This window comes from Methylomonas sp. ZR1 (genome assembly GCF_013141865.1).
Taxonomy (GTDB): domain Bacteria; phylum Pseudomonadota; class Gammaproteobacteria; order Methylococcales; family Methylomonadaceae; genus Methylomonas.
In genome coordinates this window covers 1,095,757-1,153,427 of record NZ_RCST01000001.1, presented here as the reverse complement: position 1 = coordinate 1,153,427, position 57,671 = coordinate 1,095,757, and the positions used below count along the sequence as shown (strand labels likewise).

At 49.5% G+C, this 57,671-nt stretch carries 52 protein-coding genes and 3 tRNA genes (2 of these 55 only partly in view); 14 read left to right on the top strand and 41 right to left on the bottom strand.

Translation table 11 applies throughout. The annotated features are described in order from the left end of the window. The 4 genes from DDY07_RS05110 to DDY07_RS05095 form a co-directional block, all read right to left on the bottom strand. Positions 1-1,162 carry the 5' portion of a GGDEF domain-containing protein gene (locus tag DDY07_RS05110; RefSeq protein WP_171695047.1) on the bottom strand. The gene continues 1,148 nt to the left of window position 1, outside the view, so the window shows 1,162 of its 2,310 coding nt (coding positions 1-1,162); it begins with the start codon at positions 1,160-1,162; its stop codon lies off the left edge, out of view. 585 nt (positions 1,163-1,747) lie between these two features. After that, positions 1,748-1,930 carry a YbdD/YjiX family protein gene (locus DDY07_RS05105; protein WP_171695046.1) on the bottom strand — a complete coding sequence of 61 codons (183 nt, stop codon included), beginning with the start codon at positions 1,928-1,930 and terminating at the stop codon, positions 1,748-1,750. 11 nt (positions 1,931-1,941) lie between these two features. Beyond that, the gene (locus tag DDY07_RS24280; protein WP_231499555.1) at positions 1,942-2,256 is read right to left on the bottom strand and encodes a PilZ domain-containing protein; all 315 of its coding nucleotides are present in this window, start codon (positions 2,254-2,256) and stop codon (positions 1,942-1,944) included. A 106-nt stretch (positions 2,257-2,362) separates the two neighbouring features. Beyond that, the gene (locus DDY07_RS05095; protein WP_171695044.1) at positions 2,363-4,660 is read right to left on the bottom strand and encodes a DNA internalization-related competence protein ComEC/Rec2; all 2,298 of its coding nucleotides are present in this window, start codon (positions 4,658-4,660) and stop codon (positions 2,363-2,365) included. Positions 4,661-4,918: 258 nt separating this feature from the next. Between DDY07_RS05095 and DDY07_RS05090 the strand changes: the two genes are divergently transcribed. Next, positions 4,919-6,238, top strand: a complete 1,320-nt coding sequence (locus DDY07_RS05090) for a PepSY domain-containing protein (RefSeq protein ID WP_171695043.1) — start codon at positions 4,919-4,921, stop codon at positions 6,236-6,238. Between the two features lie 18 nt (positions 6,239-6,256). On the opposite strand, the gene DDY07_RS05085 is transcribed toward DDY07_RS05090, so the two are convergent. From DDY07_RS05085 to DDY07_RS05005, 17 genes are all read right to left on the bottom strand, one after another. After that, positions 6,257-7,117 (bottom strand): HDOD domain-containing protein, encoded by an 861-nt coding sequence (locus DDY07_RS05085; protein WP_051670511.1) that lies wholly within the window; start codon positions 7,115-7,117, stop codon positions 6,257-6,259. Then, positions 7,110-12,221, bottom strand: a complete 5,112-nt coding sequence (locus DDY07_RS05080; RefSeq protein WP_171695042.1) for an EAL domain-containing protein — start codon at positions 12,219-12,221, stop codon at positions 7,110-7,112. Before DDY07_RS05080 ends, DDY07_RS05085 begins: the two co-directional genes overlap by 8 nt. A 13-nt stretch (positions 12,222-12,234) precedes the next feature. Continuing rightward, the gene (locus DDY07_RS05075) at positions 12,235-12,702 is read right to left on the bottom strand and encodes a YfiR family protein (RefSeq protein ID WP_165385965.1); all 468 of its coding nucleotides are present in this window, start codon (positions 12,700-12,702) and stop codon (positions 12,235-12,237) included. 135 nt (positions 12,703-12,837) lie between these two features. Continuing rightward, positions 12,838-14,823, bottom strand: a complete 1,986-nt coding sequence (locus DDY07_RS05070; RefSeq protein ID WP_171695041.1) for a TonB-dependent siderophore receptor — start codon at positions 14,821-14,823, stop codon at positions 12,838-12,840. Between the two features lie 389 nt (positions 14,824-15,212). Further along, positions 15,213-16,280 (bottom strand): hypothetical protein, encoded by a 1,068-nt coding sequence (locus DDY07_RS05065; RefSeq protein WP_253734406.1) that lies wholly within the window; start codon positions 16,278-16,280, stop codon positions 15,213-15,215. Between the two features lie 56 nt (positions 16,281-16,336). Continuing rightward, positions 16,337-19,135 carry a class I adenylate cyclase gene (locus DDY07_RS05060; RefSeq protein ID WP_171695039.1) on the bottom strand — a complete coding sequence of 933 codons (2,799 nt, stop codon included), beginning with the start codon at positions 19,133-19,135 and terminating at the stop codon, positions 16,337-16,339. A 42-nt stretch (positions 19,136-19,177) separates the two neighbouring features. Beyond that, positions 19,178-19,777: a histidine phosphatase family protein gene (locus tag DDY07_RS05055; protein WP_171695038.1), complete on the bottom strand. Its 600-nt coding sequence runs from the start codon at positions 19,775-19,777 to the stop codon at positions 19,178-19,180. Positions 19,778-19,787: 10 nt separating this feature from the next. Continuing rightward, a complete protein-coding gene (locus DDY07_RS05050; protein WP_033159325.1) occupies positions 19,788-20,534 on the bottom strand; it encodes a phosphate/phosphite/phosphonate ABC transporter substrate-binding protein in 747 nt (248 codons plus the stop codon). Positions 20,535-20,546: 12 nt separating this feature from the next. Next, complete coding sequence (locus tag DDY07_RS05045) at positions 20,547-21,023, bottom strand: PAS domain-containing protein (RefSeq protein ID WP_033159326.1); 477 nt, start codon at positions 21,021-21,023, stop codon at positions 20,547-20,549. A gap of 27 nt (positions 21,024-21,050) precedes the next feature. After that, a complete protein-coding gene (locus DDY07_RS05040) occupies positions 21,051-21,413 on the bottom strand; it encodes a roadblock/LC7 domain-containing protein (RefSeq protein WP_101052602.1) in 363 nt (120 codons plus the stop codon). Between the two features lie 40 nt (positions 21,414-21,453). Beyond that, positions 21,454-22,110 carry a hypothetical protein gene (locus DDY07_RS05035; RefSeq protein WP_101052600.1) on the bottom strand — a complete coding sequence of 219 codons (657 nt, stop codon included), beginning with the start codon at positions 22,108-22,110 and terminating at the stop codon, positions 21,454-21,456. A 5-nt stretch (positions 22,111-22,115) separates the two neighbouring features. Then, positions 22,116-22,652 carry an ATP/GTP-binding protein gene (locus DDY07_RS05030; RefSeq protein ID WP_033159328.1) on the bottom strand — a complete coding sequence of 179 codons (537 nt, stop codon included), beginning with the start codon at positions 22,650-22,652 and terminating at the stop codon, positions 22,116-22,118. A 19-nt stretch (positions 22,653-22,671) separates the two neighbouring features. Next, positions 22,672-23,901 carry a hypothetical protein gene (locus tag DDY07_RS05025; RefSeq protein WP_171695037.1) on the bottom strand — a complete coding sequence of 410 codons (1,230 nt, stop codon included), beginning with the start codon at positions 23,899-23,901 and terminating at the stop codon, positions 22,672-22,674. After that, positions 23,898-24,599 carry a FimV family protein gene (locus DDY07_RS05020; protein ID WP_171695036.1) on the bottom strand — a complete coding sequence of 234 codons (702 nt, stop codon included), beginning with the start codon at positions 24,597-24,599 and terminating at the stop codon, positions 23,898-23,900. The genes DDY07_RS05025 and DDY07_RS05020 overlap by 4 nt, the downstream gene beginning before the upstream one ends. A gap of 60 nt (positions 24,600-24,659) precedes the next feature. Then, a complete protein-coding gene (gene argH, locus DDY07_RS05015) occupies positions 24,660-26,051 on the bottom strand; it encodes an argininosuccinate lyase (RefSeq protein ID WP_171695035.1) in 1,392 nt (463 codons plus the stop codon). A gap of 35 nt (positions 26,052-26,086) precedes the next feature. After that, a complete protein-coding gene (locus tag DDY07_RS05010; RefSeq protein ID WP_171695034.1) occupies positions 26,087-27,430 on the bottom strand; it encodes an ATP-binding protein in 1,344 nt (447 codons plus the stop codon). Next, entirely contained in the window at positions 27,427-28,092 is a 666-nt protein-coding gene (locus DDY07_RS05005; protein ID WP_033159333.1) for a response regulator transcription factor, read from the bottom strand. The genes DDY07_RS05010 and DDY07_RS05005 overlap by 4 nt, the downstream gene beginning before the upstream one ends. Before the next feature lie 136 nt (positions 28,093-28,228). Here DDY07_RS05005 and DDY07_RS05000 point away from each other — a divergent pair, with 136 nt between their 5' ends. From DDY07_RS05000 to lplT, 5 genes are all read left to right on the top strand, one after another. After that, positions 28,229-28,858: a cytochrome b/b6 domain-containing protein gene (locus tag DDY07_RS05000; protein WP_171695033.1), complete on the top strand. Its 630-nt coding sequence runs from the start codon at positions 28,229-28,231 to the stop codon at positions 28,856-28,858. A 269-nt stretch (positions 28,859-29,127) separates the two neighbouring features. Continuing rightward, complete coding sequence (locus DDY07_RS04995) at positions 29,128-30,597, top strand: putative Ig domain-containing protein (RefSeq protein WP_171695032.1); 1,470 nt, start codon at positions 29,128-29,130, stop codon at positions 30,595-30,597. A gap of 63 nt (positions 30,598-30,660) precedes the next feature. Further along, positions 30,661-31,281 carry a cohesin domain-containing protein gene (locus tag DDY07_RS04990; protein WP_033159336.1) on the top strand — a complete coding sequence of 207 codons (621 nt, stop codon included), beginning with the start codon at positions 30,661-30,663 and terminating at the stop codon, positions 31,279-31,281. Between the two features lie 210 nt (positions 31,282-31,491). Beyond that, on the top strand, positions 31,492-33,657 hold the full coding sequence (locus tag DDY07_RS04985) for an AMP-binding protein (RefSeq protein WP_171695031.1): 2,166 nt from the start codon (positions 31,492-31,494) through the stop codon (positions 33,655-33,657). 46 nt (positions 33,658-33,703) lie between these two features. Then, on the top strand, positions 33,704-34,879 hold the full coding sequence (gene lplT, locus DDY07_RS04980) for a lysophospholipid transporter LplT (protein WP_171695030.1): 1,176 nt from the start codon (positions 33,704-33,706) through the stop codon (positions 34,877-34,879). Here the strand turns inward: lplT and DDY07_RS04975 are convergent. Beyond that, positions 34,818-35,447 (bottom strand): TetR/AcrR family transcriptional regulator, encoded by a 630-nt coding sequence (locus tag DDY07_RS04975; protein WP_171695029.1) that lies wholly within the window; start codon positions 35,445-35,447, stop codon positions 34,818-34,820. The two genes, lplT and DDY07_RS04975, sit on opposite strands and share 62 nt — an antisense overlap. A gap of 68 nt (positions 35,448-35,515) precedes the next feature. On the opposite strand from DDY07_RS04975, the gene DDY07_RS04970 reads away from it, so the two are divergent. Continuing rightward, entirely contained in the window at positions 35,516-36,019 is a 504-nt protein-coding gene (locus DDY07_RS04970; RefSeq protein ID WP_171695028.1) for an NUDIX domain-containing protein, read from the top strand. A gap of 69 nt (positions 36,020-36,088) precedes the next feature. Here DDY07_RS04970 and DDY07_RS04965 read toward each other — a convergent pair. Beyond that, positions 36,089-36,165 (bottom strand) — tRNA-Asp (locus DDY07_RS04965). 64 nt (positions 36,166-36,229) lie between these two features. Between DDY07_RS04965 and DDY07_RS04960 the strand changes: the two genes are divergently transcribed. Then, positions 36,230-36,889: a class I SAM-dependent methyltransferase gene (locus tag DDY07_RS04960; RefSeq protein WP_171695027.1), complete on the top strand. Its 660-nt coding sequence runs from the start codon at positions 36,230-36,232 to the stop codon at positions 36,887-36,889. Here the strand turns inward: DDY07_RS04960 and dmeF are convergent. Continuing rightward, on the bottom strand, positions 36,852-37,877 hold the full coding sequence (dmeF, locus tag DDY07_RS04955; RefSeq protein ID WP_171695026.1) for a CDF family Co(II)/Ni(II) efflux transporter DmeF: 1,026 nt from the start codon (positions 37,875-37,877) through the stop codon (positions 36,852-36,854). The two genes, DDY07_RS04960 and dmeF, sit on opposite strands and share 38 nt — an antisense overlap. A 160-nt stretch (positions 37,878-38,037) precedes the next feature. Here dmeF and xseA point away from each other — a divergent pair, with 160 nt between their 5' ends. The 3 genes from xseA (at position 38,038) to DDY07_RS04940 (ending at position 40,469) form a co-directional block, all read left to right on the top strand. Next, on the top strand, positions 38,038-39,381 hold the full coding sequence (gene xseA / locus DDY07_RS04950) for an exodeoxyribonuclease VII large subunit (protein ID WP_171695025.1): 1,344 nt from the start codon (positions 38,038-38,040) through the stop codon (positions 39,379-39,381). Positions 39,382-39,495: 114 nt separating this feature from the next. Next, complete coding sequence (locus DDY07_RS04945) at positions 39,496-39,900, top strand: bacteriohemerythrin (protein WP_051670515.1); 405 nt, start codon at positions 39,496-39,498, stop codon at positions 39,898-39,900. After that, entirely contained in the window at positions 39,897-40,469 is a 573-nt protein-coding gene (locus tag DDY07_RS04940; protein ID WP_171695024.1) for an alpha-ketoglutarate-dependent dioxygenase AlkB, read from the top strand. The genes DDY07_RS04945 and DDY07_RS04940 overlap by 4 nt, the downstream gene beginning before the upstream one ends. A 28-nt stretch (positions 40,470-40,497) precedes the next feature. Here DDY07_RS04940 and nqrM read toward each other — a convergent pair whose 3' ends face one another. From nqrM to DDY07_RS04900, 8 genes are all read right to left on the bottom strand, one after another. After that, positions 40,498-40,686 (bottom strand): (Na+)-NQR maturation NqrM, encoded by a 189-nt coding sequence (nqrM, locus tag DDY07_RS04935; RefSeq protein WP_033159346.1) that lies wholly within the window; start codon positions 40,684-40,686, stop codon positions 40,498-40,500. 88 nt (positions 40,687-40,774) lie between these two features. Further along, positions 40,775-41,995 (bottom strand): NADH:ubiquinone reductase (Na(+)-transporting) subunit F, encoded by a 1,221-nt coding sequence (gene nqrF / locus DDY07_RS04930; protein WP_171695023.1) that lies wholly within the window; start codon positions 41,993-41,995, stop codon positions 40,775-40,777. A 10-nt stretch (positions 41,996-42,005) separates the two neighbouring features. Further along, complete coding sequence (nqrE, locus tag DDY07_RS04925) at positions 42,006-42,614, bottom strand: NADH:ubiquinone reductase (Na(+)-transporting) subunit E (protein ID WP_101052580.1); 609 nt, start codon at positions 42,612-42,614, stop codon at positions 42,006-42,008. Next, positions 42,614-43,282 carry an NADH:ubiquinone reductase (Na(+)-transporting) subunit D gene (locus tag DDY07_RS04920; protein WP_020481963.1) on the bottom strand — a complete coding sequence of 223 codons (669 nt, stop codon included), beginning with the start codon at positions 43,280-43,282 and terminating at the stop codon, positions 42,614-42,616. Before DDY07_RS04920 ends, nqrE begins: the two co-directional genes overlap by 1 nt. An 8-nt stretch (positions 43,283-43,290) precedes the next feature. Next, positions 43,291-44,154: a Na(+)-translocating NADH-quinone reductase subunit C gene (locus DDY07_RS04915; protein ID WP_033159350.1), complete on the bottom strand. Its 864-nt coding sequence runs from the start codon at positions 44,152-44,154 to the stop codon at positions 43,291-43,293. Continuing rightward, a complete protein-coding gene (locus tag DDY07_RS04910; RefSeq protein WP_171695022.1) occupies positions 44,147-45,346 on the bottom strand; it encodes an NADH:ubiquinone reductase (Na(+)-transporting) subunit B in 1,200 nt (399 codons plus the stop codon). The genes DDY07_RS04915 and DDY07_RS04910 overlap by 8 nt, the downstream gene beginning before the upstream one ends. Then, a complete protein-coding gene (locus DDY07_RS04905; RefSeq protein ID WP_033159352.1) occupies positions 45,346-46,692 on the bottom strand; it encodes a Na(+)-translocating NADH-quinone reductase subunit A in 1,347 nt (448 codons plus the stop codon). The genes DDY07_RS04910 and DDY07_RS04905 overlap by 1 nt, the downstream gene beginning before the upstream one ends. Positions 46,693-46,878: 186 nt before the next feature. Further along, positions 46,879-47,607, bottom strand: a complete 729-nt coding sequence (locus DDY07_RS04900; RefSeq protein ID WP_171695021.1) for a metallophosphoesterase — start codon at positions 47,605-47,607, stop codon at positions 46,879-46,881. Between the two features lie 102 nt (positions 47,608-47,709). On the opposite strand from DDY07_RS04900, the gene ispG reads away from it, so the two are divergent. Then, positions 47,710-48,930: a flavodoxin-dependent (E)-4-hydroxy-3-methylbut-2-enyl-diphosphate synthase gene (ispG, locus tag DDY07_RS04895; protein WP_171695020.1), complete on the top strand. Its 1,221-nt coding sequence runs from the start codon at positions 47,710-47,712 to the stop codon at positions 48,928-48,930. Positions 48,931-49,259: 329 nt separating this feature from the next. On the opposite strand, the gene DDY07_RS04890 is transcribed toward ispG, so the two are convergent. From DDY07_RS04890 to DDY07_RS04880, 3 genes are all read right to left on the bottom strand, one after another. Beyond that, the gene (locus tag DDY07_RS04890) at positions 49,260-50,432 is read right to left on the bottom strand and encodes an NnrS family protein (RefSeq protein WP_171695019.1); all 1,173 of its coding nucleotides are present in this window, start codon (positions 50,430-50,432) and stop codon (positions 49,260-49,262) included. Beyond that, positions 50,425-51,240 carry a ferritin-like domain-containing protein gene (locus DDY07_RS04885; RefSeq protein WP_171695018.1) on the bottom strand — a complete coding sequence of 272 codons (816 nt, stop codon included), beginning with the start codon at positions 51,238-51,240 and terminating at the stop codon, positions 50,425-50,427. The genes DDY07_RS04890 and DDY07_RS04885 overlap by 8 nt, the downstream gene beginning before the upstream one ends. A 102-nt stretch (positions 51,241-51,342) precedes the next feature. Next, positions 51,343-51,732, bottom strand: a complete 390-nt coding sequence (locus DDY07_RS04880) for a lipocalin family protein (RefSeq protein ID WP_171695017.1) — start codon at positions 51,730-51,732, stop codon at positions 51,343-51,345. A gap of 197 nt (positions 51,733-51,929) precedes the next feature. Here DDY07_RS04880 and DDY07_RS04875 point away from each other — a divergent pair, with 197 nt between their 5' ends. Together DDY07_RS04875 and DDY07_RS04870 are read left to right on the top strand one after the other, a co-directional pair. Then, positions 51,930-52,640, top strand: coding sequence for a hypothetical protein (locus DDY07_RS04875; RefSeq protein ID WP_171695016.1), 711 nt, complete (start codon positions 51,930-51,932; stop codon positions 52,638-52,640). A gap of 234 nt (positions 52,641-52,874) precedes the next feature. Then, positions 52,875-52,961, top strand: a tRNA-Leu gene (locus tag DDY07_RS04870). Positions 52,962-53,201: 240 nt separating this feature from the next. Here the strand turns inward: DDY07_RS04870 and DDY07_RS04865 are convergent. The 6 genes from DDY07_RS04865 to pheS all read right to left on the bottom strand — a co-directional run. Beyond that, entirely contained in the window at positions 53,202-54,254 is a 1,053-nt protein-coding gene (locus DDY07_RS04865) for a phosphotransferase (protein WP_367650853.1), read from the bottom strand. Positions 54,255-54,471: 217 nt separating this feature from the next. Continuing rightward, positions 54,472-54,548: transfer RNA gene (locus DDY07_RS04860), tRNA-Pro, on the bottom strand. A 70-nt stretch (positions 54,549-54,618) separates the two neighbouring features. Then, the gene (locus tag DDY07_RS04855) at positions 54,619-54,972 is read right to left on the bottom strand and encodes a MerR family transcriptional regulator (protein ID WP_020481982.1); all 354 of its coding nucleotides are present in this window, start codon (positions 54,970-54,972) and stop codon (positions 54,619-54,621) included. Then, positions 54,956-55,255: an integration host factor subunit alpha gene (ihfA, locus tag DDY07_RS04850; RefSeq protein WP_197027036.1), complete on the bottom strand. Its 300-nt coding sequence runs from the start codon at positions 55,253-55,255 to the stop codon at positions 54,956-54,958. Before ihfA ends, DDY07_RS04855 begins: the two co-directional genes overlap by 17 nt. Continuing rightward, positions 55,255-57,630: a phenylalanine--tRNA ligase subunit beta gene (pheT, locus tag DDY07_RS04845; RefSeq protein WP_171695014.1), complete on the bottom strand. Its 2,376-nt coding sequence runs from the start codon at positions 57,628-57,630 to the stop codon at positions 55,255-55,257. The genes ihfA and pheT overlap by 1 nt, the downstream gene beginning before the upstream one ends. A gap of 15 nt (positions 57,631-57,645) precedes the next feature. Beyond that, positions 57,646-57,671, bottom strand: partial view of a phenylalanine--tRNA ligase subunit alpha gene (gene pheS / locus DDY07_RS04840; RefSeq protein ID WP_171695013.1) — the final stretch only. The gene runs 994 nt beyond the window's last position; only the last 26 of its 1,020 coding nucleotides appear in the window; the start codon falls outside the window, past its right edge; its stop codon occupies positions 57,646-57,648.

Genomic DNA, 57,671 nt, shown 5'->3' with positions numbered 1-57,671 from the left:
GTACTCGCGGATATTCGCCTAAGGTACGTTTAGTTCGACCATCGTTTATGAAAAATTTCGTCTTACCGGAAAAGGTTGGCGAGAATACTTTAAACTCTTGACCTTCAGACACACCTACATTTGAGCCGATGTCCAAAGCAACAACCCGAGTATTTTTATCTTGTTCGATAACTCGCCCGCAACTGGAAAGTATCTCGTCGTAGCAGATTACTTGATTTCTCCCAGCTGCTTTTGCCCGGTAGAGTGCAGTATCGGCTCGATCAAGTAAGTCAGAAACTTCTTCAGATCTCTGTCCTAGGAGAGATGCACTGTTGTGCAATGCCACACCCACGCTGACTGTTGTGGATCGATCCTGAGTTGGTGGCAGTTGTAGAACACCAATACTGCCCGAGCTAGAAAGCCATTGCCATTCGGTGTCTGTTGGTAATACTTCGTCTGCAATAGATTTTCGAAAATCATTTGCCCATTCAACAAACTGTTCCCTCAGAACATTTGCCTGGATGAAGATAAGAAACTCTTCCCCAGAAGGATGTCCAAGGGATATGGTCGGGTCACCTACTCCTTTTTCTTGAATATCGTCAGCACAATTCTCAAGTCGTCTACCAAAAGTCCTGAGAACCTGATCACCGTAAAGATGGCCCCATGTGTCATTGACCTGTTTGAAGTGATCAATATCCAGAGCCATAACGGCCAATGCTCGAGCCACACCGCTTTCCAGTGCCTCAGTGTTATGCATCTCGGGCCTCTCAACGTCAGTAATAGCTGATGCCAATCGTTCTCGAAATGAATTTTTGGCTAGAAGGTGCGTCAACTGATTGTGTGAGACCTTATAAGCATTTGAGGCGCTTTCTTCAATCTTTTGAAGTCGTTCGCGATACTTGCGCCGTGTTTGTAATTGTGGAGACTTTGAGCACGTCAAACAGACAACACAATCAGCAGAAGAAAAATAAAACCAAGCGTCTAAGTGGTTTGTTGCGTGGAAGGCCACCTGTTCTAATTTGGATCGGGTTAGATAGTTGGTTGTTGCACTATCACAAACTGAGCTACAAGATAGGTCACGCCAAACGTCATCGTAAAAATAATAGATATTTGCATCAATTCCTTCTGGTTTGAACTCGCTCTGAACTTCGGCGAGAAAAGTTTGTAATCCATCGATTTTCATTTAGTCCTATGGCTCCGTGATCATATGAAATTGGCCGAAATATCATCTTAAACAGGTCATTTCTGGGGGGGCAAACCTCTATCGTTAGCTCCCTAAAGAAGATATTTGTTTTGTGAGTGGTTGATGTTTGTGTATAAAACCCGAGTGCTGACAGGTTCGTTGCAATCTTCGTGTAAAGATAGTTTTTTTGTCACATTTTAGATGATAGCCGTAAAAGTTGGCGTCCGACTTACAGGCTGTACCAATTTTGTACCAGAGCAGCATACCTAAATACAACGATTCAAGTATAGATTAGGTAGGTTTGGATTAAGCGAAGCCGGCAGTTTATTGATATAAAAGGTTATTGCCTTTAAAGTCAGGTTTAGTAATCAGCCGGTCGCGGGTTCGTGATTTCACCGGTGACTATAGAGGCTTGGGTTGAAAAACCTAGGCCTTTTTATTGCCTTCCGGCTTGCAGAGCCAAAATTGCATTAGACACAAGTTAATCGAATTGAACCGATTTTCTGTGAGAGTACTACCCTAATCGAATCTTGAACTGGCGGTAGGAGGACTTTTAGCGCCAGCAACTTCAAGCCACAATTAAATTCAGCAACACCGCTTCACGCCATTCCATTTACGCTGCGTTTCAGCAGCAAAAAACGCCTTTCGGCTTAAGGGTCGAAGCTGTTCCGCGTGATGTTCGTGGCAGTGTCGCAGATAGCGTTCATAAGCGGCATCGCCGTTTAGGTGGCGCCAGAATGATCGAAAAGACAGAATGAACGCGCTCATTACAGCCCCAATTAATCTTTACGCTGTGGTGCCAACTTGACGCATTCGAACATCAGATCGTCGAATTCGTCTTCGCTGTGTTTATTCGGATTATATTGCAATCCGCATTCGCGGTCTTCGCGGATATGTTTGATGTTGCCGTGTATCGACATCGCTACCCTCGATTCCGGCAGGATGATGGAAATCCGCAACTCGGCCTCTTCCACTGCTTGCCCCAGGGGTTCTTTCAAACGAATTTTAATGCCGCTGTAACTCATATCGACGACCTGGCCATCGATGATGATTTCACCGCCGGGCGGTGGCGGTTCGATAATGATGTGCGCCACGAGTCCTTCCGGATTAAAACGTATTCTGGTACGGTTTTCATTCTCCACTGCAATGCTCCATATTTTGGTCCTGAGAGTATAGGCAGAAACGCCGACACGGCAAAATTTATCTGACATCAATACTCTGCCGATTCGGCACTGGTGTGCGCCAATAGCGTTGCCGTTTGACACGTTCGGCTATCGGCTCAATTCTTTCAGGTCCACTATGCACCGAAATAGCGCCCTGTTCGGCCGTATTCAACCAAGCCATGCCAAGCTGGCTATAGCGTTCGATAACCTGGCGATGCGGAAAACCAAAACGGTTTTGATAACCGGCGGGAACCAAAATAAGCCTGGGATTAACTTTTTCAAGCAAAGCCAGGCTTGATGAAGTTTTGCTGCCATGGTGCGGTGCCAACAATACGTCGCTGGCAAGTTTGTCAGCGTACTCGCGCACCAACCAGTTTTCGGCTGTTTGTTCGATGTCGCCGGTCAGCAAAAAAACCTGCTGTGCGGAGCTTACTTGTAATACGCAGGAGTTATCGTTATCACCGATGAATCCCTGTTCCGGCGGGGACAGCACCTTAAATGTTACTTCATCCCAACGCCAGGTTTGTCCTGCCCGGCAATACTCGCCGTGTTCGCGTGCGGCCCATTCAGGAACGCTACTAAGGACCTTGTCTACCGGTAATTCGGCAAGTATCGAATCTGCACCGCCACTGTGATCATTGTCACCATGACTAATCACCAAGCCATCGACCCTAGAGATGCCCTGATCGCGTAAAAACGGCACAACCACTGAATCGCCCATGTCGGAATATTCTGAATAACGTGCGCCGGTATCAAACACCAGAGCATGTTCCGCAGTTTGCACCACGGCTGCTAATCCTTGACCCACGTCCAGCACAGTCAACCAAGCTTCACCGGGTTTCGGTTTTTCGACATCAACCAGTAATAGCGGGAAAAACAGTAAAGGGCTTAAATACCGGCATGGAAAACCCCTGGGCGCTAACAACAGCAGCACGCCAATGGCCGCCAGAACAATGGCATACCAAGGCGGCGGGAGGCAATAGACGCTGGCTAATGGTAGTTCGGCCATGTGCGACAGCACCCACCACAAGCCTTGCAAAACATAATCCAGAACTTGCAGCAACAGCGCCCCGAACGTCGGCCAGATAAACAGTAACACCACCGCCAGCAAGGCCGGTGGGACGATCAAGATGCCGATAACCGGCACCGCCAACCAATTGGCGACAGGCGATATCAACGATACTTGCTGAAAAAATACGATCAATAAGGGCGACAAGCCCACAGCTGTAGCCAATTGCGCGGCGCCGGCTTCGCGCCAGTAAGAAGGTCTGCCCAATCGACCCGCGGACACGTAAATCAATAATGCCACCGCCACGAATGACAGCCAAAAGCCAACCGATAGCACAGCCAACGGATCGAACAGCAAGACAGCCAGCAACGCCAGCAATAAAATTCGCATTGGCGCGGTGTTACGCTGCCACGCGATTGCTGCCAAAGCCACGCTGAGCATAATCACCGCACGTAGAGTGGGCACCGAATAGCCTGCCAAACCAGCATAAAACACCGCAGCCAGCCAAGCGCACAATGCGGCGGCTCGTTGCGGCGAAAAACTTAGTATCCCGGTCCAAGCCCAAAGCCGCCTAGTCCAAAGGTAAATCAGGCCGGCGATCAGACTGATATGCGAACCGGAAATCACGATTAAATGCACCACACCGGTGATTCTAAACACGCGCCATTGCTCTTGGGTGATTGCGTTTTGGCTGCCGATGGTCAATGCTTTTATGACACCCAACTGACCGCTGCCGGGCAAAGCAGCGTCCAGTCGATCAGCAATCGCTTGCCGACACCGAGCAAAATATTGACCGATACTCGGCGATAAGCTCACGATTTGCGGCGGCGGTTTGTCGCGCACATAACCCGTAGCACCGATATGGTTGGCAAATAACCACGCTTCGAAGTCAAAGCCGCCGGGGTTGAGGCGGCCGTGCGGCCTGCGCAACTTTACCCGGAACTCCCAGCCCTGTCCCGCAGCCAAGTTGAGCTTTGGGTAATACCAGCTCAGGCGAATTTTATCCGGAAAGTTGCCGGATGGCGTCGTGACAATAAAATCAAAATTGGTGCGCTGCTCTTGTTGTTGCGGCAGACTGGCGATATAGCCTTGAATTTTCACTTCCTGATTTTGATAGGTATCGGGGAGTTGTTGGGACAGCCGCCAGCTACCGAATAAACTCGCCCACAACACCCCAGCCAGCAGCGCGAAAAGCCGCCAATGGCGCCGATAAATCAACAACAAGCTGCTAACCCCCAAACCGATAAACTCAAACAGACTAGGCAAGCGGCTGAACTGTTGGACAGCAACAATTCCGGCCAGAAATAGCAAACTGCTCAGATTCATCGCCTCTCCGACCTATATTTATCCTGTATTAAACGCCTCATATTTCTACCACATAAACTCCGCCGCCAAGCGTATTTCACGCAGTCTAGCCGATTTTTTAAACTTGTCTGCGGCGCAACGGCTGTCATGGGCTGGTTGTTGTGACATTAATCCTGCAAAATAGCCGGTTGCCGTGCCTGGCAAATGTTGTTTTTTAAATTGATAACGCCTACGCCGCCCAACAGGCGGGCTGTCGCTAAATCTCCAACTGTTTACCCCATGCAAGAAACCCATTACCCGCTGATTGTCCGCCCGCGCTTTATCCTCAATGCCCGCAAATGGTGGCGCTTGTGCCATGTTTATCTGGCACTGAGTTTGGGGCTCATCTTCGCGCTGATCGGCTTGACCGGCAGTTTGAGTATTTACCGGGAAGAATTGGATAGCTTGCTCAATCCGCTATTGCGCGTCGATACCCCACAATCAACGGCTTTGTCGCCGGACAAAATCGTCGCTGCGGTACGTGCAGCCCATCCGGACCGGCACGGTGCCTGGACCTTGGAAATGCCGCGTACCCCGGAAGGCATGATCACCGCCTGGTTTGAAAAGCCCAAGGAAAGCGTAGACGCCTTTTATGCGCCTCTGATGGTCTCGGTCAATCCTTACACCGGCCGGGTTGCCGACAGCCGATTATGGGGCCAAACCCTGACGACCTGGGTGTTGGATTTACATACCCAACTGCAATTGGACGGCTTTGGCCGAAATGCGTTGGCGGTTTTAGGCGGCTTATTAATGTTGTCGGTACTCAGTGGTTTGTACTTGTGGTGGCCGGGCTGGCCCAAGTTGTGGCGCGCCTTTTCGCTGCGCCACGATGCCGGCTTGATGCGGCTAGTATTTGATTTGCACCGACTACTGGGCGTAGCCAGTTCCGGCTTTTTAATGTTGCTGGCCTTCACTGGTTTTCATCTGGCCTACCCTAGCCTGCTGGAGAACCTGACCGCCGCGTCCGGCATGGGACATGGTGACGCCGGCCCCAATGTGCGCAGCAGTGCCATCCCCAATGACAGGCCGACCAGTCTGTCGGAAGCAATCCTCGTGGCCCGCGGACCGTTTCCCAGCTCGGAAGTCCGACGTATTACCACCCCGGTTGGCGAGCTGGGGACGTATCGGATCAATTTGCGCCAACTTAACGAGATCAATCAACACCACCCGTTCACAACCGTCTGGGTGGACCGCTGGAGCGGACAAATTCGCGATGTGCAAAACCCCAGCCAATTCTCGGCCGGACAAACATTTACCACCTGGCTTTGGCCGCTCCATACCGGCGAGGCCTTGGGCGAAAGCGGCCGCTTGCTGTGGTTTTTTGTGGGATTGACGCCGACATTCCTGTTTTTGAGCGGCTTATTACACTGGTTACACCGGCATGGCTGGGTCGCGGATCGAGAAGTCAACCTGAAACAGGCGACAGACACGGTGACAACTGCTTGCATGACGACATTAAAACGCGCCGCCAAGGCAATTTTTAGGGTCGTGATCCCCGCTGCTAACCGTTTTTTGCAAAAAATCTACGGCCGAATCAGGTGGATAAAAAGACTAAAGTAGTGTTTTCAGCACCACTTCTTAAGGAAATAGCACTTTCGCTAATTCCTGAGTTTTTAAATATTGGCTTTGCAGGTCGGCAAATATCTCAGCCTGACAGGCCGGGCTGATGCTCAGCTTCTCAAAGGCCGAGACCGGCCAGGTTTCTTTATCGTCGAACACACTACCCACCATATGAGTCGCAGCGCCAACCAAAGCTGCCTGCCGCCAATAGCTGCCTTGATAACCCGGATTACGATGGTAACGAATAATCGCCACCAACGCTTCGGGTATTCCCCAGGAAACGGTCAGATGCGCCCCGACTTCGCAATAATCGGTATGCAGCAATTTGCGTAAGGCTTGATTCAAGTCCAATTCCGGATTGGCTTGTTTAAAACGCAGAGCCTGGTGGGTTTCTTCGGGCATGATGTCAGCCATGCACAGCAAACCGATATTGTGCAGAATGCCGCCGGTGTGCACGGTTTGCGGCAAGTGTTCATTGCCCCGCTCGGCCGCAAGCTCGTCGGCCAGCGCGCGGGCAGCGTGCGCCACCAGCATGGTACTGATCCAATAGCGTTTGATATCGAAACTTCGGCAATCCCTGATATTAAAAGGCTTCATCACCGCCAAACCGATACCGACACCCCGGACAATATTCAAACCCAGTTTCAAACAGGTTCTTTCCAATGACGTCACCGGTTCGCTGGAGTTGTTAAACCACGCTGAATTGGCCAAGGCAATCAGTCGCGACGAAATCGTCGCATGCCCCGCCAGAATCTTGGCTAACCGGGCATAATCCAGATTATCGTCGGACAAGGCTTTAACCACTTGATGAACGTCGTGCGGCAAAGAAGGCAGCCGTTTAATATCTGCAAAGCGTTCCGGCAATTCAAGATCAGTCATAATTGTTTCGATGAATATCGTTATGGGCTGGTTTGGAGTGAATAAATTCCAGCCGGAAATCTTTGTCAAACATGGCCGGCACTTCGGCGGCGGTCAGAGCTTGGCTAAACAAATAGCCTTGCACCACTTGGCAGCCCAAACCACTCATCACCATCGCTTGCTCTATGGTCTCCACGCCTTCCGCGACCAGCGAGAAATTCATCGCATTGGCCATGCCGATAATCGTACCGAGCAAAATCGGGGTTTGCGGATTGAACAACACGTCCTGAACAAAGGTTCGGTCGATTTTCAGACAATCCACCGGCAACTGCTTCAGCGACGCCAGCGACGAAAAGCCGGTGCCGAAATCGTCTATCGCAATTTTCACTCCTATGCCCTTCAGTTTTTTAAATATCTCTAAGTCTGCCGCCGTTTGCATGGCACTTTCCGTGACTTCGATTTGCAAATAGTGAGCCGGCAATTGGGTATGTTTGAGGATTTCCCGCAACGTGAACGGAAATTGCGGATCGCGGAAATGGCTTGCCGAGACGTTGACAGCCGTGGTGAATAACGGCAGCCCTTGATTTTGCCAGGCAATTAATTGTTCGCAAGCCTGTTGAATAGCCCAGTCGCTAATTTTACCGATCAAACCCAAAGCCTCGGCCAAAGGAATAAACTCGCCGGGCCCAAGCAAACCGCGCAACGGATGTCGCCAGCGCACCAAGGCTTCGAGACCTATCATTCGCCCATCCAACATACTTACCTGGGGCTGATAATACAATTGCAATTGCTGGTGCTCCAGCGCGTCGCGCAAGGTTTGCTCGTCTTGCATGCGCTTAATCGCCAGGCCCGTCATCTCCGGCCGATAGTAAGCGTAGCGCTGTTTGCCGGCGCTTTTCGCTGCGTACATGGCGGTGTCGGCGGCTTTCATCAAGTCGTGCTCGTTCTCGCCATCTTTTGGATAAATAGCAATACCGATACTGACGCGGGGCTTTAAATGGTGGGTATCCAAAATTAAAGGTCGGTTGATTTCCTGCAAACAGCGTTCGGCGATTTCCATGGCTTGAAATTCGTCGGTAATGCTGCTGGCGATGATACAAAATTCGTCTCCTCCCAATCGTGCAGCAAAGTCTTCTTCACGTACCACGCTTTGGATACGTTGGGCGATCGCTTTCAGAAATTGATCGCCGACGTTATGTCCAAAGCTGTCGTTGACATACTTAAATTCGTCCAGATCCAGGAATAGAAACGCAAACTCCAGCTTGCCGCGCGCCGAGGCTTTGATGGTCTGTTGAATACGCTTGTGATAATGCACACGGCTGGCCAGGCCGGTCAACTCATCGAAATACGCCAACTGATGGATGATTTTTTCCGATTGCTTTTGCTTGGAAATATCCTGCACAGTCCCGGTGACAAAACTCTGCTGTCCGCTGCTGATCATGGCCGTATCCTGGCGGACGCTGATGGGCGTTTCCAGATCCGGCCGCAAGCGGTACTCGACATACTCGACTTGTTCGCCCTGGGCAGCAGCTTCTATCAAGGTCTGCACTATTTTGCGGTCCGCAGCCTCAATTAAATTCAAATAGTTGCTGAGCTCTCCCCGAAAATAGTCGGCCGGCATTTGGCACATTTCCGCTAAAAACGGCGATATTTCGAATTTGTCCTGCCGCGGATCCCACGTCCAGTAGCCCAAACCGGCGATGCGTTGCGCAGCAGACAATTGCTGCTTACTGTTGCGTAATTCCGCCGTGTCATGGCTGGAACGCAGCAGAAAACGGATGTGATGAATCAACACCACATGATTAAGCGGTTTAATGATGAAGTCGGTAGCGCCGACCTTAAATGCCCGATTTATCGATTCGATGTCTTCCAAGCCGGTAGACATAATGATGGGAATGTCGGTCATGGCGGGGTTGGCGGACATGCGCCGGCAGGTTTCAAAACCGTCGATACCCGGCATAATCGCATCGACTATGACTAGATCAGGAATGGCCGTTTCAAGCAAGAGTAGCGCCGCTTCGCCACTCTCGGCCTCCACGACGTCGAAACCCGAGGCTTTTAACTGCTCGCCGGTAATCAATCTGAAGTTCGGATCGTCGTCTATCAGTAAAATTCGCTTGGCTTCCAGCGCTAGGTCGGTTACTCGCTTATCCATGCCGGCTTGCGGTGCATCGGGCTGCGCTACGCTGGCATGGGCAATAGCACGCAACTCGGCCAAAGCCGCCGGCAATTGCGCCTCAAATTCCGCCAGCAGTGCCGGAATTGCTGCAAGATCCGCTTGGCGGCCGGCAGTTTCCAGCAATCGGCAGGTTTTAGACAAATCCCTGGCACCCAGATTGGCACTGGACGATTTGAGGGCATGAGCCATATCGGCCAGCAAATCCGCCTGCCCATCGGCAGCGGCTTGTCTAAGTTTTTCGGCTGTTTCCGGCGCGGTTTGCAGATAGAGTGCGATGGCCTTGTTTAATAAACTTACCCCATTCGCATCGTAAATATCCCGAAGCTGAGCCAGATCGGCCTGGCAAATCGGTCCGGGGGGAAATTCGCCTGCCATCGCTGCGTCTTGATATGCCAGCGGAGCCGGCTCCAGTGCATTATCCGCAGCATTTGGCAGCCAATTTATCAATAAATGGCGCAGTTGCTCTTTGCTGAACGGTTTACTTAAATAGCCGTCCATACCAACCATTTCACACTGATCGTGTATGCCTTTTTGTACATCGGCGGTTAAAGCGATAATCGGAATTCGGGTCGAGGCCGTGGCTTGTTCATGCTCGCGAATTTTGACGGTTGCCGAAAAGCCATCCATAACCGGCATATGACAATCCATCAAAACCAAGTCGTAACGACGCCGACAGGCGGCTTGCAGTGCTTCCTGACCGTCTGCCACCACCTCCGCGATGCAGCCCATGCTTTCTAAGAAGCTTTTGACCACTTCCTGATTAACCAAGTTATCCTCGGCCACCAAAATGCGCCCGGATAACTTAATTTGCTCCGGTGTAACAGCGGAAGGCGCCGCTTGTTCCAAGGGTGCGAACGTGGCGATTTCCAGCAAGCAATTCAGCAGACGTTGTTGAAAAACCGGTTTGTTCAAATAAAAGCTGATGCCGTATTCGTGGGTCAGGCCGGTTTTAATGCTGACATTTTCGGAGCTGAGCATGATTAAAGGCAGCTTGGGAATACGCTGGTCGCGTTGAATGGCCTTGGCCAGCGTCAAGCCGTCCATCACCGGCAAATGCCAATCCAGCAGAGCAACTTGAAACGGATTATTTAAAGTAGCCGCCTCGACCAATAGCTTTAGCGCCCTGGGGCCGCTATCGACGGTCGTAACATGGGCGCCCCATAGCGAAACTTGATCGTGGAGTATGTCGCGGTTTATCGCATTGTCATCCACTACCAAGATGTGCAGACCTTCCAACGCGCTGGTATCGGCACGTTCGATGTCGGTCTGGATGCCCAATCCCAATTCTAAGTCAAAGTAAAACCGGGAACCCCGACCGATATTACTTTCCAGTCCCAGACTACCGCCCATTAATTCGACTAATTGCTTGGAAATGGTCAAACCTAAACCGGTCCCGCCATAACGCCGGGTAATGCTGCCGTCGGACTGGGTGAAACTATCGAAAATTTCCGCCTGACGCTCAGCGGCAACCCCTATGCCGGTATCGATTACTTCGAATAATAATCTGACTTTATCGCGTGCGGTATTTTCCGGAACACTCACCTTAAGCTGCACATCGCCTTCTTCGGTAAACTTGATGGCATTGCTCAGCAGGTTAACCAGCACCTGCCGTAATCGTTCCGCATCGCCTTGCACAATAAAATGCATTTGGTGCGGCAGATTCAATATCAGTTCCAGGCCCTTACGGTGGGCTTGCTCCGCCATCATTTCCACGGTGTCTTCCAATAAGCGGCGCAGATCGAACTCCTGAACGATCAACTGCAATTTGCCGGCTTCGATTTTGGAAAAATCGAGAATATTATTGATGATGCTGAGTAGCGAATTGGCAGAACGGTAGGCGGTATCGGCAAATCTGGTTTGCCGATCATCCAAACCGGATGACATCAACAACTCGGTCATGCCCAACACGCCATTCATCGGCGTTCTGATCTCATGGCTCATGGTTGCCAAAAATTGCGACTTGGCTTTACTGGCTTGTTCGGCTTGCTCTTTGGCGGAGAGCGCTTCGGCGATGCTGATACTCAGCTCTTGATTTTTTTCTTCCAATTGCTGGGTACGTTCGATAACTTGCCTTTCCAAAGAATCTCGGTGCATGGCTAGTTGATCATCTCTGAACTGGATTTCGGCTAGCATGGCATTGTACACATCGGCTAAATCGCCGAATTCGTCGTTGCTGGTCTTGTTAATCCGATGCGAAAAACTCTTCTCATGTCCAACCGATTGCATGGCATCCATCAGTTTGAGTAGGGGCGCCAAAAATATTTGCTGCAATTTGGTGGTCAACATACCGATTAAGACCATGGTAAATATTACGATCAAACCCATAGTCGAATAAAACGCTTTTAATATGGCGTAGAAGCCGCTTTGGTCATCCACCAAATGCAATACCCCTACGACGTCACCATCCAGTTCTATCGAACGGACAAAATGCAGATTATTGTCGTCATCGTATTTGAATACGCTTTTTTCCCCAGACTTACCAACAATATTATTGGTATAAGGAAATAAGCGCTCATACCAATAAGCGAAAACTTCGCCGATAAAACCATATAGGCTTTCAGAGCTGGGAAGAGATTTCGCATCGTTTAAAACCGCGGAAGCTTTTTCCGCATCCCAATGACTAACACCCAGTTTTTGCGAGTGATAGTCGGCAAATAACTTGCCTTGCTTATCATATAATTCGGCATTTAATATGCTGTCCCGGGTTTTCATACTATTTAACATAGTATTAGCCGAGACAGTATCTTCAAAAACCAGTGCCGCTGAAATATTCGACGCAATAATATTGGCAATTAATACCAGCTGCTGCTCGGTATCTTTCTTTTTTGCATAATATTCATTCACAACAATCGCAGTGCTTGCCGAAAACAGCGTCAACACAGCGATCAAAGTCATAATAAAGACTAGCTTGATCTTGATAGGCGCATTGTTAAACCATTTAAACATGCGATTATCTCTCCTAATTATCGCCGACAATTTTCGCTAAGCGCAGAAGGCTGGAACTAATCGTTAGCCCCGAGCTTTTGACCGTGGCAAGATTGATATGTAACTGTATTTTTCCATCGGTATTCACCATAGCCACCATGCCCCCCGATTCGATAAAATTGGCTTCTTCACCTATCGTCAACACCGGAAACTGCCTGGTATCTAAAAAAACTTGCGACAAAACACTATTGGATAATTCGCTTAAAAACAGAATATGACATTGATTTAAATTGCGTAACTTATCCGAATTAATTATTTTAATCACTCTATCTCCAACTGCTTTACCGCTAATTGAATCAAAAGATTGCAGTAATGCATTGTCTCCTACCAAACAAACCTGCAGGTTATTTCCGGAATTGGCAAACGCCTGCTCCGGCCATTGCGTAAAGCGCGCAAAATTAAGCGTCAATGCGGCCAACACCGTATATTGCTCAAGCGCCAACGGCGCCGCGCAAGACGCGCTTGAACTAAATAACATTAATGCCAACAGATAAATTTTTATTGCGTTTTGCATATCCGTCGCAACAATAATCCAACTAAATAGAAAAAATGCAAAACAGTCTACCTGCCAGCGGCATCAGAAATTCCAACTGATTTTTCCGTACATACCCCTATCAATAAATGTTGTCAGTACCAGGTTTTCCTGTTGATATTCCAAGTGGCTATTAGTTAATAAGTTTTGGCCTACCAATGATATTTCCAGATCAGGTTCGGGGCGCCAGGCCAAGCGCGCGTCCATCGTCACATAATCGGGTATGTAACTGTTGCCGGAAGCTGTTGCTGCGGCATTGTTGCCGACGTAGCGAAACCAAATATCAAAGTCCAAATCCGGCCGAATATTGACCGCACTGCGTAAATTCATGCGCTGCTGCGGACTAATGCCCACCACCGCCATAGCGGTTTGCGGCACTTCGGTTTTAAGCACGCTGTAATTGGCGTCCCACCGCCACCAGTCCAGCATTTGCCAGACAGTCGAGACTTCGACACCATAGGTCTTGGCTTTTAAATTATTACTAAAGGGTAAAGGCTGGACCAACACACCGCGAATAGGATCGAAATAAACGGCGCCTTGGGAAGCGTCGCGCATGTGCGCGTAATCGTTATAAAACGCCGTCACATCCACCGATACGGATTTGATCATGGTGGTGCGGTAACCCACTTCGTAAGCAATCACATCTTCGCTACGCAAGCTTGTGTTACCCTCCAGCGCCAGTTCCACCGGTATAAAAAATGGCGATGACGGCGGCACAACCGCCGTGGTTAAGCGCATATTGGCTTCGCCGCGCGAGGGCGTGCGCACTGCTCTGGATACCCCGGCCCAAAGCCGATGATTCAGCGCCGGCGCCCACATTAATCGGGCGGTGGGCTGGCCTTCAAAGCCGGTGAAATCGTTATGTTCAAATTTGTTGCCCAAGGTCAACCACAGCGTTTGGTCTATCAATTCCATTTCATCCTGGACGAATGCGCTGAATAACTGATTTTTCCGGTGGGCAGGAGACATGCTGAATATAGTGCTACTTTCAAGGCGATCCGAGGTTAGTTGGTAACCCAGCCCCCAAATCAATTCATGGCTATCAAACAAGCCGAAGCGATGCTGAAAATCCAAGTCAAAAGTATCCCGCCCTTCGGACATCCAGTCCTCATTGCGCCGATAGTAGTCGTAAAACAATTGTAGAGACATGTCGGACTGGGTGGAAAACGTGTGCTGCCAACGCCCCATGATATTGCCGCCGTAGGCTTCGGCTTTATCACGGAAAGTTGTACTGTAGGGCGCTAAAATACTGGGCTTAGACAACACTTGATTGAGATGACTGTGATAAAGATCGCCCTGAAATTTAAGTTCGTCTGCTGACGACAACTGAGAATCTATGCGAAACCCGCCCTGTACTTTGTCCCAATCGTCGCCGGCGCCATGGCCTTGGGCATTGGTATTTTGATCGCGTTTGAACCCCTTGGCATAAACCCGGCCCGTCGTATCCTCGCCCAACTTGCCGCCGTAGCGAAATGCGCCAAACCCCTGTTCCTCAGTACCGCCGCCGGCAGCCACCAGACCGCCTTGTGTTTTCGAGCTGTGTTTGGTGATGATGTTGATTACACCGTTTACCGCGTTTGCGCCCCACAGCGTCGCGCCAGGGCCTCTAATCACCTCAATCCGTTCGACATCCTCCATCATCACATCCTGGTTTTCCCAGTAGGTACCGGAAAACATGCGGCTATAAGTATTGCGACCATCGATCAATACCAGTAACTTGTTGGAGAAACGCGCATTAAAGCCCCGGGAACTGACTGCCCACTTGTTCGAATCGATACGCGCCACGTCAAGGCCCGGGGCCATGCGCAGTGCCTCGGGAATACTGGTCGCGCCCGTTCGTTTGATGTCATCGTTGGTAATGACAAATATCGCGGCCGCGGAATCGTTCAGTGCTTGGGCTTTTTTGGACACTGAAGTCACTTCAACATTCAGCAAGTCTTCCACATTCAGCTCAAGTGCGTCTTGAGATGCAGCCTGCAAGACGCAGGCGTGACCAGTTAATACAAAAAATCCGGCAATATATTTTTTCATAGGGTCTTATGAGCAGTACTTTGAGTCATTCAATCTTTATTAATCAGCAATCCCGGATACCTGGATTGCGACTCCGGCATGCGGTTTGACTATTAACCAGCCTTCATATCGACAGCGAGGGACATTCCCGCAGCTTGGGGGGCCTTATAGGCCGCGAAGGGAATCAGTCCGGATTCGCAGGAACAGCAATATTTGAGGATCGGGCTAACCATAAAGCATGGCTTGTCATGATCGTTTCGACATTGTTTTGCAATGTGGGCAAGTCTAGCTCAATTATCGAATTCAGACAGATGATGGGGCAGGCATGAAAGGCTTCCGTATCCATACTCGGCCAAGCCGGAAAAAAATGCCCCGACTCGGCCGCAGGAAAATCATGGGAAATCTTTGTTTCAAGCCAGGAAATTAAGTTGCTGCACGCTGCCGGCTTGGCCTTGTTCGGTTAAATAGATACCGCTACTGGCAATTTCACCCAGCGCTTGATTGGCGGTGTCTTTTAGTTGAAACGGCGTCGTCAAGTGACCTAAGTAAATCGCGCCAACATTTTTATCACCCAACGCCAATAATTGCTGCGACCCGTCATCATGCCGTTGCCAGATCCGCAGTTGTTTGTAAACGGCATCGCCGGCGTCGATAAACTGATTGTTATCGTCGTCATAAGCCGCTAAGTCTGCAAAGCCATTGCCGCTGCGCGGACCGAACAATTCCGAACCGTCGTTGATCAGGCCATCCTGGTTTTTGTCCAATGCCAGCAGACCGCTGCCGGCTTTCAAACCGGCTATTTGATCCAAACGACCATCGGCGTCGATATCGAATTGAAATTGGCTACCGCTTAACTCTGCGGCATTACCATCGAAATTGATAACCAAAGGATCGGTTTTCACCGCGTCGCCGGCGCGGATACTGAGATTGGATTCGGTATAAAAGCTGCGGCTCATCGACAAGGACACTGAAAAACTCAGCGTTTGCCCATCCCGGGTAGTGATACTACCTTCGGCGCTGAAATTAGTCGTTTCGCTTTCGAAATAAGACTCGGATTTTTCGTAGACCAGTCCATACCCTTCGCGCTCGGGGACGGATGTTGCCGGTGCTTGCTGCGGGGCCTGAATGGTCACAGAGTCGGCTTGCCCCTTGAGATCATCCGGTGCGAATAATTCAAAGTCGCGGCCGGTAATCTCCTTGACCATGCGTCTAATGATTTGCAACAGCAGATTATCTTTGGAACTGAGCGCCCTATCGGCATCCAGGGTTTGCGCAGCGGTTGCCGAAGTTTGCGCCGACCGGCTGAGATCAAAGGAATCTTGAATGACTTTGCGCGCGGTTTCGGGACGAGTCTTTCGCGCTGTATTGGGGGTATCTTCCGGCTTATCGATCCAGACCCGCAGCGATTCGTTGCGTTTACTGATCTGTTGCGCTTGATGTTGACTTTGCAGGTGGACGGCGGAATTCTGGATAATCATGGCAACCCCCATAGCTCGACTGGTGTGAGCTAAATATCGGCTGCGGCCCTGAAATATTAAATATTTAGTTTGTCTTCTATTTTTTGCTTGTAGTTTAGGAAATGGGCGGCTTGTAACTGCTCGTTTCGGTCTGTTCCCAACAAACGACAAGGTACATCTATTTCGGTGATGTGAAACGGATAGTCGTCGCGGTTTTTCCGATAGCCCAGTATGTGGGCGCGGATCGGTTTGAAGCTATCGACGTTGGCAACGGAAAACTTTTGTTCGTTACAGTAAATCGCAATAGCACCGTCCTCCTCGGTCGCTATCCGGACTCTCAGATCCATCACACTGCCGCCAAGTTTGACCGGTACGGCCTGACAGGACAACACCCCCGCCGAGTTTCGCTGAATTTCATAAAATTTGACACTCAAACCATCCGGCAATTGCGCGCGCGCCAGCAAGGTGCCTAAAAACACGGAATAGTGCGTGATGACGTGCTCAGGATTGGCATTGCTATGCTGATGGACAAACAGCGCGCCTTTTTCATCAAGCACATAAACACCCACGTGTTTGCTGGTTGCATGATAAAAAACCTGAATCACATCAGCCAAATTCTGCGTATATAAAGACGGAATATAGGTTTGATCCAATACGTAGGCATCAAAAAATACTGCGGAAAATTGCGGATTAGGCTTGGCTAATTCATGCAGCAGTTGATTTTGCGTGTCCAGCCGGTAATAGCCCAGGCTGCCGTTTCTGAGTTGGAACAAGCCATAACCGGTCTCGGCAGCCACGATATAGCGCTGCAAGCCGTCCCGAGCTGATGCAAAAAATTTTAGCAAATTGCCGAACAAAGATTCGATGCGCAAGAGGATGCTTTTGCCGCGTACCGGGTTGTAACATAGCGCTTGGAGTTTATCGGCAGACAAGGGCGCGGCGCTGTTATTGAACACATCAACGAGGCAGTTAAAAACCCCCTCTATACCTATATAGCGCTGCAAACTGACCTCACCCCAACTGGATACGGATAGGCGCTGGACGCTCTGGATGAAACACTGGCGGCTGTCACCATAACTCAAGGGGTCTGAGCGTTCGCTCATCACCAACTGTTGATTGTTCGCGTCAATCGCCAAACTTTCGCCGAGGTTTATCAGTAACAAGGACGACGAGACGCGATTCGGCTCGCCGTAAACCTCCAGATCGTTCTCCCTGCCAGGCAAATAGCGGCTTAGAAACGCATTTAACTCATTAAACAGTTGATATAAATCATTATTGGCAATTTTAAGATTGGGAGTCACCAGTTGCAGATTGAGCGACTTTTTGTACAAGCCGTTTACCACGGCCCAGCATAAAACTTCGAGCAAGCTCTCGCCGGATTTAATCGCGCTTTCCAGAGAGGCTTTCTGTGACGCCGCTCGGTCATCGTATAAACACCAGCGAGGCGGCGCGTCGTCAGTCAGGACTTCCACAGCTATCAACAAATCGGGTTTGGCATGGACAGTGGTTCTGGTGGTGAGCACCTCGATTTTGTCGGGACGTAAATCCAGGGTGGCCCGCAATTTCCGGCCGATCAATTTCAAGTCTCTGTTTTCCCGCTGCGCCTGATCCAATGGCAAACCGGAAAACTTTAAAATCATCCGCAGACATTGTTGCAATTGATCGCGAATCACCACGTGCTCGACACTGGCTTTCTTAATGTCCCAAAATTTTTGGCTGGCTAAATTGTCCAGCAAATCCTCCGGCCATTCCCATTGATCTGCCACACTATGCAGATAATCTTCACGCTGCAAGCGCACTCTATTCTCCGTGAGATTATCGGACGCGGCCATGATCTTCATGTAAAAACATTCCCGAATCAGATTCAAGCGGCGTTTGGACTGAGCCTGGCGCAGATAGGCATCCACTTTGCGGTACATCAGCAGGTAAGGATCCAGGCTTTCGACACTGAAATCGCCTTGATACACCGCCTGCTTCAATGACAGACACAGCCACTGCGGTTCGGGAAATTCGCTGGCATAACTTTCCATCAGCAGCAGCTTCAACAAGGACTTATGCGGGGATGTCAAAGACTTGTAGATATGCCAAAGCGTCGCACTGACGAATTCCGCCATCGGCATATCTTCTAGGCCGCCGAAATCGACGACGTCGGTTTCGGAGATAAACCGGTTTTCCAGCAAATGGGCGACATATTGCTTATAGTATTTTTCCTGTTGCGGCGGCACCAACCACCAGACCGGTATCCGCCCGGCGATGTAAATCGAGGTGCGGTAAAACTCTTCCAATAACAGATAATGTTGCGTTTCGCCGCTACTCTCTTTAGAGATCGGCGTATTTTCGCCGCGCAAAAACTGCACCGCATCAACCAGAAAAAAATGCGTCTCAATTTTTAAGGTCGCCGCCCATTTTTCCACTTCCTGGGCTTTTTGCCGCAATTCGTTTAATTCATCCGGCGCCAAAGTGGATGAATGGCAAAGCCAAATATCAATATCGCTGTTTTTCGAAAACGCCATACTCCCGACGCTACCCATCAAAAAAATCGCCTGGATAGGATAGTGTCTTAAGGCCTTGCGCTTGTAGACAAAGCCTTTGGAAAACTGCTTGGCAACATCTATAGTCTGCTTGTTGGGCGTGTAATCGGGAATACCCGCCGGGCCTTCCAGCGACACGAAACCGGGCAACAAGGGATGATTTTGATGAAACAGTAACGGCAGCAGCTTTAAGAAATCCTGTTGGCGCGGCTGCAAAAAACTTTGTACATGTTGCAAACGCAACTGATTGAAGTGCTTGAATCGTTGGGCAACTGCATATAGATCTTTTTTACTGATCTCTTCGCCCGGCGCGCCTAAATGGATGGGTAGGAATCGATTGGTCAAAACGGCCGCGCCTAAATCAAGTGTAAGGCCAGTATAGAAGAATCAAACCGGCTTGTGAAAATTAAGCTGGACGAAGCGCCCGTTACCGTCATCAAAACTGGTAAAACGGGTTAAACAGGCGTGCGGCAAATCGATATGAAAACTTTGGGTAACCGGCAGCTTGAAGGCTTCCGCGAATATTGCTCTGATCACACCGGCATGGGTTACTACCAGCACGCGGCGTCCGGCCTGCACAGCCAATAAACTTTCCCAGCCCTTCCTGACGCGGGCGGCGAATGCTTGGTAGCTTTCCGCATTCGGCGGGGTGAAATGGACGGGGTCTTTATAAAATGCCGCCAGTGCGTCGGGCCAGCGACTGGAAATTTGCTCGGCGGTTTGGCCTTCCCAAGCGCCGAAATCAATTTCACGCCATGCCGGTTCGATGACCAAATCCTGTTGCTGTTGTTCGCACCAGGCCGCGGCAAAGGAACGACAACGGCGTAGCGGCGAGCTGATCACCACATCCCACTGTCCTGCCCCGCATTGACCATACATCTGCCGCCAACCGCGTTCGGTCAGCGGATCGTCGGTGATTCCGCGATAATACGAACCACCACGGGCTTCGCCGTGTCGCAGAAAATCGATTACGGTCGACTGATGCATCGCGATGGAATCAAGTGTTCAAGGTATCCATCAAATCGATCATGAACTCCATTTCCTCGTCTTCGATCCGTTGCCATGCCCTAAAGCCCAGGGCATTCAACACCCCACCGCCTTTTTCATCCTTATCCATCTCCAGTAATATTTTTTGAATGTCGGCGCGGCGATTCTGTAATCTCGGCCCTATCATCAAAGAATGGTAGATGACGCTTATTTGGCTACGCACCAAGATCCGCAGCTGTTTTTTAATCACACCGGACAGGTTGTCATAGGCCTCCGCCAGAATGATGCCGACATCCGCTTCGCCTTTCAGCAGGTGTTTGGCCACCAAAACATGATTGTCCGATAACAACGGGACGATATTCCCGGCGTGCAAATCCGCGGGCTCCAACATAATCATGCCCATCAGGCGCACATCCGGATCGTCGGTGAAAGCCACCCGAGTATTCGGTTGTAAGTCGGCCACATCGTTGATATTACTGTCGGCGTTAACGGCAATGATCGCTTCGTCGGATTCGCCCTGGGCGCGTACCAGCGGCAAAAAACCTTTCTCTCGGACCAGCATGGCGGCATCGAAGGGGTTGGCGTAAATCAAATCGATCTTATCGGCTGCGATGGCCTGATGCAGGTCTTGATAGTGATTGTACATTTCCAAATGGATGGCCTCGGCGCTCTGCTTTTGCAACCAAGTGTTGAATATATACCAACCCGACAGGTGGTCTGGGGCAAAATCCGGGCTGACTGTAAACATGTAAGACATGATGCTCCCCAATTAACTAAGTGTCGGATACAGTGCGATGCATTCATCGACTTTACTGCGCGAGGGTTTGCGGCGCACCGAGGTATAGCCAACCACCTTGCCGCCGCGCACATTCGGAATGACCGTGGCTTTTACCCAATAATAACCGCCGTCCTTACGCAAGTTTTTCACGAAGCCTTGCCATTTTTCACCGCGTTGCACCGTATCCCATAAGTCTTTAAACGCAGCGGACGGCATGTCCGGGTGCCTGAGAATACAATGCGGTGCGCCGATTAACTCCGCTTCGGTATAGCCCGACATTTCCACAAATGCGCGATTGACGTGGCTGATGATGCCATCCGGCGTTGTGGTGGAAACAATCAACTTGCCGTCGGGATACGGCGTTTCAAGCTCGGTGTACAGCACTTTTCTGGATTTGCCGTCGCAATAGGTAAGCGTTGCTTCCTGGTACTCGCCAATGATGTCTTCGGGCTTCATATCAACGATCATGATTTACTCCGGGTTGCCGGTTAGGGTTTACAGCATTTCGGAAATACTCTCTGCCGCACGCTTCACATCAAGAAAGATGAGTCCGAGCTTGGCGTTGGGTTTAGCGAGTACGGTAAGCACGGCTTCATTACCGGCATAGGTCATTAGCACATAGCCCCTGGCACCTTTGATCAACACCTGTTCCAAATTGCCGCGATTTAATTCTTGGGCCGTTCTATCGCCCAAAGACAACATCGCCGCACTCATAGCGCCCACTCGATCCTCGTCCATACCGGCTGGCAACACCGACGCCATCATCAGACCGTCGGTGGAAATCACACCTGAGGCTTCTATATCCGCCGAAGTACCGTTCAGCTCGTTTAAAACCGACGTCAGCATGTCTGCTTTCATAATCTAATTCCTATTCGTTAATGGGTGATATGCGATCCGCTTAATTGGCAGCATCAGCGGCTTTGCTTAAATAACGGGTGATTAAAGCCCAGGCCAGGGTTACAAACTCCGCTTGGTTAAAATGCGGTACGCCGCTGATCGCCAACACGAAACGGTGCTTACCGACGAACATCGGCCAAAAGCCGATTTGACTATTACCGAACGGATCGACAATGGCCCAGGCGTGGCTGGAAATGCCCATATTGTTTATCAATAATCCGGAACGGCGTTTATGCACGGTTGCCAGTTCCGCGCTGAGCGCGGACAATTCTTCGGCGACCTCATGCGGAAAACCGCTACACGCCAGATAAAACCCTTGGTCATCTGCCAATAGCACTTTGCCGCTCTCGGAAATCGATCCCAATAAATCCGGCAACATCGTCTCAAGCGCAGCCTGTGGCGCCTGTAAAGGCGTGTCTACGCCTTGCACCCAACCTAGCTTTTGGCAGTACAGCAACAATTGCAAGGCTTTGTCCTCGTCATCGATTTCCATCAATGTTTGCAACTGCGCGATAGTCAGTGCCGGAGTCTGTTCCTGTTGCAGCAAGCGGATTAAAAACCGCCGGGGTTTATCGTTTTCGGGCGACGAGACAGCGTAGTAAGCACCAGCGGGAGTAGGATAGAGATACAGCCCGTTAATCAGATCAAATCTTTCCATGGTGATTACCCCGCCAAACCAGGATCCAGGGAATATAAAAGAGCTTGTACCAACAAAGAAACATCATTCTTTTCCCGTGCATCCACCGAAAAAACCGGTGGTTTCAAGCCAAAGCCTTGCAGTTGCGCATGGTAGTCTTCTATTGAGGGTGTGCTACTTAAATCCATTTGCGTCACCCCAATCGCTACGCTGGTGTCGTTGATAAACTTACCGAACGCATCCAGAAAAAAACGCATATCCTGAAAAGGGTCTGCGCGGGTGTTGTCTAGCAATAAAATTAAGCCGATGCCGCCGTTGGTCAAAATATCCCACATAAAATCAAACCGTTCTTGGCCGGGAGTACCGTACAAGTGAATTTTTTCACCGCCCGCCAAATTCATGACACCGTAGTCCATCGCCACCGTAGTGGATGCTTTACGATTTTTTGTCATATCACTGGCAGCCGCATCAGTTTTGATCGGAGGCACATCGCTAATAGCGTTGATTGCAGTCGTTTTGCCGGCGCCTACCGGGCCCGTGAAAATAATTTTGTATTGACTCATCGAGATTCCTTATCGTTTGCTAAGCGCCGCGCAATTTATTGAGAATTTTGCTTAATAAACCCTCATTTTTGGGCTTCTTGGTGGGTTCTACGGCAATCACCGCATCGGCTTGACGTTCGCTTTGTTTCAATATGCCTATCGTCTGGCAAGCACTAATAAACACAAACACATACTGCGGTTTGACATGTAACAGACCAGCAACTTCCAATGGCGTTCTCGGTGCCTGAACCAACAATGCGGCAATGCGCAAAGCATCGGGCGTGATGACCAGTCGGGTAAAATTCGGCCATCTTTCTAAGTAGACCGGCCCTTGAATATCCAGACCTATCGGGAAGCGCCCTTTGGATGTCCAGATTGCCAATTTCCAGACAAAAGCCCCCATATCTTGAAACTTATCTTCGGCGCGCTGAATGGCGGTTGTGGAATCGACTGCCGTCAAAATCATTTTGCCGACGGAGCCTTTACCCAATGGCATTCCGGCAAATGCGCGGGTTTGCTTATCGTCGGCATCGATCCAGACTTCCTGGCTTTCCGGAAAAATCGTCAAAGGTTTCCAAATCGAACAAAGTTGCAAAACACGCGACTGTAAATTGGCCGTTTTATATGCCGACATCACGTAGCCCAAAAAATACTGGCGCGGATCGTAACAGGCTGTTAACAGCTGCACCTCGTCGTCAAAATCGATGTCGCTCAGTGTCCCTAAAAACGCTGTGAAGCCGCCTTCGTTCAACTGCATCGCAGAATGATGTTTGCTGGCCTTGTGGTGCTCAGCGGCATCACCTGTTTTTGGCGCCTTAGCCTTATTGACATAGACATCCATAGCCATTTTTTTCGGCTTCTCGTCCTTGGGCGGGGGCGGCATATCAGCTGTCTTTGCAGGTGCTTGCGCAATCTTCGTACGTTCGGCAGCGGCTTTGCGAGCATCGGCAACCGCCTTAATCTTGTTCAGCACCGCCATTATTTGCTGGACATTCACCGGCTTCTTGATGAAGTAAGTATTATCCAGTTGTAGGTTTTGTAATGACAATAAGATGATCGGTCGGCCCGGCGCGGCGGCTTTTCTGGCATCCAGAATATCCCGGGCTTTGGGGTGATCCGCGTCGATCATATCAATGCTGGCTTCGGCATCCTCGACCACGACGGCAGCCCCCCGACAAGGCCCCTTCAGATACATTTCCATGGTTTTATAAGTGCGGGTATCCATGCCATGCAGAGCGATTCGAAATGGCGTTTTGTTCGACTTGCTCATGATGCCTGTCCTTCAAAATAATGTGCCAATTCCAGCCATTCACCCTCCAGCACCACGCCGGAGTCGCTAAATCGCTGCCGATTGAGCTGAAAGCGCTCCCGGTTTTTTGTAGACTTATACAGCTCTAACAAAGCCAGTTGCAAATCCGGACGATCATGTTGCAGGTTGATACCCGTTTCCAGCACATCCATGGCCTGTTCGAGCTGACTGTATTCGATAAAGTCGTTGGCTAAGGCCAAATAATCATGTTGCGCTTCGGTTTGCCGTCTGGACCTGACCAGTTCGCGGCTAGCCAACAGACCTTTACTGAACAAAGAATATCGATTAGCTGGCGGCGTTTGCCCGTCAGTTTTAAGCAAATCCTGACATTGCTGGACCAGCAGCCGCGACTGGCTAGCTTGTATCATACGGCGACTGATCGCAGTTCCCTTCCCATCCAAAATAATCATTAAATCCAACAAGGCCGCGTAGAGTTGCTCGGACAGGCGCCGGTCGTAACAAAAATAAATCCGGCGTAGATGCGCCAGCAGATCTTTCGGGTTTCTACTAATTTTAAAAACTAATGCGGTCAATGCGTAATCAGCATCGGCGCTGGGGCAGCTAAACAAACTAAGCTCCCGGTCGTGCCAAAAATCGGTTTCTTGCGGGATTGCATCCAGCGATGGTCCAGCAAGCAGTCGGGAAAAATATTGGGGCATGCCACCCTCCAAATCAAACGATGCTCGAAGGGTAGCAGTTAAAAAGCCAATTTCCAGGATTTAGTGGGGTATTTGTTGTCTTGCTTCACATATTGCCTGACGAACGGCTGCTGGCGCCGTGCCACCGATATGATTGCGGGCAGCGACCGACCCTTCCAATTTTAGAATATCGAAAACGTCCGCCGTAATGGTGCCGGAAAAGCCCTGCAACTCTGAGAGAGTTAGTTCCGATAGATCCCGCTCTGTTTGCAGTCCTAAGCGCACAGCTTGACCCACGACTTCGTGGGCATCGCGAAAAGGCATACCTTTGCGAACCAAATAATCAGCCAAGTCGGTAGCCGTCGCGAATCCTCTTTTTGCGGCGATGTACATGTTTTCGCGTTTGGCTTGAATGCGCGGCATCATGTCGGCAAAGGCCCGCAGACAATTGATTAAGGTGTCGGCGGTATCGAACAATGGCTCTTTGTCTTCCTGATTGTCTTTGTTGTAAGCCAAGGGCTGGCTTTTCATCAACATCAATAAGGACACCAGATGCCCGGTAACCCGGCCGGATTTGCCGCGCACCAGTTCCGGTACGTCGGGGTTTTTCTTTTGCGGCATGATTGATGAGCCGGTGCAGAATGCATCCGGAATATCGATAAAATTGAATTGCGCACTGGCCCACAACACCAGTTCTTCCGAGAACCTGGACAAATGCATCATGATTAAACTAGCGGCCGCGGCAAACTCAATCGCAAAATCGCGATCACTGACCGAATCCAAAGAGTTATTCGACGGCCGGGAAAATCCCAACAATTCGGCGGTCATGAAGCGATCAATGGGATAGCTGGTGCCCGCCAATGCTGCGGCGCCCAAGGGCATCACATTCAGGCGTTTACAGCAATCTTGCAGACGTTCTTTATCACGGCACAGCATTTCGAACCACGCCATTAAATGATGGCCGAATGTCACGGGTTGCGCGACTTGCAAATGGGTAAAACCCGGCATGATGGTATCGGCCTCGCGTTCCGCCACATCCAATAAAGCGATTTGCAGACGTTGTAACTGCGTCAATATGGTTTCGATTTCGCTACGTAAATATAAGCGAATATCGGTTGCTACCTGGTCATTACGCGAACGGCCGGTATGCAGTTTTTTGCCGGCAATCCCGATCAAATCGGTCAAGCGCGCCTCGATGTTCATGTGCACATCTTCCTGCTTGATTGACCAGACGAACTCACCGCGTTCGATCTCACCGCCGATTTGCATCAATCCGCTGCGAATGTCGGCGAGTTCCTGTTCGGTCAGAATACCTATTTTGCACAGCATGGCCGCATGCGCCAACGAGCCTTGAATATCTTGCCGGGCCATGCGCCGGTCAAAATTGACTGAAGCGGTAAATTCTTCGACAAAAGCATCGGTGGCTTCGGCAAAACGGGCGCTGGAAAGTTTTTCGGTGTTAACGGTGGTCATAAGCAATCAAACGGTAAATGCAAAAGAAGCGGGAATTATACCGATGCTGCGGCTATCCACCTTGGGAATTGCACACTCACTCGCAAACCGCCCAGTTGCGCGGAACGCATAATCTCCAGCGTACCGCCATAAAATAAGGCGATGTCACGTACAATCGCCAAGCCTAGCCCATGTCCCTGCACTGCTTCGTCCAGCCTTAAACCGCGCTTACTGAGTTGCTGCATGTCCTGCGCCGAACAACCCGGACCGTCGTCTTCGACACTGATAGTAATGCCGGCGCCATGTTCAACCGAGACTAGAACCTGCTTGTCAGCCCATTTGCAGGCGTTATCCAACAAATTACCGGTCAGCTCCAGCATGTCTTCCCGATCAAAATTGATTAATTGATCGGGGGCATTGACTTGGATCGCTAAATTTTTCTCGGCATAGACATTTTGCAACAGCATGACTAAGGCAGTGAGTTCTTGCTGTGGATTAAACACGCTGGCGGTTTGCAGATTGCCGGAGATACGGGCGCGTTTTAATTCTCGCTCGATGCGCTCATGGATCGCTTGCGTTTGCTTTTGCAGCAGATTACGCAACTCGGAATGGGCATCCAGTTGCGAATTTTCAGCCAGACAAAACAGCATCGCCAACGGCGTTTTCAGCGCATGCGCCAAATTGCCAATCGCGGTGCGAGACTGGTGCAGGCGCCTCTCAACCAACACTAACAAGCGATTGACTTCCGCAACCAAGGGTTTGATTTCCGCCGGCACTCTGGCTTGGATCTGTGACTGACGGCCGTAGGCAATCTCGGCCAGTTCGTCGCGCGCTGCCTGCAACGGTTTCAGCGATCTGCGTACATCGTTACTTTGCAGGGCGATTGCGATCAAAAGCACCATGGCCGTCAGTACCAGATAGGCAAGCCGGATGTGGTCTATGTCATGGCCAATATCGCTTAAATCCTCGGCGATGCTAATGGTGATTGCATGACCAAATCGCTCGAAACCTCGACTCAAAACCAGTAAAGGTTGGTGATGCGGTCCATCAGGAAAATGGAATTGCCTGGCGGTATTGGCCGGCTCGGTAGTAAAAGGCAAAACGTCGTCTTGCAGCGAACTTGAATAATAGGTTTTTCCGTCAAGCTGGATCACAAAGTAGTGACCCGAATAGGCTTGGCCGTAAACCGTGCCGGCATGCGAGCTATCGAAAATCAGTTGTCCTTCCGCGTTAAGCGTCAAGGTATCCAGCAACGAATCGCCATCGTGCTGTAAGCGGGTCAGCATTTGTTTTTCCGCTACAGAGCGAATCACCCAATCTGCTGCCAACCAGTGTCCGGCAAACACCATACTCAGGATAATGATCAGGCCGCGGTTAAGACGCTGGCGCAATGAGATCACAGTTTGTCGCCGAAGATGTAGCCTTGCCCACGCCGGGTAGCGATCAAATCCTTACCCAATTTACGCCGTAACCGATTGATATACACTTCGATAACGTTGCTGGCCGGGTCACCGTCGCATTCGTAGACGTGCTCAAGTAAATGGGTTTTGGTAAGCAACTTGCCGGGATGCAGCATGAAATAGCGCAGCAAACGAAATTCGATTGCCGTCAGCTCAACATGCTCAGCACCATCAACGCTGACGGTTTGCCTGTCTTCATCCAAGGCCACGCCGCAACCGCACAGTTGCGGCTGCATCATCCCGTGCATACGCTTTAACAGGGCCTGGATGCGTGCCTGTAACTCCTCGATATGAAACGGTTTGCCTAGATAGTCGTCGGCGCCCACTTTAAAGCCGTCGACTTTTTCATGCCAGGCGTCCCTGGCCGTCAGCACAATGACTGGCACATGATTACCCGCTTGCCGCCATCGTCGCAGCACTTCCAGTCCGGGCATTTTCGGCAAGCCTAAATCCAGGATGACAATATCGTAGGATTCAGTCATGCCCAAAAACTCGCCATTCTCACCATCCATGGCCAAATCGACCGCAAACCCGGCTCTTTCCAGATCGGCTTTTAAAGATCGGGACAGGCCTGGATCGTCTTCTACCAGCAATAGTCGCATAGTTGAGTCATAACAATGGTTGGTTTCAAAGAGTTACTCGGAGTAAGGGTATTTTAACCCCGAACTTTTAAGATTGGATTTATCTCGGTTTCCTACACTAGCTACATCTGCAACTAAGCATGCCGAGGTAAACCACATGAATAACCAACACACCGTAGCGGTCTGGGACATTTTTATCCGTATTTTTCACTGGTCGCTGGTCGTTGCCTTTACTGTGGCCTATTTCACCAGCGAGGAAGAAAACGCTTGGCATATTTACGCCGGTTACACGGTTTTGGGTCTGATTATCTTCCGCATTCTGTGGGGAATCATCGGCAGCCGCCATGCCCGATTTAGCGACTTTGTCCGTTCTCCCGGAACTGTTTACCGCTATATTCGCGAACTGCGCGCAGGCTCCGCGAAACATTATGTCGGCCACAATCCTTTGGGCGGCTGGATGGTCATGGCATTGCTCTCAACGTTGCTGGTTGTGACGGTCAGCGGCTTGAAAGTATATGCGATAGAAGAAGGCCGAGGTCCGCTGGCTGCCAATCCAACAACACTAAGTTTGATTAGCGCTGCCCATGCGGAAGAAGACGACGAAGAGGATGGAAAAGCAGAAACGCAAAGCCAAGATGAAGAATTTTGGGAGGAAATTCATGAAGGGGCAACCAATTTTATGCTGGTCCTAATTGCCTTACACGTAGTGGGCGTCTTTGTTTCTGGTAGAGCGCACAACGAACACTTAATCAAAGCCATGCTAACTGGAAAGAAATCAATTAAATGACACTAAAAATGTGAGATTTCCCACAATTTTAATTTTGAATTCATTTTCCATTGTTATAAGTCCCGCGACTTTTAGTTGTCTAAATATGTCGAAATCGACTTTTGAGTTTAGGCAACTGACTACGTGCCTTGCGGCAAGACTTCTTAGCTTTTTGACTTAGTCAGGCTTTACCTCGGTCTATCAAAATCGGGAGGTCGTCGGTTCACCCCGCCAAGTTTCATTGTTAGTTAAAGTCAATTGACACACCACAAACCTACAGGGAACACTCGATGAAACAAATGACATTCTTACTGCCATTGCTGGCGCTCGGCTCTATTGCCGAGGCAAGCGACATCAGGGGCGGGCTAGGCAACTTTGACGCACTGAATCACACCGGCGGTCCGGTCTACGGCATAGAAATAGAACTGGACGATACAAACAGCAAAGATGTAGTCAGCACCTACCCAGGTAATCATTACGGTTACGGAAAAATACGGGAAGACCTCAGCGACCCGGCGCACCCCAAAACCTTCGTACGTTACGAAAAAGACGGTGCCTTCACCAATCCCTATCCAATCGGCAGTACCTTGTATTGCTACGATTTAAGCAAAAATGTCGGCTGCGAACATTTTGGGGTGCACTTTGCCTACTCCGCCACCACGCCTTATAGCGCGGTCAAATACAACTGGCTGGTCAAGGATGGTAGCGGCAAACTGGTTGTTGGTCCCGCGCTGCAGTTGAATACGCCGGTATTCGACTACACCCCACCGACCACTGACTTCCCTGCTCAAGTCGTGGCAACCATGCCGGCTCCGGTTGTTCCGCAAAGCGTCGTAAAAGAATTTGGCGAACCTAGTTGGGTGAAGGTTATTAAAACTAAAACTCACAACGCTCGGGTTTTGGCCTTAGGCGCACTGATCAGTGATGATCATGACCACGACGGTCTAGCAGACTGGACCAATGGCGAGCCGGACGAAGTCGAATCTGAATGGTATTTGCTGCAATCCCACAATGGTGTCAGCAACGCCAAATCCGAATTGCGTGGCGGCAGCGACAGCATGGGCAACAACGCCGAAGAAGTCGTCACCCGCCGTTATGAGTTTTATGCCTATGGCGGTCCCGCCGCGTCCATTGATGGCGAAAAGGGTGAAGCCATGTGCGATGCGGTCGGAACGGATAATCTGCACGGCGACGGCGTAGTGGAAGTAACCGATGCCAACGGCGGCTCTCATGAATTCGATTGTTCGACTGCGGAAATCGTCGGCGCCTATCAAGGTTCGCAAATGACGGAATTCGTGGCTATCTCGCCCTTCGCAATGGTCGATGCGCTGCAAAACGGCAATGTCAACGAAGTGTTTCCGGAGCGGCCCACCGTTAGTGGCGGCAACACCCCTTACGTGGTCAACGTCAGCGCCGGCGCATTACCAAACGGCTTGACTCTTGCGCAAGACACAGGCCTGTTATCAGGCGTGCCTTCCAAGGTAGGCATTTTCAACTTTACCGTCTCAGCAAACGATGCCGATAACACCAGCGCATCTAAAGCTTTTACCGTGAAAGTAACAGGCCCCGGCGATACGGATCGCGATAACGACATCGACATGAACGATTTGAACGCCATCAAAGCCAAATACGGCAAAGTGGTAGCAGCCAACGACCCCGCTGATCTGAATGGCGATTTGCGAGTCAATATTATCGATTACAGAAAGGCAGCTTCGCTTTGTACTTTGCCGCAATGTGCCGTGGTCAACCCTGCGCCCTAGCCCATTTTTTGAATCAGTTTGCCGGAGCGATTGGCTCCGGTTTCCAGCCCTACGGAATATTTTATGAACAAACATTTACTTACCAAACTACTTGCGCTGGCATTCGTCGGGTTTTTCCAGACCACCGAAGCGGCCACCCTTAATCTTAAATTTTCTGACGACACGAATATCCGCTCATTCGCTAAAGGCTCTATTTTCGATGTGAATATTTATATTAATAACGTTGCTGATTTGGCGGGCTTCGATTTCGATCTGACCTACAACAGCACCAATCTATCGGCGCAATTGCTAAGCAGTGGCAGTATTTTTGGCACTGACACCGAAAGTCTGGCGAACAGCATTACCCCAGGCTCGGGCGCAACCTTGGGGAAAATTCATTTTGCCGAAATGCTGTCGGGCAGCGTCGCAACCGGTTTAAATATCTCTGAGCCCACCTTGCTGGGCACCGTCAAATTTCAAGCGCTCAATGTCAGCGCGGGGAATGCCTTAAGCATAATCCCCGACCCGATCTATACGCCGGCACAACTACTATTTCTCTCCGATGGTAGCGGGCCCGCCACAACCATCACAGGCGCTACTGTCCACGTCACTGCCGCACCAGCCGCTGTTCCGTTGCCTGCCTCTGTCTTCTTGTTTGTTCCGGCGCTGTTAGGCGTATTCGGCTTTGGGAAAAAACCAATTTAAAAGCCATAAAGCAGTTCGCCGGGTTATCGCACCGATTTTGTCCGTCGACGGACAAGGTGGTAGCAATGTCAAAAGCCATCCCTTGGGGATGGCTTTTTCGTTTTTAGGAGGCAAAGGGAAAATTAAATTGAACAACGTTTAGTTTATCGTTATAGTGCCTTCCGGCAAATCGCAATCTGTCTGCTAATATGCGCTTACGGGAGGAATATCATGTTAAAAATTGTTTTACGCTGGCTGTTGACGCTAGTCTATCGAGTCAAGGTCCACGGGCTGGAAAATTACGCTAAAGCCGGCAACCGCGTGTTGATCGTCGCCAACCACACTTCATTTCTCGATCCTTTGCTGCTGGGCGTGTTTTTGCCGGACGACATCACCTTTGCGATCAATACCCAAATCTCTGAACGCTGGTGGCTAAAGCCATTTTTGCGTTTATCCAAAGTGTTTCCGATGGATCCAACGCACCCCTTGTCTTTAAAGGCGTTGATTCATCATTTACAAAGCGATACCAAAACCGTGATTTTTCCGGAAGGCCGGATCACCGTGACCGGCTCCTTGATGAAAATCTACGACGGCACCGGCATGGTTGCCGATAAATCCGGTGCAACCTTGTTGCCGATTCGCATCGAGGGCGCTGAATACAGCCGCTTTTCCAAGCTGGGCAGCGTGCGTCAACACTGGTTTCCGCGCATCACCATTCATATTCAGCCGCCAACCTTGATCGAGACTCACGGCGATGTGACCGGCAAAGCTCGCCGCAAGCATAGCGGCCACATCCTGGCTGACATCATGACGGAAATGATGTTTGCCACCAGTCATTACCAACAAACCATCTTTGCGGCCTTATTGGAAGCACGGGCTTTACATGGCGGACGTTACACTGTTGCGGAAGATCTGGAGCGCAAGCCACTAAGCTACGATGCTCTTATCACCCGCAGCATCATCGTAGGCAAACTAATCAAAACCCTCACGCAAACCGGCGAGAATGTCGGCGTGTTGCTGCCCAATAGCTGTAAGACGCTGAACGTGGTACTGGGTTTACAGATTTATCAGCGGGTACCGGCGATGCTGAATTATTCGATAGGCGCCGCCGGCATGGCTGCCGCTTGCCGCACCGGACAAATCAATATTGTGCTGACTTCGCGCAAATTCATTGAATTAGCGAAACTGGGAGACGAAGCCGCAACGCTGGCACAACACGTCAAATTAATTTATTTGGAAGACTTGGCGACATCACTAACAAGCGTCGACAAAATCATCGGCTTGCTACAGGCTAAAACCGCAAGATTTTGGTACAAGAGCCAGAACTACGATGCCGACGATGCGGCGGTAGTATTGTTTACTTCAGGTTCGGAAGGCTTACCGAAAGGCGTGGTGTTGTCGCATGCCAATATCCTGGCCAATCATAAACAAATCAGAGCGCGCATTGATTTCGGACCGGGGGATGTGGTGCTGAATTTTCTGCCGATGTTCCATTCCTTTGGGTTCACAGTCGGCACGATGATGCCAATATTGAACGGCATGACCAGCTTTTTTTATCCGTCGCCGCTGCATTATGCGGTAATACCGGAGATGGCATACGAGGTAGGCGCGACCATCATGTTCGGCACCAATACCTTTTTGGCGGCATATGCCAAAAAAGCCCATCCTTACGATTTTTACTCTTTGCGTTACGTGGTAGCCGGCGCCGAAAAATTGCAGGAAAGCACGCGCACCACTTGGCTGGATAAATTCGGTATCCGTATCTTGGAAGGTTACGGCGCCACGGAAACCTCGCCGGTAACCTCGGTAAACACGCCGATGGACTACAAGGCTGGAAGCGTCGGCCGCTTCATGCCCGATATGCTGCATAAATTGGAGCCGGTGCCCGGTATTGAGAACGCCGGCAAACTGCATGTCGCCGGCCCCAACATTATGAAAGGTTATCTACTGCCGGACAATCCCGGAGTTTTGGTACCGCCTTGCTCCGCTGCTTTCGGCGAAGGTTGGTACGATACCGGCGACATCGTCCATGTCGACGAGGAAGGCTTTATTCACATTCAAGGCCGCAGCAAGCGCTTTGCGAAAATTGGCGGCGAAATGGTATCTCTCACCGCGGTGGAACAATTGGCCATCCACGCTTGGCCGGAAGCGCAGCATGTGGTGGTCAGTTTGCCCGATCCGAAAAAAGGCGAACAACTCATTCTGTTAACGACCCGCCGCGACGCCAACGCCAAACAATTGGCCGACGCATCGACCGGAGTCGCTACCATCAATCTGCCTAAGAAAGTGTTTGTGCTGGATAAACTGCCGGTATTGGCGACCGGAAAAACCGATTATCCTGGTGCGACAGCGTTAGCAGCGCGATTGCTGGAAGGTGGCGACGTCGAGTCGGATTGAGCACGACCCACACCTGGCTTGCCTAACTTAACTACCCTTTAATGCCATGAGCAAACACATCTATCCCCTTTTAGTCGCGCAATTCCTCTCGGCATTTGCCGACAACGCCATATTGTTTACAGTCATCGCCATGGTGATGCAGGATGCGTACCCGGTCAGTTGGTACGTGCCGGCACTACAAAGCGTGTTTCTGGTGGCATTCGTAGTGTTGGCGCCCTGGGTGGGCGGATTTGCGGACAGTCACGCCAAATCGCGGGTATTGATTGTCGCCAATCTGATCAAGGCTTGCGGCGCGGGTTTGTTGCTATTTAACGTCGAGCCTCTATTGGCGTATTGTGTGGTCGGTGTCGGCGCTGCCTTGTACAGTCCGGCCAAATACGGCATTTTGCCGGAACTGGCAGGCCACAACGGTCTGGTTAAAGCCAATAGCTGGATTGAGGGCTCGACGATACTGGCGATATTAACCGGTATGGTGGTTGGTGCAAAACTAGCCGATTATTCGACCAGTTGGGCGTTGGTCGCCACAATAGTCTTGTTTTTGATCTCCGCGGCGGCCACCTTGTTCTTACCGATAGGTTTACGTAAAGCGGCGCCGACCGGCTCGAAAATTGTATTGTTTTATTTGGAAGTTAAAACTTTTTTGGCGATGCCGCGTTCGCGGTTCGCGGTGCTGGGCGCATCCTTGTTTTGGGCAGCAGCAGCCAGTGTGCGGGTGATTATCATCGCTTGGGCGCCTTTGGTGTTAATGACGCATAACGCCAGCGATATTGCCAATCTCACGCTATTTTTGGCTATCGGTATCATCGCCGGTTCGGTCCTGGTCCCGCGCTTGATTCCGCTGGAACATTTGCGCCGGGCGCGCATCCCGGCCTATCTGATGAGCATCTTCATCATCGCCCTGAGTTTCACGGAAGCGGTCTGGCCGGCGCGTTTTGTGTTGTTTTTAATGGGTATGGCAGGCGGCATGTTTATCGTCCCAATAAACGCTGCTTTACAGGAGATCGGCCAACAAAGCATAGGCAGCGGGGGTGCGGTAGCGATGCAGAATTTTTTCCAGAATGTAGCAATGCTATTGTCGGTCGGCGGCTACACCCTGGCGGCGGCCGAACAAGTAACGCCGATTACAGCACTAATCGGCTTGGGCTTGCTACTACTGGCGGCTACTTTTCTGGTGGTTTGGCATTTACCTGAAGTGGAGCACGCGCCTTCCAGCCTTGAATAAAAGTTTGTACCAACAAATCCACGCTTAGCCGGGATGCTTCAATGTCGCTGACCTGCGGTTTGGCAGTCAGCGACAAAATACAGATTCCATGCACGCCGCTCCACAAGGTTCTGGCTGCCAGCCGGCTTTGTTCCGCGGAACTGCCGGGCGTAAGCTGGATAAACAACACCTCGACAATCGCAAACATCTGCTCCACCTTTTGTAGATACCAGTCAGGCTGAGGCTCCTCGCTCTGAATATCGAAGATCATGCGCCAGCGATTGAAATGCCGGGCGGCAAAATTTAGGTAGGTTTCCGCCAAGATCAGAATATTTTCCTCGACACTCGCGGTCGGTTCACAGTGAAGCAATTGTTTAGCCAACTCATCCAGTGTCCGGCCTTTGACGTGGGTTAGCAAATCGTTCATATTGGCAAATACCATATAAATGCTGCCCACGGTATAGCCGATTTCCATCGCGATTTTGCGCACGGTCAGAGCGCTATAGCCGTCCTCTATGACGATAGTTTCCGCGGCGACCAGCACCATTTCCTTGATTTGTTCCTGACTATGTTCGCTTCTTCTTGCCATATGTTCTCTGCGACATGCACTAAAAACAGCTACCATACACGACCTTGCCGCAGGAATCGATAGTTTACATGCACAACGAACTTCTCGATGTCGTCGATAGAGACGATGTAGTGATTGCCCAACAGCCCAGACCGGTGATTCACGCTAACGGCCTGCGCCACCGGGCCGTGCATATTCTGGTTTTCAACGATGCAGGCCGTTTGTTTCTGCAAAAGCGTTCAATGAAAAAAGATTTGAACAAAGGCTTATGGGATACCTCGGCGGCCGGTCACGTCGACGCCGGCGAAAGCTATGACCGTTGCGCGCCGCGCGAATTACAGGAGGAATTGGGTATCATTGGCGAAAGCCTGGAGGGTTTATTTAAATTGGAGCCTAGCACCGAATTGGGTATGGAATTTATCCAGGTCTACCGTTGCCGGCATAACGGACCGTTTAGCCTAGCGACAGATGAAATCGACGAAGGCTGTTGGGCGGAACCGGACATTCTGGATACACGTGTCGCCAAGAACGATCCGACCTTGACGCTGACGTTTAAAATTATCTGGCAACGGTTTAGGAATATTGCAAACTAAATGGGTTGCAAGAAACTCATCATCAATGCCACTTAAACGATGAGATAAAAACGGGGTAAAACATGAAAGTGGCGGAGCGGACGGGGCTCGAACCCGCGACCCCCGGCGTGACAGGCCGGTATTCTAACCAACTGAACTACCGCTCCGCAGTAGAGAGCGGCGCATTCTACAGCATATCGCCCAAGCGTCAAGCAAAAGCCCAAATTAATTATGCCGGCACCATCCTGCCCACTCTGTAACAGCCCCGATACCCATCTTTATCACAGCGACGCAAAACGCGATTACATTCAGTGCCGACAGTGCTTGCTGGTTTATGTTGATTGCTCTCAGCACTTATCGCCGAGCCAGGAAAAAGCTATTTATGATCTACATCAAAATACCATTGACGATCCGGGCTACATTGAATTTCTATCCCGCTTGGCAAAGCCTTTGCTCAGAAAATTACCGAACAATTCTGTTGGACTTGATTATGGTTGCGGCCCAGGCCCGGCGCTTGCAGAACTGTTCAAGGCGCAAGGGCATCGAATCAATGTCTACGACCCACTCTATGTGGACTTTCCTGAACACCTGCAACAAACCTATGATTTTATCGTCTGCACCGAGGTAGTAGAGCATTTTCGCGCGCCGAAACGCGAATTCGACACGCTGTTTAAATTATTAAAACCGGGCGGCTGGCTGGGCATCATGACCAAATTGGTCATAGATGCCGAGGCCTTTGCCAAATGGCATTACAAAAACGATCAAACCCACATCGCTTTTTTCTCGCGACCGACCTTTCATTGGTTAGCGGCGCATTATCATTGCCAAATAGAATTCATCGGCAACGACGCGATTATTCTGCAACGCAATCCTGACCCTTACAACAATTGACTTCCACGGTGATATGGTCGAGCTGCGCGAATTTGCCCAATAGATTCTTGTAATAACTGGGCGATTTTGGCTGCTGCGTGACCAAAACCACGATTGCCGCATAATGATTGGCACTAACGGGCCAAACATGCAGATCGCTGACAAGGCATTCGCCGTCTTCCTCCAGCGCGGATTGTATCGCGTGGGTGTATTTGGGGTTCATGGTCTGGTCCAGCAATACGGGGCTGGTCTCTTTGATTAAGCCGTAAGCCCAGACCAGAATCACTGTCGCGCCAACAAAACCCATCACCGTATCCAGCCAAACCCAACCGTAATATTTGCCAGCCACCAAGGCGACGATGGCCAATACCGATGTAAGGGCATCGGCCATTACGTGTAGATAGGCCGCTCTTAGGTTGTGATCGTGATGATGGGAGCGCTGAGCTTGATCTTTTTGGCCGTGTTCTTCATGGTCATGGTCATGGTCATGGTCATGGTCATGGTCATGGTCATGGTCATGGTGAGCATTATGCCCGTGTCCATGGTGATGATCGTGATGGTCTCGCAATAATAACGCGCTTAACAGGTTGATCAACAAACCCACTTGCGCGACTAAAATCGCCTCGTCAAAGCGAATTATTTCCGGCATCAGTAGCCGTTGTACCGAGTCGGCGATCATCACTAAGGCTACCATCGCTAATGCTATCGAACTGGCAAACCCGCCCAATACACCCACCTTGGCGGGACTAAATGCGAAGGTTTGGTCGTTCTGATGAATACGACTGTAACGGTAGGCGAAGATTGCAATCATAAAAGCCACCACATGCGTGGCCATATGCCATCCGTCCGCCAACAACGCCATCGAATGAAACTGCATACCGGCGACAATTTCCACAATCATCGTCGCAAACGTCAGAAGCAGCACCCATTTCGTACGCCGCTCGCCTTTGCGATTGATCCGCGCGAAATCGTGCGAATGTTGCCAGTTACTCAATTGATGTTCATGCATCCGTAGTTCCTTGTTCGCTAAAGCCGAAATCATTACCGAGACAGCATTTTAGCGCAGCTTACCTGGAAACACTTCCGCAAAGTAAAAGCCCCTGTTATTTGCGGCAAACCGCCGTAAAATAAGGTTTTCAACCTATTCGCCCTGCACTTTCAAGCATTCGATGAGTAATTCCGAGCAGATATTCAGCGTATCTCAGCTAAACCGCGAAGCCAAACGCTTGCTGGCCAGCCATTTCTTAACCGTGCAAGTACAAGGCGAGATTTCCAATCTCAGCCTGCCCTCTTCCGGCCATTACTACTTTACCTTGAAAGACGCGCAAGCCCAGATCCGCTGCGCCATGTTCAAAGGACAACAGCAACGACTAAGGTTCAAACCTGCCAACGGCAATCTGGTGGTCGCCACCGCGCAAGTCAGTTTGTACGAACCGCGCGGCGATTATCAATTGGTAGTGGAAAAGTTGGAAGAAGCCGGCGACGGCGCATTGCGTCTGGCTTACGAACGCCTGAAACAAAAGCTCTTACAAGAAGGTTTGTTCGAGCAAAACCGCAAGAAACCGCTGCCGCAATTGCCAAAACAAATCGGCGTCATCACCTCGGCCAGTGGTGCGGCGATTCACGATATTCTCAGCGTACTGAAAAGGCGCTTTCCGGCTATTCCGGTGCTGATCTATCCGGTAGCCGTGCAGGGCGAAAGCGCTAAATTCGAGATCAGCGCGGCATTGGCAGCAGCCAATAAGCAAGCCCTGGTAGACGTGATCATCCTGGCGCGTGGCGGCGGCTCGCTGGAAGATTTGTGGGCCTTTAACGAAGAAATCGTCGCCAGGGCGGTAGCGGCCAGTGGAATTCCGGTGATTTCAGCAATAGGCCACGAGGTAGATTTCAGCATCGCCGATTTCGTCGCTGATTTGCGCGCACCGACACCATCGGCAGCGGCGGAATGTGCGGTGCCGGACCAGTCCGCCTGGCTTAACCGCTTTGCAGCTATTGAGCACCAACTAACTCGACAGATGAAAGATAAATTACAGCAACAACAGTTGCAATTGACCTGGCTGATTAAAGCCTTGCAAACCCAACATCCTGGGGAAAAACTACAACGCAATGCCCAGCGTCTCGACGAATTGGAACAACGCTTGAATCGGGCGACGCGAGCCGGCTTGGGGCTGTGCCGCCAGCGTCTGGCGTTAAACACCCAGCGTCTGAACGGACAGCAACCGTTGGTATCGATTCACGGCTATCGGCTGCAACTTGATTACTTCCAACAACGATTAAGCCGTTCGATGCAAATTAAACTGACGGCATTGAAAAATCGGCAACGCGCGACGGTACAAACCTTACATGCGATTAGTCCACTGGCAACGCTGGAACGCGGTTATGCTATCGTGCAACGACACGAAAGCTCCCAGCTGGTGAAGTCGGTTAAACAGTTAGCCAAGCTTGAACTGTTCGACATTAGAATGGCCGATGGTCGCATCGTTAGTAGAGTTGATGAGGTGATACCCGATTAAATCTGGCCTGCGCTTTAATTGCCATCGACAATCATCCATCCGTTTTATCGTCGGCGATTACTAGGCATAAAACATGCTTTAGTGCATTAGTTTACAAATCACACGAGTGTTCAAATGACAATATTCGACAGAACCATACCCCTGAGTGTTGGTTATGCTCACATCGATCATGATCACGGCATCTTTATTGATTTGGTAAATCAATTGGATAAGGCCAATAACACTGACTTTCCGGGCTTGTTTGCGCAATTGTATCAACACACCGAAGAACATTTTGAATCTGAAAATCGGTTAATGGCGCAATTCGGATTTCCGGCGGAAACCGAACACAAAGGCGAACATCAACGGGTTTTGGAAGAATTCAAACAGTTTAAAACCCGGATCGACAAAGGCTTAATTTCCTTTGGTCGTGCTTTTGTCAAAGAGCGTCTGCCGCAATGGTTTTTATTGCACATTACGACAATGGACAGTGCACTAGCTTCGCATATTAAAGCACAGCAGGAATTGCAAGACGAATGACGCCTGATAAGGAGCTGAGAATAATAAGAGATTTTTACGACGCCGCCGAAAGCGATGCTATCTATAGGCGTTTGCTCCAGGAACAAAATTGGCCCGACAATTGTTACAGCGTTGCCGGTCGGGAATTTACTTTACCCCGCCTGCAAACCTGGCATGCTGATCCGGGGATAGTTTATAGCTACAGCAATAATCTATTAAAAACTCGGCCCTGGACGCCATTACTATCGGATATAAGGCAAAAAATCGAACAGTTCTTAAACTTTTCGTTTAATTCGGTATTAGTGAATTTATATCGCAACGGCGATGATTATGTAGGCTGGCATGCGGATAACGAAGCGGAGTTGGGACCACAGCCTTTTATCGCATCATTGACGCTGGGAGCGACCCGACAATTTGCATTTCGGCATAAAAAAACCGCGGAAAGCGGCAGTATTTTACTGACTAGTGGAATGCTATTGATTATGCAGCCCGATTTTCAACACCACTGGCTGCATAGTATTCCTGTCGATCAGAAGTTGACTCAAGGACGCATAAACTTAACGTTTCGGAGAGTTATCGCTCCGAAGTAGCTTAGTTTATCGCTTTGGGCAAGCAGCCTTAATGTTGTTCCAATGTTTTAGCTTGCTCAGCTTCAAACTTCTTTCTTTTGTCGCATTTCTCACTGCATACGCAATTGCCGGTGCCGCCGCAAGACCCCTTGATAGCATTCCGACCGAAAAGCACACCGACTGCCATGACGGCAATAACGATCAACATAAATAAAAATGTTACTAAAAAATAACCCATTTTTTTCTCCTGTTTTTTCTAATCACTGAAACGAAAAAAGGAGCGATCCGAAAATCGCTCCCTGTGCTTCGCGTCAGATTAATACAACTTAACCGCCGAAATCATCCAACATAATATTTTCAGGATCCACACCATTAGCCAGCAGCATGTTAATCACTGAAGAGTTCATGATTGGCGGCCCGCACATGTAGTATTCACAATCTTCTGGGTTCGGATGTTTCTTGATGAATTCTTCGAACAACACGTTGTGAATGAAGCCGGTATAACCTTTCCAGTTATCTTCAGGCAAAGCATCCGACAAGGCTACATGCCATTCAAAATTGTCGTTTTCTTTCGCCAGCATATCGAAATCTTCAACGTAGAACATTTCGCGTTTGCTACGTGCGCCATACCAGAAAGTCATTTTACGCTTGGATTTCAGTCTGCGTAGTTGATCGAAGATATGCGAACGCATCGGCGCCATACCGGCACCACCACCGATAAAGACCATTTCAGCATCGGTTTCTTTGGCAAAAAACTCGCCGTAAGGACCGGATACGAACACTTTATCACCTGGCTTCAGGTTGAAGATAAAGGACGACATGATGCCTGGCGGAATGCCATCCGGCGCCCCTGGAGGCGGCGTAGCGATCCTGACGTTCAACATTATTTCTTTTTCTTCAGGATAAGATGCCATTGAGTAAGCACGTAGCGTTGGCTCTTTTACATCCGACACATAGCGCCACAGATTGAATTTATCCCAATCAGGACGGTATTCCTCGGCAACATCCATATCCGCATATCTTGAAATATGGGGCGGACATTCAATTTGGATATAACCACCTGCACGGTAGTTGATGGCTTCACCTTCGGGCAATTCCAAGACCAACTCTTTAATGAAAGTCGCGACGTTGTCGTTGGACTTAACAGTGCATTCCCATTTTTTAACACCGAATACGCTGTCTTCGACTTCGATATCCATGTTTTGTTTGATGGATACTTGGCAAGCCAGACGTTCGCCATGTGCGGCTTCCCGTTTGGTGATATGCGATTGCTCGGTTGGCAGAATGTCGCCACCGCCGCTGTGCACTTTCACTTTACATTGACCACAAGTGCCGCCGCCGCCACAAGCTGAAGACACGAACAATTGGTTGTCCGCCAAAGCGGTCAACAATTTGGAGCCCACCGGTACATGGATTTTCTTTTCGTTATTGATCAGAATTTCCACATCGCCAGAGGCCACCAGTTTACTTTTCGCGCCGATGATCAAAAACACCAGCGCTATCACGATGACCGTGAAGAAAATAACACCTAATGCAATTTCCAGCATTACGATACCCTTATAATTGAATTCCAGAGAAAGCCATGAAGCCCAGAGACATCAAGCCAGCGGTGATAAAAGTGATGCCCAGACCTTGTAATGCAGCAGGAATATCGCTGTATTTCAATTTCTCACGCACACCGGCCATAACGGTAATCGCCAAAGCCCAGCCGAAACCACTGCCTATACCGTATACCACGCTTTCACCAAAATTGTAGTCACGTTCGATCATGAATAAACTACCGGCCAAGATCGCGCAGTTAACGGTAATCAACGGCAGGAAAATACCCAAGGCTTGATACAGAGCCGGAAAGAATTTATCCAAAATCATTTCCAGAATCTGCACAATCGCAGCGATCATACCGATACAGCTCAACAAGCTTAAAAAGCTTAAATCCACGCCAGTAATGCCTATCCAAGATAATGCATCTTCTTTCAACAAAGTTTGGTAAATGAAGTTATTGGCAGGCACTGTTAAGGTTTGCACCACCATAACGGCAATACCCAAACCCATGGCCGTGGAGATCTTCTTGGACACCGCCAAGAAGGTACACATACCCAGGAAGAATGACAGCGCCAGGTTTTCAATGAAAACCGCTTTAACAAACAGACTGATATAGGCTTCCATTAGTGGTGCCCTCCTTCACCGTGAGCAATCGACATGATTTTGAACTCGTTGTGTTCCACTTGCTTTGGTTTCCAGGTACGGAAACCCCAAATGATCAAGCCGATGATGAAAAACGCGCTAGGCGGCAGCAGCATCATGCCGTTCGGTACGTACCAACCGCCATCCTTTACCAAAGGCAGCACATCGAAACCAAGCAGTTTGCCTGAACCCAAAGTTTCTCTGAACAGCGCCACGATGACCAGAATCAAACTGTAACCTAAGCCGTTACCGATACCGTCAACAAAGCTTTGCAGCGGCGGATTTTTCATCGCATAGGCTTCAGCACGCCCCATGACGATACAGTTGGTAATAATCAAACCAACGAATACCGACAGCTTTTTGCTGACATCAAAGGCAAAGGCTTTAAGCAACTGATCGACCACAATAACCAACGAAGCAATGATGATCATCTGCACGATAATCCGAATGCTGCTCGGTATATGCTCGCGCACCGCACTAATCGCTGCGCTCGAACAGGCAGTAACCGAAGTCAAGGCCAATGCCATGATCAATGAGGTAGACATTTGCGACGTTACCGCCAGCGCCGAACATACACCAAGCACCTGCAGGGTGATTGGGTTGTTATCGACCAACGGTTCGAATAATACTTTTTTAGTTTCTTTATCCATGATAAGTCCTAACCGTTTTTTCTAATTTTGTTTAGATAGGTGGCAAAACCTTCGGTACCCATCCAGTATTGGATCAAATTACTGACCCCACGACTGGTTAAGGTTGCGCCGGCCAAACCATCCACTTTGTAAACAGAATCCGGGCGACTGGAATCGACACCACCTTTCACTAAAGTCAAAGCCACTTCGCCTTTGTCGGAATAGACTTTTTTGCCTTTCCACAACGCGCGCCAGTTAGGATTGACTACCTCACCACCCAGGCCGGGGGTTTCACCTTGGTCGTACAGGTTGATGCTCTGTACCGTTTGCGCATCAGCTTCCAAGGCTAAAAAGCCATACATCGTAGACCACAAACCGTAACCGTTGATAGGCAGAATAATGGATTGCAACTGGTCGCCGTTTTTAACCAAAAACACTTTGGTGTATTTGGCTTTTTGACGGATGCTGGCAATATCTTTCTCGACCGGAATCAACTCGTTCTGCGCAGGGTCTTTCGCAGCCTTGCGTTGGTCGTATTCGTCGACATTGATATTGTCTACGTAATCACCTGTTTTCAGGTCGACAATCTTGCTTTCGATTCTTTCCGCAAAGGCTTTGTCGATATCAGTACCCTCTTCCAACAAACCAGCCACATCAAGAATGTTTTTCTTCATGTCCAGGGCTTTGTTGTAGCCTTGCAAAGGCCGTAAAGCGACTGTAGCGATAGATACCAATACGGCGCACACCAAACATAAGGCCAAAGCCACGTTGACGGTTTTTTCCAGGCTGTCGTTACTTAAAGCCAGGATTCTGTCGGCATAAACTCTGAACTGTTCGTAGTACTTGCAGAGTTGCTCGTTGTACTTACAGGTTTTTTTCTCGGCATTAAGCATGGCGTTTGATCCTTCTTCTAATATTTGCTTGAACAACAAAGTAATCAATCAATGGTGCAAACATGTTTGAGAAAAGAATTGCAAGCATCACACCTTCCGGGAAAGCCGGGTTAATAACCCGAATGATGATAATCATCACGCCGATCATGCAGCCGTAAATCCAGCGACCCGTGTCGGTCACAGCGGCAGAAACAGGATCAGTTGCCATAAACACCGTACCGAAAGCAAAACCACCGACTACCATATGCCAGTACCAAGGCATCGCAAACATTGGGTTGGTTGTGCTGCCAACGATATTCAATAAAGTGGACATACCGATCATGCCAATCAACACGCCAGCCATGATGCGATAAGAAGCAACACGTGTATATAACAAGAATGCAGCACCCAACATACAAGCTAATGTGGATGTTTCACCCATCGAGCCGGGAATGAATCCCAAAAACGCTTGGATCCAACTGAAACTCTCTTTAATAGCCTCCACGCCGCCAGCCGATGCCAACGATAAAGCCGTCGCGCCACTGTAACCGTCCACCGCAACCCATACCGCATCGCCGGAAATTGAAGCCGGATACGCAAAAAACAGGAACGCACGACCTGTCAAAGCGGGATTAAGGAAATTTTTACCGGTACCACCGAAAACTTCTTTACCCAACACGATACCGAACGAGATACCTAAAGCCACTTGCCACAAGGGGATGTCAGGCGGCAGGATCAGGGTATACAGCATTGACGATACCAAGAAACCTTCGTTGACTTCATGCTTGCGTACGGTTGCGAACAACACTTCCCAAACGCCACCGACCGCTAAGGTAGTGATGTAAACAGGGAAGAAATACAACATGCCGTGCACCAGGCAGGAAATCGGGTTGTACGGGTTGTAGCCGAATAGCGCCATTGGAATGCTACGCCAGTTGTTAATCGACTCAACACCCAGGCTCTTCATGGCTAAGTTGGCTTGATAACCCGTGTTGTACCAAGCCATCAAAATACAAAACGCCGTGGCGATTACCACGAACGTCATAGTGCGTTTCAGATCGTTACCGTCACGTACATGGGTTTTTCCGCGCGTTACATCGGATGGCGTGTAAATAAAAGTATCCACCATCTCGTAGAGACCGTAATACTTTTCAAACTTGCCGCCCTTTGTAAAATGCGGCTCTATGCTATCTAAAATATCTCTAGCCGACATTATCCTTCCTTCTCGATTTTAGTTAAATTAGCTCTGAGCACAGGCGCGAAGTCATGCTTGCCTGGATCGACAAAAGTGAACAAAGACACGTCTTCTTCACTCAGTTCCAGGCAGCCAAGAGACTGTGCAGTGTCGGTATCGCCGACTACAATGGCTTTCAATAGAGGTGTAGACAAAATATCCAACGGCATCACTGTCTCATACACACCCACCGGCACAATGGCGCGATTGCTACCATTTTTATCGGTGGTCAGCGGAAACAGGCGATTATCTTTACGATCTTTGCTCGACACGTACACATTCATAGCCGAGTATTTGTCTTTGCCGGGAACGATCCAACCGAAAAGCTCACGTTCACGACCTTCTTTAATAGCAGAAACTTGCAAACTGTAAGCACTCAAAAATGCCAGAGATCCGGCAGCCTCGTGGCCATACAAAACAGAGCCCGAAATTACGCGGTTTTCAACATCTTGCAATTCGCCGGCAACCAAATCGTCCAGATTGGCGCCCACACGTGTGCGTACCAATCTTGGGTTTTTAACCGTTGGACCAGCCAAAGAAACGATGCGTTCTACATTCAGCTTACCTGTAGTAAACAATGCGCCAATAGCAATTACCGCCTGGTAATCAATATGCCATACGAATTTATGGATATTGACCGGATCGATAAAATGAATATGGGTGCTTGGCAAGCCGGCAGGATGCGGCCCGGAAAACTCCGCTACCTGAACGGCTTGATTCGCTACCAAATCAGTGCCCGTCGCTTTGCAAAGATAGGTTTTACCGGATGTCAACTTAGAAACTACAGTCAAGCCATTAGCAAAATCGGCAGCACGTTCCTTGATAATGACAGCAGGATCTGCCGCCAGCGGACGAGTATCTATCGCTGTGACAAAAATTGAACTAGGCGTTGTATCGACAGCAGGGATTTTGCCGTAAGGACGTGTCAGGAACGCAGTCCACAATCCTGATGCCAGCAAATTTTCCTTAACCTGTTCTTGAGTCAAATTGCCTAACTCAGCTTCGCCGTATTTGCTGAAAGACTCTTGCTGATTTCCTTGCAATTCAATGACCACAGACAACAGCGCACGCTTGTCGCCACGGTTAATAGCTTTAACCACACCCGCACCGGGTGAGGTAAAGTTGACGCCAGGATTTTTTTTGTCAGAAAAAAGGGCCTGTCCTAATTTGACCTTATCTCCTTCGGCAACCATCATTTTCGGCTTCAGATCGATGTAATCGGCACCCAATAAGGCGACCGATTTGATGCTGTTACCATCGCTAATCTTTTGTTCGGGTCCGCCTGTTATAGGCAAATCCAAACCTTTCTTTATATTAAATTGCATAGTTAATACGCCTGCTCCCCAGACTAGTTGCAGCAAAAAGCCCATTGCGAAACACCGATCCCAAAGGGCACTTCAAGACAAAACATGTTCATTACATCACAAGTTATCGGCTTTCTCAACGGAAAATCCCAAGGCTTGTAGCCCTTTAAGCCGAGCGATAGCGCCCGGCATAAGTGGAAATACCGCTCAAATATCAACCACTTTATCGATATCAAAACCACTCACATACTTGCGCCCGACATACCCCCGGGTATTGCTTAAGATACGGGCATCCGCTATCCGGTAATCACCCAAATTGTGCACATGACCGTGAAACCAGGCTGCTATTTCATATTCGTGAAATAAAGGCTTCAAGTCATTACAATAAGCCAGCTTTTTAAGTACGTTGGGTGAATCGATCCAACTCCATTCGGTGGGCGCATGATGAGTGACCACTATGGTCCTGCCGGCAAAGGGCGTGGCAAGTTGTTGTTCTAACCAGAATTTAGATTCCCGATGTAGCTCGGTAAAGTGTTTGGGCTCGAAAGTTTGGCCTGCAAATGACACCTTGCGAAAGTCATTCAAGGTATTTCCCAGCACTTCGGCCTTTTCGGCGCCCTCGATAAACAAATTCGTCCACAAGGTGCAACCCAAAAAGCGCACACCCTGGAAGATAAACTGATCTTTTTCCAGGAACTGAATTTGACTGCCCGCACATTCCCTACGCAGCATATCGATAGTCTGTTGATATTCGTAACCATAAAACTCATGGTTACCCGCCACATAAACCACAGGCTTGCCGATAGACTTCAACCATTCGACACCTTGTTTGAATATGCCGATATCGCCTGCCGCCACGACCAAATCGGCATCGGTTTCCGGCAGACTCTGCTCGCCAAATTCCAGATGCACATCAGAAAAGTAATTTATCCGCACAATTTGCTCTTTCGTCCTGTAACTAAGGAGGTATAATTTATATCCTAAGTGAATTACTTGGTATTTTTTAGATAACTTTCAGTTTTTGCAGACCACACTTCTATGTCGATTAGCTCCAGAAAACACACCCAACAGGTTTTGGTAGGAAACGTAAAAGTCGGCGGCGACGCTCCGATTGTAGTTCAATCCATGACTAATACCGATACAGCTGATGTGGCAGGAAGCGTTCAACAGATCATGGAATTAGCAACAGCCGGCTCGGAAATGGTCCGCGTCACTGTCGACCGTGAAGAAGCTGCGCAAGCCGTACCGGAAATCGTCAACCGACTGGCACAAAAAGGCTTTTCGGTGCCCATTATCGGCGACTTCCATTTTAACGGCCACAAGTTACTGGAAAAATATCCGGATTGCGCTCAAGCACTATCCAAATACCGTATCAACCCCGGCAATGTCGGCAAAGGCAAAGCGCGGGACCCGCAATTTCAGCAGATGATAGAGTTTGCGATTCAATACAACAAACCCGTGCGGATTGGCGTCAACGGTGGCAGTCTTGATCAAGCCGTACTAACCCGATTGCTTGACGAGAACAGACAATTAGCGCAACCCAAAGAATTACCCCTAATCACACGGGAAGCCATCATACTCTCCGCCCTGGAAAGCGCGGCTAGAGCCCAGGAAATCGGGCTGGGTAAAGACAAAATCATCCTATCCTGCAAAATTAGCGATGTCCAGGAGTTGATCAGCATTTACCAAGACCTGTCCAGCCGTTGCGATTACGCTCTGCATTTAGGCCTTACCGAAGCTGGCATGGGCTCCAAAGGCATCGTCGCATCAGCAGCAGCGCTCGGCGTACTGATGCAACAAGGCATAGGCGACACCATTCGGGTATCCCTAACACCCGAACCCGGCGCAGCGCGCACCAAAGAAGTCATTGTGGCCCAGGAAATTCTGCAAACCATGAACTTTCGCTCCTTCACACCCATGGTAGTGGCCTGCCCCGGCTGCGGCCGCACCACCAGCGATTATTTCCAACGTCTGGCGCAAGACATTCAAGGCTATTTACGCGATCAAATGCCTATCTGGAAAGATAAATACAAAGGCGTGGAAGATATGAAAGTCGCGGTAATGGGTTGCGTCGTCAACGGCCCCGGTGAAAGCAAAAATGCCAACATCGGCATCAGCCTACCCGGAACCGGCGAGTCACCTGTTGCGCCGGTTTTTGAAGACGGTTTCAAAACCGTCACCCTAAAAGGCGACCATATCGCTGAAGAGTTCCAAGCTATAGTCGAGCGTTATATCGAATCGCATTACAGGGCGCAGTAAAAACGTTTCGACACAAAAAAAGGCGGCTGAAAGCCGCCTTTTTTTACAACCCTATCAAAGCCCGCTATCACTGACCAAGATCATTACTCCTGCCAGGAACAGACCCGCTTACGCCCTTGACGCCGTTGACCAAAGTCAATCCGTCCAACTCATGTTCACATCAAACCTGTCGCGCAATTTGCTTCCATTCACTCTCATTTCATTGACCAGATCGCGCAGTAAACCGATATAGCAACCCTAACACTGTCGCTCCAACAAATTCAATGTATAAAAAATACGGCACGCTTGGACGAGACCATCCGCCATCGCCACTGTTTTTATGAACTACGCTACCCCGGCTGCCCATCCAACCTGGGCGACATCAAAATTGGCGAATAATAAAATGCGAACAAGGAAAACGCCGCCAACCAGCAATAGGTGGACACCATCACCAAACCGCCATACCAGTTTGGCAACAAAGCCGGAAATAACACCCGAAACAACGCGGCCAGATTTATCAGCACAAAGGCCAGCGCCATCACATTCGAGGCTTTTAGCGCCCTGCCGGTATGGCCCAACGCAACGCGGGCCATCATGCCCAAAGTCAAAATACCGATGCCGCCAACAGTAAAGGCGTGTAAAGCCAAAGACTGCGGAACCACAGCAAAAGCAGAGAGGGATACCAAGCCAAATCCAAGGATCAACCAACCATAGCCGATGTACAAAACCCAAAGCAGGGGCACAAACCAAATCCGCGGGTTGTACCAAGCCGCCACTCGCACAATATTAATCACAATCGCCGCTACCGCAGCAACCGCCAACAATGCGCCGGATATATTCAGCATTAATAATGCAAACACCGCCAGACTCACCGCAACAGCTGCAATATCCAATGCCGGATTGCGAATACAAATAACCCCGGATAATCCCCGTTCGGTAAAAAACGGAAATACCCGGCCGGCTATGACCAAAATCATCGCGACGATAATGGTAACCACCAGGATCAGTCCTAGCGAGGCACTACCAGCCATACCCAAAACTTGGGCGTGAATCAAACCATTGCCCAAGGCCAATAGCAGTAATAAGGCGATAAAAATCAGATTTTGATAGTTGCCAGTTTTTAGAATTGGCTTACCCACAAAATACGCCAACACCGGTAAAAATACGAAATCGACGGTGCCTATCAACAAATCGGGCAATAGTTCGGAATAAAAAGGCAATACCCGGCCATAAATCCATAAAAAACACAGCGACGCCAGTTGATCGGGAGTCACTGTTTGTAAGCCAGTCCAGTTTCTAACTGCTGTTAGTAAAAAACCGGCAATCACCGCTGTGGTGTAGCCAAGCAACATTTCATGAGCATGCCACGTGCTGCCGGTGAAGTAATTATCGATATGCAGCGAACCGTTGGACATTGAGTTCCATACTGCAATCAAAGCCAGAGCTGATAATCCCGCCAGCGCGAAAAAGGCCCTAAAGCCCATCGCAAACAGTGGATAATCAAAAACCGGTTTGTTATTCATGCAAACGCTCCTCCAGCCAATCGATTTCGTTATTCGAGAAGCCGGCAATTATACGCACTTCTCGGTTAAAGGGTCCCTTGGGCTTACCTTTGAAATAATTCAGTATCAGGTCTTTAAAGCAGTTTTCAGGTTCCATACCGCGCTGTCTGGCCAGATTATTGAACCAGTAAGAACCGCGCTCGACATGCCCAACTTCGTCGTTATAAATCCTCCGAAGGATAGCTAGACCTGGCTGATCGTCGATAGCAACCAGTTTATCCATCATGCCTGGGGTCACATCTAATCCGCGCGCCTCCATACACCGCGGCACTATCGCCAAACGCGCCAAAATGTCATTGGACGTATCTTCGGCGTGAGACCAAAGCCCGCGATGCGCGGGTAAATCGCCGTAATCGAATCCCAAGCCAAGCAAATGAGTGCGAATCAACTCGAAATGCTGAGCCTCTTCGTCGGCGATGATCAGCCAATCCCGATAAAAATCGTCGGGCAAGCCGGGAAACCGATAAATAATGTCCCATGCCAAATAAATTGCCACGAACTCGATATGTGCGAGCGCGTGAAAAAAAGCCGCTTTACCTTCGATGGAATCCAGACGACGTTTAGGCATCTCTCGCGGCATCAACAACGCCGGCCGGCTAGGAAATACGGTATTGCTTATCGGCAATACCGCCTCTGTTGTTTGCAGGGACAATAAGCCGTTATCCAACAACTGCCTGGCTTGATGAGTTAAAACAAGCTTTTGCTCAATGTCGCCATTGAATAAACAATGCTCCGCAAAATCGGATAGGCTTTGGGGCTGCTCTGCCAAAATCGAAGTTCCTGTTTTCTCGCTACCGATGAGTCCATCCCATCCGACGATCACATAAATAGGTCAAACTAAGCACGACACTATCAGAAGTACTCGGCGTTTTTATTTTTTAGACATAAAGAAATAAACGGTTTGGCACTTCAAAACCATATTGTTGCCGGATTTTTCAATTGCCTCGCAGGTTTCCATCTTCGAGCGACCCGGCGCCGCCTGTTTGACAATCTTGCCGCCTTCGACGGCGTAATTCAGCACAGCCCGCATTTGGTCAATTCTGGCATGCGAATCGTTTTCATGGGTCATGCCTTCGATAGTGCCATCGTCTTTAAACGTCCAGGTGGTATTAGAGCTTCGGGCCTTGCTGCCATCACTGGTGTTGGATTCTTTGTCGATTTGCCATGTACCCAAAACATCGGCTTTGGTCAGCTGAACTTCCGCTGTGGCGTGAAAAGATAAAAACAATAAAGCAACAGCGGAGAGTTTAATAAATTGCATGGTAAAGCCTTTTTGAGATTATGTTTTTAGAGCAGTCGATTGTAACACGGAGCCTTAGGCAGCCTCCTTTACTTGAATACCGCAGCTATACTCAAGCCAAACTAGTCAGACGACGCCCCTACAATCGGCCAATAACGCGGCTTAGCCAGGTTAAAATCCATCCAAGAAAACGCACATCACAAGTTTGCTGAATTTATATGTCCGAAGACATCCTACATTTTACCTACCGCTTAAGCGCAGAAGATTACGACAGCGCCGATTTCCTAATCGAAGTTGATAAACAAAGCATGACCCTTATTTCTGCCGCTCCCCCTCCCTATCCTCTATGGACGGAGCTCACGTATCAACAATGCCGCAATTGCCCGTTAAAACCTGAGCAGGTTCCGCACTGTCCTGTCGCGATTAATTTGGTGTCACTGTTAAATTTATGTGGGCACCTAGTGTCCCACAAGCAAATGGCTGTAGAAGTCATTACTGATAGAAGAACCATACGCGCCGAAACCACTGCTCAACATATCGCCAGTTCGATTCTAGGCTTAATTATGGCCACCAGCCCGTGTCCGCATACTGAATTTTTAAAGCCAATGGCACGTTTTCACTTACCCTTGGCCGATCAAACTGAAACGATTTACCGAGTAACCACGATGTTCCTATTGGCACAGTATTTTCGGCAAAAAGACCACCTAACCTATTCCCTGGAATTGGATGAACTGCTCGCGCTATATCAAAACTTACAAGTTATCAACCTCCATTTAAGCCAACGGTTAAAAACTGCGATTAGCGAAGATGCAGCGGTAAACGGCGTGATTTTACTGGATTTATTGTCAAAGTCGGTTTCTTGGTCAATCGAAGACGGTCTTGAGGAAATTCATCATTTATTCGATGGGTACCGCAAATTAGCTCAATAGTCTGCCGAAAAAAACTTTCTTGCACAAACTATCGCTCGCCAATGGAAGCAGCCAAATAGACCAAGCCACCCTAATACCCAAGCCACTGCCTCAGAACGACTGAGTCACGTGGCGACAACAACCAATCCTTCAGGAGTGCCGACGTTAAGCTGCTCAGCGATGTGTATAATCATAAGGTTGACACATCCCATTCATATACTTATAATGACCAAATTACTTGCCTAGATGAGTAATGCCGAGGTGGTGAAATTGGTAGACGCGCTAGCTTCAGGTGCTAGTAGGGGTAACCCTGTGGAGGTTCAAGTCCTCTCCTCGGCACCATTTTTATTTTCTTCTTGCGGAAACCAGCAAGACAGAGATTAAAAAATCCTTATAGATTTTCTCGTAGCTACAAACGATGTAGCAGTCAATTATTAAGTCAATACTTATTTAAAATTTTTGTGGGTTCATATACCCGCCAAATTATCTCTCTATCGAGAGATTCTCCGCCAAATAGCATCGACCCAATTCTCAGATCAAATTCAGTATATAACTGCCTTCCAGAAACGCAGGTAAGAACGCTTATAGAGATAACGCAGAATAGCTATCGTTATCGTCAACCGCCGCTGAAACGCGCGCAACTAACTCCAAGTTGCTATTGCGCTCCATCATACCCCCTATAGCCAAGGTAACAATCATCGCTTCGAACGGATACACCAAATGAGCGCGGTAGCGTTGGTAATACGTTTCTTCATCCAAGTCGCTAATCCCGTGACTAGCTAACGCCGTCATGTATAGCTTCAGCAATTGTTTTTCATGAGCTCGCCGAGACTCCGGCTTCAGCGATGTCGCTAAAAAATAAGCTAGGTCACTAACACCCTCACCCATCCGCACCAATTGCCAATCCAGAAAGCCCGGCTCAGAGTGATTCCAAAATAGATTGCCTGGATGACAATCATGATGCACCAAGGTCTGCACACCGGTTGCCAATATCTTGGTGATTCGCCGCCGATCCGCTGCATAGCGCAACGCGGATCTATGCAATTTGTTGGGCACCAAGCGCCCTGCGCGATCAAGGCCACGCTTCATCAAGGGCACAGCCAGTAAGGTACCCATATGATTCTCGACATTGTGACTAAAACCGTTTAACCAGCGATGCGTTTTCAACAGCCCAGCATTGCCCCAATAGTGAGCATGAAAACCGGCGAGCTTTTCAACCACCTGCTGAGCTTGTTCCAAAGACAGAGCGTCTGCGGTAAGCCCGGGCCTAAATCCCAGCTCATCCAAATCCGCCATTACCAATGTAGTACCGCGCCCTAACAGACTTTCAGCCGCTAAAATTTGCGGCACACTCACCGGAACCCCCTGAGAAAGCGAATTATAAAAATGAACTTCCTTATGTAATAACCGCGGTATGGTGGTAATCGCTCTGGACTTAATTGCCAGCGACGGCGTTTTTACAAACCACCGACTTGGAACGACGCCGATGGCGTCATGATTCACGGTTAGCCGCAAGCGTGTCGATGTGCCAATATTGACGGATCGAATATCTACTGTACGTACTTTGGCACTGGTTGCGTATCTATCAACAATACGTTGCGCCCATTGCCGAGACAATTGATCCGGGTGATTCACGACAATATGATCTCTAAAACGGCTCAACATCGGATTAGGCCTGTCTCAAATATTTGATAAACGAAATATTAGCCGCCGTATTCATTCAATTTAACTTTATCGATCAATCAGTGATTAATTATCAAAAACGCTATGTATTCCTATAGTTTTTCAAGCAATAAAAAACCCGCTAAGTCAAGTAACTTGCGGGTTATTCAATATTCAATCTCAAAAAACTTGGTCGGGACGGCGGGATTCGAACCCACGACCCCTTGTCCCCCAGACAAGTGCGCTACCAGGCTGCGCTACGCCCCGAAGTTTATCATTAAACCAATGCCCACCTAGGAGAGCAAGCCGGACATAATATCATATTATTTGGGAAACGCTATTTCAGCAGCTCCAAAATATCTTCCAGCTCGCCAATCATCTGATGAATAAGTTGTTTGGTGCGTAAACTGTCTTCCTTCGCGCTACCACTCGCCAGATGAGCACGCGCACCACCTATTGTGTAACCTTGCTCGTATAACAAAGCGCGAATTTGTCGAATCAACAACACGTCATGGCGCTGATAATAACGGCGATTTCCTCGGCGTTTTACCGGACTAAGCTCGGTGAACTCTTGTTCCCAATAGCGCAATACATGGGGCTTTACCGCGCAGAGGTCGCTAACTTCGCCAATCGTAAAATACCGCTTGGCCGGAATAACCGGTAATTCGTTATTATTACTGGGTTCCAGCATACGCTTCTACTCGAGCTTTCAATTTTTGCCCTGTTCTAAAAGTCACCACACGCCGCGGAGTGATGGGAATTTCTTCACCTGTTTTGGGATTTCTACCCGGCCGACCACTTTTGTCGCGCAATTCAAACTTACCAAACCCAGAAATCTTCACTTGCTCGCCGCTTTCCAGACTTTTTTTAATTTCGTCAAAAAACAACTCTACGATTTCTTTGGCTTCTCGCTTGTTTAAACCGAGGTCTTCAAACAACTTCTCTGCAATATCTGCTTTGGTTAATGCCACAATCACTCCCTCAATTTTGCATTCAGTTTAGCCGCTAAAGTGTCCAGCACTTTGCGAAATATAGCATCAATTTCTGTGTCGGTAAGCGTTTGCGTAAAATCCTGCAAGAGTAAAGCTAACGCGACACTCTTATAACCTTCGGCGACGCCCGGTCCGCGATAAACGTCGAAGATCGATATTTCGCGTATCGCCGTCTCCATGCATTCTTCAATTACACTGGTGATTGCGGCAGCCGATACAGCCTCTTCCACCAATAAAGCCAGATCGCGGCGTACAGAAGGGTATTTGGATAATGTACTAAATTTAGGCACCTTGCGTTGCAATACGGCATCCTGTTCGAGTTCAAACAAGAATACCGGACTATCGAAACCCAATTGTTTTTCGAGCGTTGGGTGCAACATGCCCAATAAACCTATCACTTCGCCATGTTGGTTTTTGATTTGCGCGGTTTGACCGGGATGTAAAGCCGGATGTTGGTAGGCAACAAACTCAGCCATAATACCCGTCAAACCAAATAACGCTTCAATATCAGCTTTCACATCGAAGAAATCCAGCTTTCTGGCTTTTTCGCCCCACTGTTCGGGATTAACGGAACCCAAGGCTAAACCGGATAACATTTTTCGCTGTTGAATTCGCCCATCTTGATAGAAAAACCGCAAGCCGGCTTCGAATAAGCGCACTCGACTCTGTTGGCGGTTGATATTATACAAAGCCGCATTCAACAAACCGCACCAAAGCGTAGTGCGCATCACGGCTAGTTCTGAGGATATAGGGTTTTGAATCCGGATAAATTCTTCGCCAGGCGCGACGGCATTTTGCATTGCTTCATCGACAAAGCTGTAGGTAATCGCTTCCTGATAACCGCGATCTACCAAGCAATCCTGCAATCTCGCCAATGGCAAGTGCGCCTCGGGCGCTTTGCCAAGCTCAGAGCGCATCAACAAACTGCTACTAGGTAGATTGTTATATCCATAGATTCTGCCGATTTCTTCCAGCAAATCTTCTTCGATGGCAATATCGAAACGAAAGCCCGGCGGGGTAATTTCCCAGCCGTTCTCGACTACTTGAACCTGCATACCCAAGCCTTCGAACAGCGCATGCACTTCATCGTCGCCAAATTGAATGCCCAACACCTTTGTAATACGTTGGCTACGCAGCTTTACCGGCATTCTGGCGGGCAGTTCGGCAGTGGAAATAACCTCTTGAACCGGCCCAGGACTACCGCCGGCTATTTGTAGAATCAATTGCGTGGCGCGTTCGATCGCCCGGCGTTGCAAGTTAAAATCCACACCTCTTTCGAAGCGGTGCGAGGAATCGGTATGCAAACCAAATTGGCGGGCCTTGCCGGCGACATCAATGGGCGTAAAAAACGCACATTCCAGGAATATATCGCGGGTTTCGCCAAATACGGCGCTGTCCTTACCCCCCATCACGCCGGCCAAGGCCAAGGCTTGCCGTAGATCGGCTATGACCAGTGCCTCGCCGTCCAGCTCTATGGTTTGGTCATTCAATAAAGCCAAGGACTCGCCGGCCCGGCTACGTCTAACCACGATAGGCGCACTCAGTTTATCGGCATCGAAAGCATGCAGCGGTTGGCCCAATTCGATCAACACATAGTTGGTAACATCAACAACCGGGCTTAAACTTCTAATACCGCAACGGCGCAGACGCTCCTGCATCCACAGTGGCGTCACTGCGGCGGAATTGATATTTTTGATCAAACGCCCCAGATAAACCGGGCAAGCTTCCGTGGCTTCGACTTTAACTTCCAGGGTTTCCGTGTGCTGCGGTTCGACAGTAGTAAACGTCGTAGCCTGAAACGGCAGATTGTTCAAAACCGCCACTTCCCTGGCGACCCCTTCGACGCTCAGGCAATCGGCGCGATTAGGCGTTAAGCCCAATTCGATCACATTATCGTTCAGCGCCAAATAGTCGCGAATATCGGCACCCACCGGCGCGTCAGCGGGCAACTCCATCAAGCCTTCGGAACTAACCGCCAAACCCAATTCCTTTTCCGAACACAGCATGCCGAACGACAATTCGCCACGCAGCTTGGATTCCTTTATTTTGAAATCGCCGGGCAATATCGCACCGATCAATGCTGCCGGAATTTTCAAACCGGGCCTGACATTACTGGCACCGCAAACGATTTGCAGGGACTCAGCTTGGCCGACGTTGACCTGACAAACTCTAAGTTTATCGGCGTTTGGATGTTGAATGGTGGAGAGCACTTCGCCTACCACCACACCGGAAAATTCGGCTGCAACAGGCGTCACGGCGTCAACTTCCAGACCGGCCATGGTCAGCTGCGCGACTAATTCGGCGGTAGCGATGGGCGGATTGACCAGTTCTCTTAACCAGGCTTCACTGACTTGCATGATTATTTTCCACCGTCACCTAAACTGTTGTAAAAATTTCA

Excerpts from the sequence above, each read along its gene's own strand:
- DDY07_RS05105 (WP_171695046.1), bottom strand. The coding sequence starts at position 1,930 with ATGAGCGCGTTCATTCTGTCTTTTCGATCATTCTGGCGCCACCTAAAC.
- DDY07_RS05095 (WP_171695044.1), bottom strand. The coding sequence starts at position 4,660 with ATGAATCTGAGCAGTTTGCTATTTCTGGCCGGAATTGTTGCTGTCCAA.
- DDY07_RS05090 (WP_171695043.1), top strand. The coding sequence starts at position 4,919 with ATGCAAGAAACCCATTACCCGCTGATTGTCCGCCCGCGCTTTATCCTC.
- DDY07_RS05085 (WP_051670511.1), bottom strand. The coding sequence starts at position 7,117 with ATGACTGATCTTGAATTGCCGGAACGCTTTGCAGATATTAAACGGCTG.
- DDY07_RS05080 (WP_171695042.1), bottom strand. The coding sequence starts at position 12,221 with ATGTTTAAATGGTTTAACAATGCGCCTATCAAGATCAAGCTAGTCTTT.
- DDY07_RS05070 (WP_171695041.1), bottom strand. The coding sequence starts at position 14,823 with ATGAAAAAATATATTGCCGGATTTTTTGTATTAACTGGTCACGCCTGC.
- DDY07_RS05065 (WP_253734406.1), bottom strand. The coding sequence starts at position 16,280 with ATGATTATCCAGAATTCCGCCGTCCACCTGCAAAGTCAACATCAAGCG.
- DDY07_RS05055 (WP_171695038.1), bottom strand. The coding sequence starts at position 19,777 with ATGCATCAGTCGACCGTAATCGATTTTCTGCGACACGGCGAAGCCCGT.
- DDY07_RS05050 (WP_033159325.1), bottom strand. The coding sequence starts at position 20,534 with ATGTCTTACATGTTTACAGTCAGCCCGGATTTTGCCCCAGACCACCTG.
- DDY07_RS05045 (WP_033159326.1), bottom strand. The coding sequence starts at position 21,023 with ATGATCGTTGATATGAAGCCCGAAGACATCATTGGCGAGTACCAGGAA.
- DDY07_RS05040 (WP_101052602.1), bottom strand. The coding sequence starts at position 21,413 with ATGAAAGCAGACATGCTGACGTCGGTTTTAAACGAGCTGAACGGTACT.
- DDY07_RS05035 (WP_101052600.1), bottom strand. The coding sequence starts at position 22,110 with ATGGAAAGATTTGATCTGATTAACGGGCTGTATCTCTATCCTACTCCC.
- DDY07_RS05030 (WP_033159328.1), bottom strand. The coding sequence starts at position 22,652 with ATGAGTCAATACAAAATTATTTTCACGGGCCCGGTAGGCGCCGGCAAA.
- DDY07_RS05025 (WP_171695037.1), bottom strand. The coding sequence starts at position 23,901 with ATGAGCAAGTCGAACAAAACGCCATTTCGAATCGCTCTGCATGGCATG.
- DDY07_RS05020 (WP_171695036.1), bottom strand. The coding sequence starts at position 24,599 with ATGCCCCAATATTTTTCCCGACTGCTTGCTGGACCATCGCTGGATGCA.
- argH (WP_171695035.1), bottom strand. The coding sequence starts at position 26,051 with ATGACCACCGTTAACACCGAAAAACTTTCCAGCGCCCGTTTTGCCGAA.
- DDY07_RS05005 (WP_033159333.1), bottom strand. The coding sequence starts at position 28,092 with ATGCGACTATTGCTGGTAGAAGACGATCCAGGCCTGTCCCGATCTTTA.
- DDY07_RS05000 (WP_171695033.1), top strand. The coding sequence starts at position 28,229 with ATGAATAACCAACACACCGTAGCGGTCTGGGACATTTTTATCCGTATT.
- DDY07_RS04995 (WP_171695032.1), top strand. The coding sequence starts at position 29,128 with ATGAAACAAATGACATTCTTACTGCCATTGCTGGCGCTCGGCTCTATT.
- DDY07_RS04990 (WP_033159336.1), top strand. The coding sequence starts at position 30,661 with ATGAACAAACATTTACTTACCAAACTACTTGCGCTGGCATTCGTCGGG.
- DDY07_RS04985 (WP_171695031.1), top strand. The coding sequence starts at position 31,492 with ATGTTAAAAATTGTTTTACGCTGGCTGTTGACGCTAGTCTATCGAGTC.
- lplT (WP_171695030.1), top strand. The coding sequence starts at position 33,704 with ATGAGCAAACACATCTATCCCCTTTTAGTCGCGCAATTCCTCTCGGCA.
- DDY07_RS04975 (WP_171695029.1), bottom strand. The coding sequence starts at position 35,447 with ATGGCAAGAAGAAGCGAACATAGTCAGGAACAAATCAAGGAAATGGTG.
- DDY07_RS04970 (WP_171695028.1), top strand. The coding sequence starts at position 35,516 with ATGCACAACGAACTTCTCGATGTCGTCGATAGAGACGATGTAGTGATT.
- DDY07_RS04960 (WP_171695027.1), top strand. The coding sequence starts at position 36,230 with ATGCCGGCACCATCCTGCCCACTCTGTAACAGCCCCGATACCCATCTT.
- dmeF (WP_171695026.1), bottom strand. The coding sequence starts at position 37,877 with ATGCATGAACATCAATTGAGTAACTGGCAACATTCGCACGATTTCGCG.
- xseA (WP_171695025.1), top strand. The coding sequence starts at position 38,038 with ATGAGTAATTCCGAGCAGATATTCAGCGTATCTCAGCTAAACCGCGAA.
- DDY07_RS04945 (WP_051670515.1), top strand. The coding sequence starts at position 39,496 with ATGACAATATTCGACAGAACCATACCCCTGAGTGTTGGTTATGCTCAC.
- DDY07_RS04940 (WP_171695024.1), top strand. The coding sequence starts at position 39,897 with ATGACGCCTGATAAGGAGCTGAGAATAATAAGAGATTTTTACGACGCC.
- nqrM (WP_033159346.1), bottom strand. The coding sequence starts at position 40,686 with ATGGGTTATTTTTTAGTAACATTTTTATTTATGTTGATCGTTATTGCC.
- nqrF (WP_171695023.1), bottom strand. The coding sequence starts at position 41,995 with ATGCTGGAAATTGCATTAGGTGTTATTTTCTTCACGGTCATCGTGATA.
- nqrE (WP_101052580.1), bottom strand. The coding sequence starts at position 42,614 with ATGGAAGCCTATATCAGTCTGTTTGTTAAAGCGGTTTTCATTGAAAAC.
- DDY07_RS04920 (WP_020481963.1), bottom strand. The coding sequence starts at position 43,282 with ATGGATAAAGAAACTAAAAAAGTATTATTCGAACCGTTGGTCGATAAC.
- DDY07_RS04915 (WP_033159350.1), bottom strand. The coding sequence starts at position 44,154 with ATGCTTAATGCCGAGAAAAAAACCTGTAAGTACAACGAGCAACTCTGC.
- DDY07_RS04910 (WP_171695022.1), bottom strand. The coding sequence starts at position 45,346 with ATGTCGGCTAGAGATATTTTAGATAGCATAGAGCCGCATTTTACAAAG.
- DDY07_RS04905 (WP_033159352.1), bottom strand. The coding sequence starts at position 46,692 with ATGCAATTTAATATAAAGAAAGGTTTGGATTTGCCTATAACAGGCGGA.
- ispG (WP_171695020.1), top strand. The coding sequence starts at position 47,710 with ATGTCGATTAGCTCCAGAAAACACACCCAACAGGTTTTGGTAGGAAAC.
- DDY07_RS04890 (WP_171695019.1), bottom strand. The coding sequence starts at position 50,432 with ATGAATAACAAACCGGTTTTTGATTATCCACTGTTTGCGATGGGCTTT.
- DDY07_RS04880 (WP_171695017.1), bottom strand. The coding sequence starts at position 51,732 with ATGCAATTTATTAAACTCTCCGCTGTTGCTTTATTGTTTTTATCTTTT.
- DDY07_RS04875 (WP_171695016.1), top strand. The coding sequence starts at position 51,930 with ATGTCCGAAGACATCCTACATTTTACCTACCGCTTAAGCGCAGAAGAT.
- DDY07_RS04855 (WP_020481982.1), bottom strand. The coding sequence starts at position 54,972 with ATGCTGGAACCCAGTAATAATAACGAATTACCGGTTATTCCGGCCAAG.
- pheT (WP_171695014.1), bottom strand. The coding sequence starts at position 57,630 with ATGCAAGTCAGTGAAGCCTGGTTAAGAGAACTGGTCAATCCGCCCATC.